The sequence below is a fragment of the uncultured Chloroflexus sp. genome, assembly GCF_938091255.1.
Lineage (GTDB): Bacteria > Chloroflexota > Chloroflexia > Chloroflexales > Chloroflexaceae > Chloroflexus.
Genome location: NZ_CALLJH010000019.1, coordinates 1 through 57,671 on the forward strand (window position 1 = coordinate 1; position 57,671 = coordinate 57,671).

General features: G+C 59.1%; 43 protein-coding genes and 1 riboswitch (1 of these 44 running past the window's edge). Of the genes, 28 read left to right on the plus strand and 15 right to left on the minus strand.

Annotation, left to right across the window (positions count from 1 at the left end; genetic code table 11):
• The 4 genes from Q1A00_RS07485 to Q1A00_RS07500 all read left to right on the plus strand — a co-directional run.
• On the plus strand, positions 1-1,946 hold a 1,946-nt coding region (locus tag Q1A00_RS07485), incomplete at its 5' end, for a cellulose biosynthesis cyclic di-GMP-binding regulatory protein BcsB (RefSeq protein ID WP_299756027.1).
• A gap of 24 nt (positions 1,947-1,970) precedes the next feature.
• Complete coding sequence (locus Q1A00_RS07490; protein ID WP_299756030.1) at positions 1,971-3,947, plus strand: glycosyltransferase; 1,977 nt, start codon at positions 1,971-1,973, stop codon at positions 3,945-3,947.
• Between the two features lie 6 nt (positions 3,948-3,953).
• The gene (locus Q1A00_RS07495; protein ID WP_298402735.1) at positions 3,954-4,322 is read left to right on the plus strand and encodes an STAS domain-containing protein; all 369 of its coding nucleotides are present in this window, start codon (positions 3,954-3,956) and stop codon (positions 4,320-4,322) included.
• A gap of 14 nt (positions 4,323-4,336) precedes the next feature.
• Positions 4,337-4,744, plus strand: coding sequence for an ATP-binding protein (locus tag Q1A00_RS07500; RefSeq protein ID WP_298483011.1), 408 nt, complete (start codon positions 4,337-4,339; stop codon positions 4,742-4,744).
• A gap of 57 nt (positions 4,745-4,801) precedes the next feature.
• On the opposite strand, the gene Q1A00_RS07505 is transcribed toward Q1A00_RS07500, so the two are convergent.
• The 4 genes from Q1A00_RS07505 to Q1A00_RS07520 form a co-directional block, all read right to left on the minus strand.
• Entirely contained in the window at positions 4,802-5,221 is a 420-nt protein-coding gene (locus Q1A00_RS07505) for a LysM peptidoglycan-binding domain-containing protein (protein WP_298402738.1), read from the minus strand.
• Positions 5,222-5,313: 92 nt separating this feature from the next.
• Positions 5,314-6,462, minus strand: coding sequence for a glycosyltransferase family 9 protein (locus tag Q1A00_RS07510; RefSeq protein ID WP_298402740.1), 1,149 nt, complete (start codon positions 6,460-6,462; stop codon positions 5,314-5,316).
• A 48-nt stretch (positions 6,463-6,510) separates the two neighbouring features.
• Positions 6,511-7,818, minus strand: coding sequence for a CpXC domain-containing protein (locus Q1A00_RS07515; protein WP_299756036.1), 1,308 nt, complete (start codon positions 7,816-7,818; stop codon positions 6,511-6,513).
• A gap of 38 nt (positions 7,819-7,856) precedes the next feature.
• Entirely contained in the window at positions 7,857-8,498 is a 642-nt protein-coding gene (locus Q1A00_RS07520) for a class I SAM-dependent methyltransferase (protein ID WP_366144859.1), read from the minus strand.
• Between the two features lie 370 nt (positions 8,499-8,868).
• Between Q1A00_RS07520 and Q1A00_RS07525 the strand changes: the two genes are divergently transcribed.
• Positions 8,869-9,837, plus strand: coding sequence for a quinone oxidoreductase (locus Q1A00_RS07525; protein WP_298402745.1), 969 nt, complete (start codon positions 8,869-8,871; stop codon positions 9,835-9,837).
• A gap of 212 nt (positions 9,838-10,049) precedes the next feature.
• Positions 10,050-11,468, plus strand: coding sequence for an aspartate kinase (locus tag Q1A00_RS07530; protein ID WP_299756039.1), 1,419 nt, complete (start codon positions 10,050-10,052; stop codon positions 11,466-11,468).
• A 132-nt stretch (positions 11,469-11,600) separates the two neighbouring features.
• Here Q1A00_RS07530 and Q1A00_RS07535 read toward each other — a convergent pair whose 3' ends face one another.
• Together Q1A00_RS07535 and Q1A00_RS07540 are read right to left on the minus strand one after the other, a co-directional pair.
• Positions 11,601-12,656, minus strand: coding sequence for a 3-deoxy-7-phosphoheptulonate synthase (locus tag Q1A00_RS07535; protein WP_298402747.1), 1,056 nt, complete (start codon positions 12,654-12,656; stop codon positions 11,601-11,603).
• Between the two features lie 149 nt (positions 12,657-12,805).
• The gene (locus Q1A00_RS07540) at positions 12,806-13,699 is read right to left on the minus strand and encodes a dihydrodipicolinate synthase family protein (protein ID WP_299756042.1); all 894 of its coding nucleotides are present in this window, start codon (positions 13,697-13,699) and stop codon (positions 12,806-12,808) included.
• 279 nt (positions 13,700-13,978) lie between these two features.
• On the opposite strand from Q1A00_RS07540, the gene Q1A00_RS07545 reads away from it, so the two are divergent.
• Positions 13,979-15,046: a glucose-1-phosphate thymidylyltransferase gene (locus Q1A00_RS07545; protein WP_298402751.1), complete on the plus strand. Its 1,068-nt coding sequence runs from the start codon at positions 13,979-13,981 to the stop codon at positions 15,044-15,046.
• Positions 15,047-15,090: 44 nt separating this feature from the next.
• On the opposite strand, the gene Q1A00_RS07550 is transcribed toward Q1A00_RS07545, so the two are convergent.
• A complete protein-coding gene (locus tag Q1A00_RS07550) occupies positions 15,091-15,423 on the minus strand; it encodes a hypothetical protein (RefSeq protein ID WP_299756045.1) in 333 nt (110 codons plus the stop codon).
• 543 nt (positions 15,424-15,966) lie between these two features.
• Positions 15,967-16,458 (minus strand): hypothetical protein, encoded by a 492-nt coding sequence (locus tag Q1A00_RS07555; protein ID WP_298402756.1) that lies wholly within the window; start codon positions 16,456-16,458, stop codon positions 15,967-15,969.
• Between the two features lie 366 nt (positions 16,459-16,824).
• Here Q1A00_RS07555 and Q1A00_RS07560 point away from each other — a divergent pair, with 366 nt between their 5' ends.
• Entirely contained in the window at positions 16,825-18,003 is a 1,179-nt protein-coding gene (locus Q1A00_RS07560; protein ID WP_298402757.1) for a hypothetical protein, read from the plus strand.
• Positions 18,004-18,007: 4 nt separating this feature from the next.
• Here the strand turns inward: Q1A00_RS07560 and rsmI are convergent, their stop codons facing one another.
• Both rsmI and Q1A00_RS07570 read right to left on the minus strand, forming a co-directional pair.
• Positions 18,008-18,877, minus strand: a complete 870-nt coding sequence (gene rsmI, locus Q1A00_RS07565) for a 16S rRNA (cytidine(1402)-2'-O)-methyltransferase (protein WP_298402758.1) — start codon at positions 18,875-18,877, stop codon at positions 18,008-18,010.
• A 231-nt stretch (positions 18,878-19,108) separates the two neighbouring features.
• On the minus strand, positions 19,109-20,068 hold the full coding sequence (locus Q1A00_RS07570) for a GDP-mannose 4,6-dehydratase (RefSeq protein ID WP_298402759.1): 960 nt from the start codon (positions 20,066-20,068) through the stop codon (positions 19,109-19,111).
• A 95-nt stretch (positions 20,069-20,163) separates the two neighbouring features.
• Between Q1A00_RS07570 and Q1A00_RS07575 the strand changes: the two genes are divergently transcribed.
• The 14 genes from Q1A00_RS07575 to Q1A00_RS07640 all read left to right on the plus strand — a co-directional run bounded on the left by Q1A00_RS07575 (position 20,164) and on the right by Q1A00_RS07640 (position 43,470).
• Positions 20,164-23,154, plus strand: coding sequence for an aminotransferase class III-fold pyridoxal phosphate-dependent enzyme (locus Q1A00_RS07575; protein WP_299756050.1), 2,991 nt, complete (start codon positions 20,164-20,166; stop codon positions 23,152-23,154).
• A 130-nt stretch (positions 23,155-23,284) separates the two neighbouring features.
• The gene (locus tag Q1A00_RS07580) at positions 23,285-23,767 is read left to right on the plus strand and encodes a hypothetical protein (RefSeq protein WP_299756053.1); all 483 of its coding nucleotides are present in this window, start codon (positions 23,285-23,287) and stop codon (positions 23,765-23,767) included.
• Between the two features lie 63 nt (positions 23,768-23,830).
• Entirely contained in the window at positions 23,831-24,544 is a 714-nt protein-coding gene (locus Q1A00_RS07585; RefSeq protein WP_298402762.1) for a response regulator transcription factor, read from the plus strand.
• Positions 24,545-24,586: 42 nt separating this feature from the next.
• Positions 24,587-25,984 (plus strand): ATP-binding protein, encoded by a 1,398-nt coding sequence (locus Q1A00_RS07590; protein WP_299756056.1) that lies wholly within the window; start codon positions 24,587-24,589, stop codon positions 25,982-25,984.
• Positions 25,985-26,335: 351 nt separating this feature from the next.
• Positions 26,336-26,926 carry a CPBP family glutamic-type intramembrane protease gene (locus Q1A00_RS07595; RefSeq protein ID WP_299756059.1) on the plus strand — a complete coding sequence of 197 codons (591 nt, stop codon included), beginning with the start codon at positions 26,336-26,338 and terminating at the stop codon, positions 26,924-26,926.
• Entirely contained in the window at positions 26,923-27,129 is a 207-nt protein-coding gene (locus tag Q1A00_RS07600) for a hypothetical protein (RefSeq protein ID WP_298483006.1), read from the plus strand. Before Q1A00_RS07595 ends, Q1A00_RS07600 begins: the two co-directional genes overlap by 4 nt.
• Before the next feature lie 139 nt (positions 27,130-27,268).
• Positions 27,269-27,499: a nucleotidyltransferase family protein gene (locus Q1A00_RS07605; RefSeq protein ID WP_366144884.1), complete on the plus strand. Its 231-nt coding sequence runs from the start codon at positions 27,269-27,271 to the stop codon at positions 27,497-27,499.
• Between the two features lie 40 nt (positions 27,500-27,539).
• Entirely contained in the window at positions 27,540-27,725 is a 186-nt protein-coding gene (locus Q1A00_RS07610) for a HepT-like ribonuclease domain-containing protein (protein ID WP_366144883.1), read from the plus strand.
• Positions 27,726-28,350: 625 nt separating this feature from the next.
• Positions 28,351-31,080: a cation-transporting P-type ATPase gene (locus Q1A00_RS07615; RefSeq protein ID WP_299644928.1), complete on the plus strand. Its 2,730-nt coding sequence runs from the start codon at positions 28,351-28,353 to the stop codon at positions 31,078-31,080.
• 496 nt (positions 31,081-31,576) lie between these two features.
• Complete coding sequence (locus tag Q1A00_RS07620) at positions 31,577-35,260, plus strand: DNA-directed RNA polymerase subunit beta (protein WP_298406353.1); 3,684 nt, start codon at positions 31,577-31,579, stop codon at positions 35,258-35,260.
• Positions 35,261-35,409: 149 nt separating this feature from the next.
• Positions 35,410-39,912: a DNA-directed RNA polymerase subunit beta' gene (gene rpoC, locus Q1A00_RS07625; protein ID WP_299756065.1), complete on the plus strand. Its 4,503-nt coding sequence runs from the start codon at positions 35,410-35,412 to the stop codon at positions 39,910-39,912.
• A 575-nt stretch (positions 39,913-40,487) separates the two neighbouring features.
• Positions 40,488-42,449, plus strand: a complete 1,962-nt coding sequence (locus Q1A00_RS07630) for a glycosyltransferase family 39 protein (protein ID WP_299756068.1) — start codon at positions 40,488-40,490, stop codon at positions 42,447-42,449.
• Between the two features lie 73 nt (positions 42,450-42,522).
• Complete coding sequence (locus Q1A00_RS07635; protein ID WP_066782481.1) at positions 42,523-42,801, plus strand: Lrp/AsnC ligand binding domain-containing protein; 279 nt, start codon at positions 42,523-42,525, stop codon at positions 42,799-42,801.
• Positions 42,802-42,945: 144 nt separating this feature from the next.
• Positions 42,946-43,470: a single-stranded DNA-binding protein gene (locus Q1A00_RS07640; protein ID WP_298406358.1), complete on the plus strand. Its 525-nt coding sequence runs from the start codon at positions 42,946-42,948 to the stop codon at positions 43,468-43,470.
• 363 nt (positions 43,471-43,833) lie between these two features.
• Here the strand turns inward: Q1A00_RS07640 and Q1A00_RS07645 are convergent, their stop codons facing one another.
• Positions 43,834-46,074: a 6-phosphofructokinase gene (locus tag Q1A00_RS07645; RefSeq protein ID WP_298406359.1), complete on the minus strand. Its 2,241-nt coding sequence runs from the start codon at positions 46,072-46,074 to the stop codon at positions 43,834-43,836.
• Positions 46,075-46,441: 367 nt separating this feature from the next.
• Here Q1A00_RS07645 and Q1A00_RS07650 point away from each other — a divergent pair, with 367 nt between their 5' ends.
• A complete protein-coding gene (locus Q1A00_RS07650) occupies positions 46,442-48,619 on the plus strand; it encodes a heavy metal translocating P-type ATPase (protein WP_299756073.1) in 2,178 nt (725 codons plus the stop codon).
• Between the two features lie 32 nt (positions 48,620-48,651).
• Here the strand turns inward: Q1A00_RS07650 and Q1A00_RS07655 are convergent, their stop codons facing one another.
• Together Q1A00_RS07655 and Q1A00_RS07660 are read right to left on the minus strand one after the other, a co-directional pair.
• Positions 48,652-50,001 (minus strand): M20/M25/M40 family metallo-hydrolase, encoded by a 1,350-nt coding sequence (locus Q1A00_RS07655; RefSeq protein ID WP_298406361.1) that lies wholly within the window; start codon positions 49,999-50,001, stop codon positions 48,652-48,654.
• Between the two features lie 57 nt (positions 50,002-50,058).
• Positions 50,059-51,165 carry a glycosyltransferase gene (locus tag Q1A00_RS07660; protein WP_299756076.1) on the minus strand — a complete coding sequence of 369 codons (1,107 nt, stop codon included), beginning with the start codon at positions 51,163-51,165 and terminating at the stop codon, positions 50,059-50,061.
• A 237-nt stretch (positions 51,166-51,402) separates the two neighbouring features.
• Positions 51,403-51,565: riboswitch (FMN riboswitch) on the plus strand.
• Positions 51,566-51,745: 180 nt separating this feature from the next.
• Here Q1A00_RS07660 and ribD point away from each other — a divergent pair.
• The 5 genes from ribD to carA all read left to right on the plus strand — a co-directional run bounded on the left by ribD (position 51,746) and on the right by carA (position 56,710).
• The gene (ribD, locus tag Q1A00_RS07665) at positions 51,746-52,897 is read left to right on the plus strand and encodes a bifunctional diaminohydroxyphosphoribosylaminopyrimidine deaminase/5-amino-6-(5-phosphoribosylamino)uracil reductase RibD (protein WP_298406363.1); all 1,152 of its coding nucleotides are present in this window, start codon (positions 51,746-51,748) and stop codon (positions 52,895-52,897) included.
• 2 nt (positions 52,898-52,899) lie between these two features.
• Positions 52,900-53,511, plus strand: coding sequence for a riboflavin synthase (locus Q1A00_RS07670; RefSeq protein ID WP_298482998.1), 612 nt, complete (start codon positions 52,900-52,902; stop codon positions 53,509-53,511).
• Positions 53,492-54,739, plus strand: a complete 1,248-nt coding sequence (locus Q1A00_RS07675; protein WP_298406366.1) for a bifunctional 3,4-dihydroxy-2-butanone-4-phosphate synthase/GTP cyclohydrolase II — start codon at positions 53,492-53,494, stop codon at positions 54,737-54,739. Before Q1A00_RS07670 ends, Q1A00_RS07675 begins: the two co-directional genes overlap by 20 nt.
• The gene (gene ribE / locus Q1A00_RS07680; protein ID WP_299756080.1) at positions 54,723-55,235 is read left to right on the plus strand and encodes a 6,7-dimethyl-8-ribityllumazine synthase; all 513 of its coding nucleotides are present in this window, start codon (positions 54,723-54,725) and stop codon (positions 55,233-55,235) included. Before Q1A00_RS07675 ends, ribE begins: the two co-directional genes overlap by 17 nt.
• A gap of 347 nt (positions 55,236-55,582) precedes the next feature.
• Positions 55,583-56,710, plus strand: coding sequence for a glutamine-hydrolyzing carbamoyl-phosphate synthase small subunit (gene carA, locus Q1A00_RS07685; RefSeq protein WP_298406370.1), 1,128 nt, complete (start codon positions 55,583-55,585; stop codon positions 56,708-56,710).
• 19 nt (positions 56,711-56,729) lie between these two features.
• Here carA and Q1A00_RS07690 read toward each other — a convergent pair whose 3' ends face one another.
• The gene (locus tag Q1A00_RS07690; RefSeq protein WP_298406372.1) at positions 56,730-57,383 is read right to left on the minus strand and encodes a DUF4230 domain-containing protein; all 654 of its coding nucleotides are present in this window, start codon (positions 57,381-57,383) and stop codon (positions 56,730-56,732) included.
• A 16-nt stretch (positions 57,384-57,399) separates the two neighbouring features.
• Positions 57,400-57,671: the 3' portion of a DUF4230 domain-containing protein gene (locus tag Q1A00_RS07695; protein ID WP_298406373.1), read on the minus strand. 388 nt of this gene lie beyond the right edge of the window; 272 of the gene's 660 nt are visible here — the last part of the coding sequence; its start codon lies beyond the right edge, outside the window; its stop codon occupies positions 57,400-57,402.

Genomic DNA, 57,671 nt, shown 5'->3' on the forward strand with positions numbered 1-57,671 from the left:
GCGACCGCACAGCGCGTGGGATCGATGCGGTGCTCGATTATTACTTTCCGATTCCGACAGGGTTGCGTCCGGCGAGCGATGGCTTATTAACGTTACGGTTTAGCCACTCGCCACTGTTACGGCCTGATCGATCAACGATGACGGTTGCGTTGAACGGACGGTCGCTGGCGAGCATCCGGTTGACGGTGGAAAATGCTGTAGAGGGCGTGTTGGCTGTACCGTTGCCGGTGGCCGGTTTTACCGGGCCGGGGTTGTTTGTGCAGGTGCAGATCCACATGCGCTTGACCGATGACGCCTGCGAAGAGGTGCAGAATCCAGCGTTATGGACGGTTGTGAGTGGAGAGTCAACGCTCCAGCTCGACTTACAACCGGTTATGACAGGAACGCTCGCCGATCTGGCAGCACTGTTCGCGCCGCTACCGCTGAGCGTACCTACGATCCGGTTACCGCCGACCATTGTGTTATCGCCGGCAACTGATACGGCTACGTTAACTGCAGGAGGCATAGTCGCCTTTGCGATTGGGCAGTGGGCCGCATTGGCGAGGCAAGATCCGGTCGTGAACGTTGCAGAGGCAGTCCCTGCACAATCCCCTGCGATCGTGGTCGCGTTAGGCCCACTGCCAGCCGGAGATTGGGGAAATGTGCGTTGGAATGGTAGTGGGTATGAAGTGGATGGGCAAGTGATTCCGGAAGAGCATGGCATTTTGGCGTTGGCACCAACTGCGCCGCCACAACTACTGGTGGCAGGTGCAACCCCCATCGCACTAGAGTACGCTGCGCGGGCTTTGACAGTCGCGTTGCCGGCGGCGCCGGCGCTGGCAGTGACTCAAGCGCCGCCGGCACCAGTCGCTGCAGCTTGGCAGGAAGGCGCTGCCAGTTTTGCCCAGTTGGGCATCGCACAGCGCCGGGTGATCGGCGCGGGTGAACACCAGATCGATTACGCCTTCGAGCGTCCGCCGGGATGGGATCTTCGAGTGGGGGCTACCCTCGAATTGCACGTCGTGACGGCGGCTGGCCTCGTGCCGGAAAGGTCGTGGTTGGCGGTATCTGTCAATGGCATCACCCTTGGTTCGCAGCGGCTGCGGGTGGAAGCTAACGCGATCGAGCGGTATCGGTTTGAACTGCCCGCCGATCTGCTCAATAGCGATTTGGCCGGTACACCGCTGCGCCGGATTGATCTCCAAGCGCGCTTGTATCTCGATCTGCCGAACAATGGTTGTGAAGAGGTCGATACATCAGCAGCATGGGCAATCATCGAACCGACATCGGCGTGGCGTTTACCCCATGATCCAGCGGCAGCAGACGATCTTGGCCGGTTTCCAGCAGCGCTCATTATTGGAGACACGAGCGCGCGATTGGTATTGCCGGCGCAACCAACTCTCGCCGAGATCCAAGCCGGCTTGGAGTTAGCGGCAGCAATGGGTCGTTGGAGCGCGCTGCCTGATGTGTTGCCGCCGCGTCTCGTGACTGCAGATACAATTGGCAATGAACGGAGTGGGCCATTGGCGATTCTGGGAGATCGCAACCGGAATTCATTGACAATGACCCTCAATACAGCCGCAACCACCCCGTTTGTATATCAACCCGGTCGCGGCGCACAAGCGACGTTGAGTCTGATACCGTCGCCGTGGCAATTTGGTGCGCGGGTGTTGCTGATCGACGCTGCTGACGGTGCAGGTATGCGGCTAGGGGTGCGAGCGTTGCGTGAACGAGCGCTCTTAGATGTGCTACGCGGAGCGCAGGCCCAGATTACAGGGGATCGCGATAGTATTGTTGTGCCATTGACGCCGCCGCTGGCCGCCCCGCCGCAGACCTTGACGCCGCAAATTGAAGTCGTCTTGCTTGAGCGCATCCCGGCGTGGCAATTTGTCGGCGGCATCTTGCTGATTGCTTTGCTGGCAACGGTAGTGTTGGTCGTTCGTATTCGTTGGTTGCGCAAACAGTAAAGCGCTTTGCTGCCGGTTAGGTCTATGCGGTCTTCGTACCTCGACACAACCTTCCTGCGCGCCAGTTGGGGGCCAGCGGAATGGGCTGCGTTCCGGCGTGGCCTGATCAAGATTCTGGTGATTACCAACCTAACGCTCGGCGCGTACTACCTACTCTGGCGAGGAACTGTTTCGCTCAACTGGAATGCGTGGCTGTTTGCGTTAGCATTGTTTGGCGCTGAGCTGTACAGCTATATTGGCAGCTTCCTCTTTGGGCTTACCGTCTTTCGGCTGCGCGAGCGGGGCGAGCCGCCGCCGGCCCCGCCCGGTCTGCGGGTTGATGTATTTATCACTTGCTATAACGAGCCGGTCGAACTGGTGCGCAAGACCGTGCGGGCGGCCGTGGCGATCCGCTATCCACATCAGACCTATCTGCTCGATGATGGCAATAGTCCGGCAATGCGGGCAATGGCGGCGGAAGAGGGATGTGGCTATATTACTCGTTCGGCGGCATGGAAAGGATTTGATCGGCACGCCAAAGCCGGTAATTTGATCAATGCGCTTGAACAGACAACCGGCGATTTTGTGTTGATCCTTGATGCCGATCAGGTGCCGTTGCCGCAGATCCTTGACCGCACCCTCGGTTATTTTGCCGATCCACTAGTTGGGTTGGTTCAGACGCCGCAATACTTTATCAATGTACCTCCGGGAGATCCGTTCGGCAGCCAAGCGCCGCTCTTTTACGGCCCGATCCAACAGGGGAAGGACGGTTGGAACGCAGCATTTTTCTGTGGTTCAAATGCAGTCTTGCGCCGCGAGGCGTTGGCTCGCACCGGCTTGCGCTTCTTTGTGCGCGATGTCGAGCGGCGTATCCGGCGAGCATTACGCGAGGCCGATACGGTGATCCGGCAAGCAGAACGGCGGTTGACCAAAGTAGATCGGCAGCGGATTGCACCGGCGTTGCGCGAGCTGCGCAGGGCGGTGGCGCAAGCGCGGCGCGAGTTAGATCGCGGAGATACCTTTCAGGAAGTGACCGAGCGGTTTCAGCGACGAGCCGAAGAAGCGGCGCGGATGGTGGTGGCGGCTGATTTGCAACAGATCATGGCCGATCTGGCTGAAATTCAAGCGGTCGAAGCTGCCGAGATTATGCGTGCGCTGAATGACGAGGCGCTCTTGGCGGAACTGGCAGCGCGCGATCGATCGCCGTTGGCGGCGATCGAAACCGTGCGGCAACTCATCCCGCTGCTTGTTAATGAAGCGATGGATTACCTGCCGATTTCGACGATCTCGGTCACCGAAGACATGTCAACTTCAATGCGCATGCATGCGACCGGTTGGCGTTCGGTCTACCACGATGAAATATTGGCCCATGGGTTGGCGCCGGAAGATCTGCGCAGCGCGCTGCAACAGCGATTACGGTGGGCGCAGGGCACGATTCAAGTGATGCTGCGGGAAAATCCATTGACCTTGCCGGGCTTGAGTTTGGGTCAACGCCTCGCCTATTTTGACACGATGTGGAGCTATTTGTCGGGAGTGCCGACAATTATTTATTTGATCTCACCAGTGCTTTACCTTATCTTTGGCTTATTGCCGGTCAATGCGTTATCCGATGAATTTTTCTGGCGGTTGGCGCCGTATCTGATTGTCAACCAATTGCTCTTTGCCGTGATCAGTTGGGGACGGCCAACGTGGCGCGGGCAGCAATACAGTCTGGCGCTCTTTCCGCTCTGGATCAAGGCGGTGACGACTGCGGCAGCCAATGTATGGTTCGGTAAGAAACTCGGTTTTATCGTTACGCCGAAGACCCGGCAAGCGGGGCGCTATTTTGGGCTGGTGCGCTGGCAGCTTTTGATGATGGCATTGCTTGCGGTAGCGATTGTGGTGGGGTTAGGGCAATTGGCATTGGGCTGGCGGAGCGACGGGTTGCCGGTGGTGGTCAACGTTTTTTGGGCAGTGTATGATCTAGTTATGCTCAGTGTAGTTATCGATGCAGCAATGTACCAACCTACCGAGGAGCAGTAGCACAGTATGGCGCCAGAGTTTGTGAAGGGGGCGTTGATGGAGATCACGGTCAATCCAGTGGACGAACGCACGGCAGTGGTTCAATTGCGGGGCCGGCTCGATCTGTTAGTCGCCGCAGAGGTGAAGCAACGGCTGGTACAGGCCGTCAACGAAGGGTTTCGGTTATTGGTAGTTGATATGAGCGAAGTCAGTTTTGTTGATAGTTCAGGGCTGGGCGCACTCATCGGTGGGTTGAAGGCGACCCGGTTGGCCGGTGGTGATCTGCGGCTAGCTTGTGTGGGCGCGCAAGCGCTGGCGATTTTGGAATTGACCACGCTGAACCGAGTCTTACGTCCTTACCCCAACGTGGCTGAGGCATTGCAGGCGAACTTGTAGTTCTGAGATGCGCTATGAACCGTATCGAGCGCCAGTATGAACTCAGCGTCGTGCCGTCAGAAGGGATTGAGCAGTTGCATACCGCACTGGCTTCATTTTGGGATGAAGCCGGGGTTGCGCCTGAGGCGCAGATACGGTTTAACACGGCGATAGCCGAAGTGGTGGCGAATATCTTGCAGTATGCGGTGAGGCCGGGCGATGGGCCAATTCAGTTGCGGTTGCGTTTCACCCCGGCGCGAATTGAGGCTCGGTTGGTTGATCGAGGGCGCGCGTGGGAGAGACCGGCAGTAGTAACCTCGCTCCCGGAGGATTGGCACGAGAGTGGGCGTGGATTGGCGATTGCCGGCGCGATTCTTGATACGTTGCAGTACCGCCGGTTCCGTAACCTCAATTGCTGGCGGCTGGTGTTGGCGGTGCGGTAGGGAAGAGTGAACATAATGATTGAGGCAGTGGGACTACCGCACTCCATAGGTCGTTGTTTACGGCGTCGGTGTGAGCGCCGGGCGCGGGGTGCCGATCAGCGACGGAATCAGCAAGGTTTGGCCGGGTTGGATGAAGTTGGGATCGGTGAGATTGTTGGCCGCGACCAACTCATCGACGGTGACGCTGAAGCGCTCGGCGATGGCGCTGAGTGTATCGCCAGCTTGCACGATGTATAATGCCGCCACCGTTGGTGTTGGGCGCGGGGCGCTAGCGTAGGCCGTCGCCGTAGCGTCAATATCGAGGGTTGGCGCGGGTGTAATGTCGAGAACGGCCGGCAGGGTAGGCAGATTGCGTGGCGGCGGATCGGGCAGGCAGGCAGTCAATGCCACACTAGCGCACAACATAAGCGCCCCTATCATCCCAAGCCACATTTGGCGCACCACAATCACCCCCTTGATCGGCACCTGTGCGGTCACAACAGATTATTGTAGCAGGCGGTCGAATCGACGTCAATGTGGTTTCGCGGCGACGAAACTGCGATTGGCGCGGTAGCAGGGAAATTACCGTTTCAGTGTGGGGCGGGCGTGTGGCGACGCTGGTTCAGTAACATCGTTTCCGCGACGGTCAGCACGTGGGCCGGTTGGATGGCCGCCATGCATTCGGGTGGATCGGTGGCACGCGGGCAGGCGGCGAAGACGCCGCAGGGGCTGCACGGCAGGTTGGCGCTGATCACGCGCTGGCGGGCCGGATCACCCCACGGCCCGAAGCGGCGCGGATCGCTCGGCCCAAAGAGGTGGATCGTGGGCACACCTTGACTGACGGCGATATGGAGCGGGCCGCTATCAACGCCAATCACCAGTGCGGCATAGCTAAGCAAGGCGGCGAGCCGGTCGATAGTGAGGTCGGCGCTCAGCGTCAATACATCTGGTTGGGCGGCGGCAATCGCGGCCAGCTCAGCGCCTTCGGTGGGGCTGCCGGTGAGGACAATCCGCCGGCCCGGTTGGCGCAACCCTTGAATCAGGCGCATCCAGTGCTCGCGCAGCCAGTGTTTAGTGGGGCCGCCAGTGCCGGGATGGAGGATGATCACCTGCGCCTCCGGCGCGCTATGGTGGTGGAGCCATGCCTTCGCCCATTCCTGTGCAGCGGGTGTAGGCGAGAAGCGCAGCGGCCCCGGCGCAGGCTTGGCGCTGGTAAGAGCTGCAACGAGGTCGAGCGCCTGTTGGGTTACGTGCTGGCGGGGATCGTAGGGCAATGCCACGCTGAGCAACGGTTGGCAGAGCGGGTGAGCAAAGCCGATCCGGTGGGGAATACCGGCCAGTAGCGCGAGAGCTGCGCCCCACCAATGGTCATCACGCAAGATGAGCGCCGCATCGTAGCACTGTCGGCGCAGCCGCCATGCCGCGCGCAGCAAGAGGGTATACGGCGCGAGCGGCATCGGTTTGGCGGCGGCGCGGTCGAAGGCGGGAAAAGGCAGCGTTTCGAGCGCGTTGAGTTCGGGCAAGCGCTGCCACATCGTGGCAGCCCATGGCCCGACCAGCCCCGTAAGGTGTGCGGTGGGCAACGCTTCTCGCAGCGCGGCCAGCGCCGGCGTCGCCAGCAATAGATCACCGAGGTGATCGGGTTTGATGATCAGCACCCGTTGCGCTGGATTGGCCGGCATACGGCGCACTAATGGACGGGCTACGGCGGCCAGCAGGCGCAAGAGTGAGGGATGCATAGCGTGAATGTATCGTAGAGACGTTGCAATGCAACGTCTCTACGATGATTAAAATAACAACGCACTTGCTTCACGGGCCAATTGGCGTAATCGTTCGGCAACTGCTTGATTCGCGCGTTTCTCTTCCTCGGCAGTCCGCTCGTTAAGGCGGCGAGCCAAGTCAGGTGTGATCTTGGTCACATTCTTGCGCAGCAAGCGCGTGGCCTCAGCCGTTGTCTCTTGGGCGAGCAGCTCGTTGATAAAGCGGTCTTCGGGCGAGAGACGTGACTCAATAATGTCTTTCGCAGCGGTCGCCAGCTTCTCAAGCTTCTCGACCAGTTCTAAACTGCCGGCGTGATGAGCGGCAGCAATACTGGCCGAAATGACTGTCAGCAAGCCTTCATCCACTTCAGCGGCCCGTTCACGTAAAGCGGCTACTGGATCAGGCGTAGACAGCACGGCATCAATCAAGGCGCTGCCACGCTCGAATAGCTCTTGAGCGGCGCGGTCAATCTCTTCGACCAGCTCAAGAATGCGCGCGCGCCGCGCGGTGAGCATCTGGGCCGTAGCGGTATCGCCGGCAGCCTCTGCCGCCTCGATTTGCTCAGTCCACAATTCAAAAAAGCCGTAATCGATCAGCGGGCGCAATTCGTGGACAGCGGCAGACAGCTCGTCGTCGCTGACGGTGCGGAGACGCTCGATAGCGGCCTTCACCTCTTCGGCGGCGGCCAAGGCGGCGGCGCGGGCGACATGCGCTTGCAGCTTCTCGCGCACCTTGATCAACATCGCACGCATGTGAGCTTGCGCGTCATTGGTGGCGTTGATAAATGCATCGAGGGTGGCAAAAAACTCCGGCGTAAGCTCGGCAGTGTAGCGTTGGGCCGCCTCAGTAAACTGCGCGTCATCTTCAACCAGATTGACCAGCTCAGTCAAAATCTCAACATAGCGATTTTGGCGGCGCAAGTCTTCGGCAGAGACGCCATCAGCTTCGTAAATAGCTTCGATCAGCGATTGTAGGGTCAGAAAGCGGCGGGGCGCCAGCAGATAGCCGCGGGGCGCGTCGGCGGGTAAGGCACGGATCAGAAACGCCGAGGCATCGCCGACGAATTGCTCAATCTCTTTGGGCTGGCTATTCAGCTCTTGCGGCACGTACACTAGAAAGAGCTGCTTACCGGCATCGTGATAAATCAACGGCGCGCTGAGCATACTGGCCAGCCCGCAGCCGGGACAGACGGCGACATTCAGTTGGCCGGTGAGCAGCGCCGCTTTGAGTTCGGGTTGCTCGCCGCCATCAACAATCGTATAGACCAGCGAGCGGAAGCGGGTGCCGCAGGATGGGCAAGCGAGTTGAACCGGTTGAGGAGGGGCCGAAGGCATTGATCTTCTCCAGTGTCTACCATTTCGTTCGTCGCTGATTATACCACTCGTCGCCCAACAACGGCGTAGAGAGGATCGCTCAGCCAATGATGGGGCGAACGGTCAAGACACCGGATCTGTTCAAAGCCACCGGCCAGCTCGAAGTAGTAACGCACCAACTCCATGTGTTGGCGGTCGTTGGTGGCTAACCAGACTCGCACTGCTTTACTTGGGAAGCAGCGGTTGGAAAAGGTGACGATGAAGGGTCCTCCCGGTTTGAGGATGCGGGCCACCTCGGCGAAGACCTCGACCGGGCGAGTCATATATTGGACGGAGACGGTGCAAACGACACCGTCGAAGGTGGCGTCGGCAAAGGGTAACTGCGGGTTGTCGTTGAGGTCGTGGACGACATATTCGTGGAGCTGCGGGTTGAGCCGCATCTCGTCTTCGTTGAGACCAAGTCCAACCACGCGGGTCAGTGGAATATCAGTTGGCAGATGGCTGACATAACTGCTCATCAGGTCGAGTAGGCAACCGCCGTGGGGCAGTTCCTCGCGGATCAACTGTGTCACGGCGCAGCGGGCCAGTTCATCAATATGAGCAGTGAGACGGGGGTAGAGATAGAAAAGACGATCATCGCTCTCATCGTATCGCTCGAAGTATTCAGGTGGAAGACCGCTTTGGCGCACTATTGCCCCCATCTGGTTAGTCATTGCGAGCGGGTGGTGTGATCTTGCGATATTGCTAATCACCCGCTGCTGCGAGCAGCGAATAGACGGTTACAGCCTGTGAATTGACCGATAACGATAGCTGTAGAATGCAGCATCTGAGCCGTCCAAACTAGAACCTTAGCGGTGTACAGCAGCTAGGCTGTTGCAGCTTCTCGAGATAAACCTGCAAAATGTTAAGCACGTCTGCTCGTTTGGACAACTGGGATGGGCGCAGCCGGTCCGCTAGCGCAATCCATTTGTGGCAGTCTGTACCTGCCAACACCAGAGCAGTGACGCTATGTTATAGTATAGGTCGGTTTTTGATTCGAGCGCAAGGGCGAGCTTGCAGTGAGGTACCACCATGCGGGCAATCCAGATCCATCAGACCGGCGGGCCAGAGCAGTTGCAATTGGTCGATATTCCAGCGCCGGCGCCAGCGCCGGGGCAAGTGCGGGTAAAAGTAGCGGCGGCAGGAGTCAATTTTATCGACATCTACCATCGCAGCGGTCTCTACCCGCAGCCGTTACCGTTCACGCTGGGTCTGGAGGTGGCCGGCACGGTCGATGCGGTCGGTGAAGGTGTCAGCGAGTGGGCGGTTGGCGACCGGGTGGGGTGTGTGACCGCTCTCGGTGGCTATGCCGAATATGCGCTGGCGCCAGCCGATAAGCTGGTGCGGGTGCCTGATAATGTTGATCTCGAAACCGCAGCAGCGGTACTGTTGCAGGGCATGACGGCGCATTATCTCACCTTTAGCACGTTTCCTTTAAAAGCGGGTGACACGTGTCTCGTGCATGCCGCTGCCGGCGGGGTCGGCCTGTTGCTGATCCAGATCGCGAAACGGCTGGGGGCGCGGGTGATTGGTACAGTCTCAACTGAAGAAAAGGCGGCGCTGGCCCGCGCTGCCGGCGCCGACGAGGTGGTGATCTATACGCGCGAGTCATTTGTCGAGCGGGCGCGGGCGTTTACCAACGGGCGGGGGGTTGACGTGGTTTACGACTCGGTGGGGGCGAGCACGGTGGAAGGCAGCCTCGACAGCTTGCGCCCGCGCGGGATGTTTGTCACCTTCGGCAATGCCAGCGGGCCGGTGCCACCGATTTCACCGCTGACGCTCAGCAGCAAGGGGTCGTTGTTTATGACCCGGCCTACCCTCTTTCACTACATCGCGACGCCAGAAGAATTGCGCTGGCGGGCGAGTGATCTGTTCACGTGGATCGGGGCAGGTGAATTGCAGGTGCGGATCGACCGGCGCTATCCGCTGGCTGAGGCAGCCGAGGCGCAGATCGCCTTGGCGAGCCGGGCGACGAGCGGGAAGCTGTTGCTTATCCCGTAGCAAGGGATCAACGCAAAGGCGCAAAGCACGCAGAGGTTTTAAGAGGGTGTGCGAGAGTGAGCTAAGCTCTAAATACTTAGCGTCTTCGCGTTAAAAACGGCTCATCTTTGGGTGGCGTCTTTGCGTTTGAATTCATAACGGTATCCACGTCGCGGTGATGCGCAGATTGCGCGCCGTGACGTTTTTTGTTAGCGCAAGAAGGAGACAAGCTTATGCGGCTGGTGATGAAATTTGGCGGCACCTCGGTTGGCAGCGCCGACGCGATCCGGCGGGTGACAGAGATTGTCGGCGCGCATGCCCGCGAGCATGAGGTGGTGGTAGTGGTATCGGCGATGAACGCACCTGATCTGCGCACCACCGACACCTTAATCGCGGCGGCGAAGGCAGCGGCGGCGGGCAATGGCGATGCCACGGCGCAGGTAGCGCCGCGGTTGCTCGAACTCCACATGCGGGTCGCCGCCGAGTTGGTGACGCCGGCCGAGCGGGCGGCGCTTGAGCCAGAAATTCGGGCAATGCTTGACTACATGAGCGATCTGTCGCGTAGCATCGCGGTGCTCGGCGAACTGACGCCGAGGGCGCTCGATCTGTTCAGCGGGTTGGGTGAGCGGCTCAATGCGCGGCTGATTGCGGCGGCCCTGCGGAGTGCTGGGATCGACGCTGAGGCAATCGATGCCACCGAGTTGATCGTAACTGACGACCGCTATGGCAATGCGTCACCAATCGAACCTGACACCCGCGAACGCAGCCGGGCGCGGTTGTTGCCGTTGCTGGCGGCGAAGCGGGTGCCGGTGGTGACCGGCTTTATCGGCGCGACGCGGGCCGGCGTACCGACGACGTTGGGCCGGGGTGGTTCTGACTACACCTGCGCCATCCTCGGCGCCGACCTCGATGCCGATGAGGTATGGTTCTGGAAAGAAGTGGACGGGGTGTTGTCGGCGAATCCGAAAGTCGTACCGGAAGCGCGCACCCTGCCCCGGCTCTCGTATGCTGAGATGGGTGAGATGGCGTACTACGGGGCGAATGTGCTGCACCCCAAGACGGTGCTGCCGCTGGTGCATCGCCGCATCCCGATCCGCATTCGCAACACCTTCAACCCCAGCCATCCGGGTACGTTGATTGACGCCGAGGGCGATGGCGAGAGTGTGCGGGCAATTACGGCGATCAAAGGGTTAAGTCTGATTACCGTTGGCGGGCCGGGCATGCTGGGCCTCACGGGGGTGGCGGCGCGCATCTTTGGTGCAGTGGCGCGGGCTGGCGCAAATGTTTTGCTGATCTCGCAAGCCAGCAGCGAGCAGAGCGTCTGTTTTGCAGTGCCGGGTGACGAAGCGACTAAAGTGGTCAACGAGCTGCGTTGCGAGCTTGATCGCGAATTTGCCGCCCATGATGTCGAGCATATCGGCACGATTGCGCCAGTTGTGATTGTAGCTGTAGTAGGGTCAGGCATGCGCGGCACGCCGGGGATTGCCGGGCGGGTGTTTGGCGCGCTCGGCGCGGCGGGGGTGAACGTGATCGCGATCGCGCAAGGCAGCACCGAGAATAATATCTCGCTGGTCGTCTCAGAAGCAGACGCCGATAAGGCGGTGCGGGCGGTGCATGGGGCTTTCGTGACAACGAATGAGGGGAACGAATAAACGACTGAATGAACGAAAGGGGTAACGAATCGTTTCGGAAAGCCGCACGGTGGTACGGCTCCCGCATATTGTGGGAACGGAACGCCGCACGGCGGTGCGGCGTTCCCCCACGTGGCCGGTGTCTGTCCCGAATTACCGTCTGCTCAGCGCTAGATGCGCTTCGTAAAGAAGACGCTCGGTGGTATCCCAGCCGACGCAGCCATCGGTTAGCGAGACGCCGTACTTGAGGGCGCTGCGGTCGGCGACGAGTGGTTGCTTACCCTCGAACAGATTACTCTCAAGCATCATACCGATGATCGGCAGATTCTCTTCGACCATATAGCCGAGCACCGTCTGCCAGACGGCTTCTTGGCGGCGGAAATCGCCGCCGGAGTTGGCGTGGCTACAGTCGATCATGACTGCGGGTGTCAGTTCAGCTTCGCGCATTAGGCGCGTCGCTTGCACGATATACTCAAGGTGATAGTTGGGGCCGTGGCGACCACCGCGCAAGATCACGAAGCTGTCGGGGTTGCCGGTGGTGCGCACCACGCCGCTGCGGCCGTCTTCATCAATGCCGAGGAAGCTGTGCGGCACCGCCGCTGAGACGCAGGCGTTGACGGCGACTTGGATCCCGCCATCGGTGCCGTTTTTGAAGCCGACCGGCATCGAGACGCCGCTGGCCAGCGCGCGATGGGTTTGGGCTTCGCTGGTGCGGGCGCCGATGGTGGCGAGGCTGATCTGATCGTCGAGGTACTGCGGGCTGATCGGGTCGAGCATCTCGGTGGCGACTGGCACACCTAATTCATTAATCGCCAGCAACAGTTGGCGGGCGATGCGCAGGCCGGCTGCCATATCGAACGAACCGTCGAGGTGGGGATCGTTAATCAGACCGCGCCAGCCGACGGTCGTGCGCGGTTTTTCGAGGTAGGTGCGCATCACGATCAGCAACTGATCACTGAGCGGCTGTTGGAGGGCTTGCAAGCGACGGGCGTAGTCGAGCGCCGCTTCGGGATCATGGATTGAGCACGGGCCGACGACTATAATCCGACGCTGGTCGTCGCCGCGCAGAATGCGGCGAATCGCGGCGCGGGCCTCGGCGACGGTTTGGGCCGCAGTAGGGGTAATGGGTAACTCGGTCTTGAGCGCACGCGGCGGTTGCAACGGCGTCAATTCGCGGACGTGCAGGTTTGCTAATGGCGTCTGGTTCATAGGGCGTATGCTAACTAAGAGAAAACGCAAAGACAGAGGTACGTGCCTCTGCGTCTTCGCGTCTGGTATTCAAATGGCCGGTACTAGTATACCGCGAATTGCAGCGAGCGCGCAGCGCGGGATGGGGCTGTGTTCTCTGCGATAGTCATTTATTCTCCGGCCATAATGCGTTCGTAAGCGGCACGCAGCGCAGCAGCTTCCTCATTACTGAGCGGCATGAGCGGCAAGCGCAGCGCTGTTTCGGGCAAGTTGCTTGTCCAAGCCAACGCGGCTTTAAGCGCCGGCGGGGTATTGATCGGATTGATCAGGTCGCGCACAGCGCTGAGACGAGCTTGGGCTGCCGAGACATCACCGCCGTTGTGGTAAGCATCGAACACGGCGCGGGCAAGGCGGGGGAAAGCGCTGGAAAGAGCGGTAATCGCGCCGGCGGCGCCACCGGCCAGCGCGCGGGCGATGAGGCGGTCGCTGCCAGTGAAGATGCGCAATTGCGGGTAACGGTCGATCAGCATCTTGGAATGCTCCCAATCGCCGCTGCTATCTTTAAGGCCAAAGAACTGGCCGGGATGGCTACCGAGCAGGCCATCGATAATTGTGGTCGTGATTGGTACCCCGGTCACTTGCGGGATGTGGTAGAGCATGACCCGCGCATCCGCCGGCAATGCGTCGCAGAGAGCGCGAAAATAGGCCAAGATACCGGTCTCGCTCGGTTGCTTAATATAAAATGGCGGCATCACCAGAATCGCATCAACCCCTAACTCAACCGCTGCCCGGCTCAGCGCAATCGTATCGGTGAGCGCCGCGCAGCCGGTACCGGCAATGACGCTTAGTTCACTACGGTGTTGCATGATGATCTCAAGCGTTCGTATGCGTTCAGCGACGCTCATCGATGGCCCTTCACCGGTAGTACCGAGTGCAAGGACGCCATGCATGCCGCCATCAGCCAGAAATTGTACATATCCCGGCAGCCATTCATAATCAACCGGGCCGACATCGCTGGTGAATGGAGTGAGCATTGCGCTGATAATGCCCTGAATCTCTGCCATAGCCGCTCCTCCTCCCTGATCATTGCATTTGGTAGAATCTACCACTAATATCATTTTGCGTAAACAAGATATGCGTTGGGGATGACACCCAACAAGATGATCATGTCCGTGTTCGTAGGGGATTGCTTCGGGTTTTCTAGATAATATTTCGCATTGCCTAGACCGACCCTCGCAATGACACTTAGCAAGATCAGTAGGGAGACAGCCCTGTCTCCTTACCGCGCCACATGGTGTAGAATCAATCGGCGGCAAGCAAGCTTATCAGTGAAGAAGGCGGTTATGAAAGGTCTTGTGCTGAGCGGCGGCAAAGGAACTCGGCTCCGTCCGATTACGTATACCAGTGCCAAGCAACTGGTGCCAGTAGCGAATAAACCTGTTCTCTTTCGTGTGATCGAAGCCATCCGCGATGCCGGCATCACTGACATCGGCATTGTGATCGGCGATACCGGCGACGAGATCCGCGCAGCGGTTGGCAATGGCCGGCGGTGGGGGGTCAAAATTACCTACATCCCGCAAGAAGCGCCGCTGGGGTTGGCGCATGCGGTCAAGATTAGCCGCGATTTTCTCGGCGATGACCGATTTGTGATGTTTTTAGGCGATAACTGCATTCAAGGCGGGATCAGCCCGTTGATCGAGCAGTTTGGGCGGAGTGACTACAATGCGCAGATCGTGTTGAAAAAAGTAGCCGATCCGCGCTCGTTCGGCGTCGCCGAACTTGATGATGATGGGCGTATCATCCGGTTGGTTGAGAAACCGCGTGAACCGAAGTCGGATCTGGCACTGGTCGGGATTTACATGTTCGATCACCATGTCTTCGAGGCGGTTGAGGCGATCCGGCCCTCGGCGCGCGGTGAGCTGGAGATTACCGATGCGATCCAGTGGTTGGTGAGCCACGGCTACAATGTCTACCCCTACATCCATGAAGGGTGGTGGATCGACACTGGCAAGAAGGACGATATGCTCGAAGCCAACCGGCTGGTACTCGACGAAATGGAGCCGTCGGTGCAGGGCTATGTCGATCGCGACTCCCAGTTGATCGGCAAGGTGATCATCGAGCCGGGGGCCGAGATTATCAACAGCACGATTCGTGGGCCGGCGATTATTGGCGAGCATACGCGAATTGTGAATGCGTATGTAGGGCCGTTTACCTCGATTTACCATCACTGCCACATCGAAGAGTGCGAGATTGAGCATAGCATTGTGCTGGAATATTGCACCATCCGCGGGTTGCCCCACCGCTTAGAAGACAGTCTGATCGGGCGTAATGTCGAGATTGGGCGCAGCCCGCTGCGGCCCAAGGCGTACCGATTGATGTTGGGTGATAACAGTTCGGTGGGCGTGTTGTAGGGACGCAGCCCGCTGCGTCCCTTGAGGCACAGCACGCTGTACCACTACCACCCCGTCGTATCCATCTCGTTCTGGTCTTCTTGGCGGCGCATGCGCCAATACTGCGCGGCGAAGCAGATGAGGGTCGTGCGATCAAACACATTCGCATCGATGTCGTTGCGTACATCAAGCGCCTTGTAGAGGTTATCGATATATTTGCGCACGGTACTCTCACTCAAATTGCGTTGGCGCGCAAGATGGTTAGGTGTGAAGTGAAGCTGCATGGCTATTTCGCGCAAGTGGTGCGACAGACGGTCCAACCGAGGTGCGATTCGTTGCACGGCGGCGCGTAAGCGCGGATCGTCAATCGAGGCGAGAAAGTAGTCTGATGGCTGCATTGTCGTCTCCTTGGGTGGTGCCGTGTTATTGTCTGCGCGCTTGCCCGGCCTTCGATCTCTGTGATGAGCGGTCGTACTATTGCGCGGAAGTCATTTTTGGTTGGCTCACATCAAGAAATGCCAACAATGGCCGAATTTGGCAGCGATGTTGGCTGTGCGGAATGCAATTGGGCAGTGGGATTGCGAATGGTGAACAGGGTCAAGGAGAGTGAGGATTGCATAACTGGCTTGCTTTTCTCGCGAAGTTGATTAAGAGCTAAGAAGTAGCTTTACGGATCGCGCTGCATTTGCTATGCGGCGCAGCCATACTCTTTGGATCGAAGCGCAGGGTGACTAGCTGCCACCCTCCCCTCCATTCCCTCCCGGCATCCGCGCCACCACCTGCGGAGCGATCTCATCGCCAAGAGTGATAAACAACGAGCCGAAGTGGATGATCTATCCGGTTGCCGTGCGCATAGCAGAGATAGAGAATGGCGGTGCGGCGTCGCTCGCAGGAGCGGTGTAAGCATCGGGAGTATGCTCCCACAACTCGCTGAAATGGGGTCATTCCCACCAGCGCGCTACCTGCTCGATATACCATGACTCACGTTCACAATAAGCGTTTTGCACCTTAAAGCCGTAAATGTTCCGCTGAGCGAAACAGCGCCATCGCTCGTGATCAAGGTAGAGCAGGTGATAGACCGGTGAACGCGGATCGAACATCATCTGTATCACATTGCGCATTTCCGCCGGTATCGCTTCATACTCCGCGCGCGCGATACTCGCTACAGCGAGCAAACACTCGTTCACATCGAGCACATCCCAATCGCGGTTGATGGTGTATACCGGCAGCGGAACGAACTGCATGACCTTGCGGGCCACCTGCACGAAGGTTGCTAATGCCTCGCCTGACCGGTACGGTTGAATGGGGTCATGATGGGCGGTCATCAGCAGCCGGTTGCCTTCAGTGAGATCGCATTCTAAGTAATCGGCAATCGTCATCACGATATCGCGTGACGGCGGTTTCTTAACTTCCCGGACCGGAGAGCTGGGCATGACGAATAGACCTCGCGAAACTGGTTGTCGGTGAAGGCCCAAGGTTCGTGTTGCCAATGGCTCGGCGGACGTTGCTGCTGGGCCAGTTCATTGCGCCGACGCCGGCGTAATTCTTCGACCGTCGTGACGAACGCTTAGCAGGCAGGATGAGCGTTGGTGGTTTACAGCGATCCCAAACGGCTATCGTAAGTTTCCTTGCGATTGATATTGGGCGCCGAACGTCTCAAAACTACCCAGCAGGCGTCATGTAATTAGACAGCTTGATCGGTTCATTCTTTATGTCTATACTATAGAGTACGAAATACCCAAAATCTTTGAGCTTTCTTGCGGTTATTTTGAGGTCTTCTTTTTTATATCGACCGGCCAATGGATCTCGAGGCTGAACTCAACTCATTACGCCGCGACATCGAGCAATTACGCGCCGAAGTGTATGAGCTGCGCCGTTGCTGCGAGCAGCACAATGCCTCACGTCATGGTTTCCAGCGCTCAGCCGATCGCTTGGCAATCTTCGCCGAATTTGTGAAAACACAGTTGAAAACGATACCTTCTGAGGAGTCTCGTCGTGGCCGGCGCTATCGAACTCATGCCGAATTGGCCGAGGCGATTGGTCTCTCAAATGCGACCCTCAGCCGCAAGTTGCACGGGAAAGAGCCGTTGTTACCGGCGGATGTTAAGCGAATCGTGCGTCAATTGTTGATCTGGGGTTGTTTAGATAGTCGGCTGCGCGTTCGACAGATATTGAGTGAGATGGGAGTAGAGGATTTCACTCCGGCAGAATACCAAGAAATCGAACACATTCGTGGTTACGAAATCTATCCCTATGCTCGATCGAAGCTTGATCGTCTGCGTGATGATCTCAGTTCGCAACAGATTGCCGAATTAGTACAGCGGGTAGGGTACGGGGACGGGCAACATACTCCCGACACACTGATCACGTTTATGCGTGAGCGAAAAGAATACCCGCAACTACGGATGATGGCGCTAGAGGTGTATTTACGGGCAACGCCTCCGACGCAGCGACGGGCTGATGTGTGCAGTGTGTTGCTCCATGATTTTGATGCCAGCGTGCGTAAGTTTACCGTGCAGATGATGCGAGAGTATCAGGTGCCTATAGCGGAAGACGACTTGTTGCACGTACTCAACGACTCGCACCAAGATGTGGTATTAAACGCAGTCAAGCTGGCCGGTGATTTCGTCCGCGCGCAGCGCATTGATCCGGTCTACCTGACTATTCCCAATATCGCCAATCATCGCTACTGGTTGATTCGCTGGTTGGCGATAGAGGCAATTACTGATGCCGATGCCGAATATAACAAGCCGGAAACAATTACTCTTTTGCAGGCATTTGCCGGATCGAAGTATTGGAAGTCGCGCAAGCGGATTATTGAGTATATCGGCGAGCGTTACCGACGTGGCAATCTAGTCGGTGACGATTATCATATTGCACTGGCTTTGCTCGATCAATGGGCAACCGATGGTCAATCATCGCCTGAGAATACAAAACGGGCCCGCACCATGGTAGCACTATTGCGGAGTGCTTCGTAACTCATCATTGTTTCCCAAACACCTCTTGCCACACGTCGTACACCGTATTTTTGGGCGCGCCCAAGGCTTGGGCGGCGCGGCGAACGGCGGTGCTACCGCTGATCCCTTGGGCGGCGAGTTGGCGGAGGTAGTCGGCGATGGTGTCACGAGTGACTGTGGCTGCTGGTAGGCGTAAGCGTTGACGGTCACGTTTGTGTTCGCCGGTTAAGGTAGCGCCAGCGATGACAATGGTAAACTCGCCGCGGGGCGGGTGGCTGGTAAAGTGTTCGATCAGCTCGTTCGCAGTGCCACGAATAGTGGCCTCGAAGCGTTTAGTGAGATCGTTGGCGACGGCGAGTTGTCGTTCGCCAAGTGTTTCGGCGATGTCACGCAATGTTTCGATGATGCGGTGCGGCGTCTCGAAACAGATCACGGTGACGGTCATATCAGCGATCTCACCAAGCAGTTCGCGTCGTTCACGCGCTTGGCGCGGCAGAAAACCAACGAACAGAAAGCGGCTGGTTTCCATGCCTGACACAACCAAGGCGGCGAGTGGCGCGCTGGGGCCGGGAATGGGCGTCACCGCGTGCCCCGCCGCGAGACACGCCTGCACCAGTTCTTGACCGGGGTCGGAAATTGCCGGCGTACCGGCATCTGATACCAACGCAACATCACCGGCTTGCAGCTCAGCGAGTATCTCGTCGCGCCGAACCAGTTTGTTGTGTTCGTGGTAAGAAATGCAGGGGGTCGTAATCTGGTAGTGGTTCAGCAGAATGCGGGTATGGCGAGTGTCTTCGGCAGCGATCAGTCGCACTTCGCGCAAGACACGCAGCGCGCGCAAGCTAATGTCTTCGAGATTGCCGATGGGGGTGGCGACGAGATATAAGGTGCCCATGGATAGTGCTCTCGTATTTTACCGCCAAGGACGCGGAATAGCTGATCGCGATCATGCCCTCGTATCTTCCCGCCGAGAGCGCAGAGGACGCGGAGGGTGTGCGATAGCCACAGGGCATAACTTGCTACAGCAGCGCATGGCAGGCCAGCCTATTGTCGCACGCTGCACTGCCGGGCGTGATGGCGACGCACGCCGGGCATTATGGAGCCGCACGTCGTGCGGTTCTACTGATTATAGGGCGAATTGTTGCCGCCAATAATCTAACACCTCGGCCACGATCTGTTCGATGCCGATTTCAGGTTGCCAACCGGTGGTTGCGCGCAGTTTGCGATTGTCTCCCTGTAAAATCGGCTCATCGACCGGGCGCAGGCGAGCGGGATCGACCTGTACCTTCACCGGCACGCGCCCCATCGCGACCACCATATCAACAATATCGCCGATCCGCACCGCTTGGCCGGAACAGAGGTTGTAAACCTCGCCGGGAGCACCGTGTTCGAGCAGCAGCCACAGCGCACGTGCTACGTCGCGGGTATGGCTGAAATCGCGTTTCGGCGCCAGATTGCCCACGTACATCACCGGTGGTTGCCGGCCCGCTTCGATCAAGGCCATCTGGCGGCAGAAGGTTTGGATCGAGCAGCGGTCGCCTTGGCGCGGGCCGACGTGGTTGAACGAACGGGTGACAACGACGTGCAGGCCGTAGCTGGCGTGATACTGCAAACCGCTCAGCTCGGCGGCAACTTTGCTCACGCCGTAAGGGCTGGCCGGGCGGAGCGGGTGATCTTCGCGGATCGGCACATCTTCCGGGCGCACCGGCCCGTACTCGGCGCTGGTGCCGGCGATGTGGATGCGGGCATGCGGCACGTGGCGGCGGGCCGCTTCGAGTACGTTGATTGTGCCTTCCACGTTGGCCCGCATCGTGAGGATTGGCGCATCCCACGAGGCGCTGGGGTAGCTCTGTGCGGCAAGATGGAAGATGCGGTCGGGTCGGGCAGCGGCGATGGCGCGATCAACCGAGAAGGCGTCTTCAATATCACCCTCGTGGATGGTGATCTTGCCCAACAGATGCGCAATCGGGCGCGGATCGCTGCGCCAGCGTTTGAATGCGTGAATGTCGAGGTCGGGGATGGTCAGCAGGTAGTCGGCCAGAAAACTGCCAACCGGACCGGTAATGCCGGTGATAAAGACGCGCATAACGCCTCCGTGATTGTTATCGCCGCCTATCATACCACGTTTGGGCCGGTGCTCCTATGGTATGATCGCTGTGTTATTGATAATACGGAGCACGCATGATGCTATGGCAAACCGCCCTCGCTCGCCATTATGACCTTCACGGCGCCCTCGCGCCATTACCGGGCGAATATGACCTGAATTTCCTTGTCACTGCCACTGACGGCGCTCAGTATGTGCTGAAAGTGATGCGACCGGATTGCGATCCGGCGCTAGTGGAGATGCAATGCGCGGCGCTAGAGCATCTGTGCCGTATGGCGCCTGAGCTGCCGGTGCCGCGATTAGTGCGCTCGACTGGTGGCGAGCCATTCGTGGTTGAAGCGGGCCGGTTGGTCTGGTTAATCACGGCTGTGCCCGGTGAACTGTATGCCACCTTTCGCCCACACACCGCAGCGTTGCGCGCTGACGTAGGCCGTCAAGCCGCCCGGCTCGATCAGGCGCTGGCCGGTTTTGCCCACCCCCTGCTCGATCGCCCGTTGAAGTGGAATCTGTTGCAGGCAGAGTGGGCGACGACGGAGTTAGCGGCGATTGCTGATGCCGAGCAGCGCCAGCTTGCCGCCGCGGCGCTGGCCGCTTACAATCAGATTCGCCCGGCCTTGCTAGCGTTGCCGCATACCCCGATCCACAACGATCTCAACGACTACAACCTGCTGGTGACGGCGGATGGGCGCGGCCAGTTTGCCATCAGCGGTCTGCTCGATTTTGGCGATCTCTGCGCTGCGCCGCGCGTGTGCGAAGTAGCGATCGCCGCCGCGTATGCTATTCTCGACCAACCCAATCCGCTGCGTGCGCTCAGCGAGATTGTCACCGGTTATCATGCGGTCTGGCCGCTCGGCGCCGCTGAGATTGATCTGATCTGGCCGTTGGTGCGCACTCGGCTCACAGTCAGTGTGATCAATGCAGCGCTGATGAAACAGCAGCGACCTGACGATGAATACGTGACCATTTCGGAAGCACCGGCGTGGCGCTTGCTGAGAGCTACTGCTGCGATGGATGCCGCACTGGTTGCTGCTCGGCTCCGTGGTGCTTGTGGGTTGCCGATCAGCGATGCAGCGGCACGAGTAGTGGCTTGGTTACATGCGCAGCGTGGCCGTTTTGCGCCAGTGCTTGGTCGTGAGATCGGTGATGCGCCGGTAGTGAGCCTCGCTGCCGGTGAAACGCCGTTGCCGCGCGATCCTTTTGGGTTGAGTGCGACGGAAGTGATGGCGTTAGCCAGTGCCACAGATAACCCGGTGCAGATCGGTCGATACGGTGAACCACGCTTGATCTACACGGCGCCAGAGTTTTTTGCCGCATTATCGCCGCTGGCCGAACGGCGTACCATTCACCTCGGAGTCGATCTGTTCGCGCCCCCCGGTACACCGGTTTGCGCGCCGCTCGATGGGGTGATCGTTGCGCTTGAGCATCGCACTGCGCCGCTCGACTATGGCGGGATGGTGGTGTTGCAGCATCAGACACCGGAAGGTGACCATTTCTACACGCTGTACGGTCATCTCGATCCGATATGTATGCGCAAGTTAAAGGTTGGTCAAGCACTAGCAGCCGGCCAACTCTTTGCCGCACTCGGCAGCAGCGCCAACAACGGTGGCTGGCAGCCTCACCTCCATTTCCAACTCATCTTGCACTATGGTGCGTTGGCCAGCCACTGGCCCGGCGTGGCCGCCCCGGAAGAAGGGGACTGGTGGCAGGCAGTGTGCCCCAATCCAGCGGCGCTGCTCAATCTGTCTGACACCTACGTTGCCTACCGTCCGCTCGATACCGTCGACCTGCTGCGCGAGCGTCGCCACCATTTCGCCGGCAACCTACGCCTCAGTTACGCCGAGCCGTGTACGCTGTTGCGGGGCTGGCGGCACTATCTGTTCGACGAATGGGGGAGGGCGTATCTCGACGCCTACAACAACGTTCCCCATGTCGGACATGCCCATCCACGCATTCAGGCCATCGCGGCGCAGCAGTTGCAGATGCTCAACACGAACACGCGCTATCTGCACCCGGCCCAGATCGCTTTCGCTCACGAACTGTTAGCCAAACTGCCGCCCTCGTTGAGCGTCTGCTTCTTCGTCAATTCTGGCTCGGAAGCTAACGAGCTGGCGTTGCGGCTGGCACGGGCCGCTACCGGCGGACGTGATATGATCACGATTGATCATGGCTACCATGGCCACACCACCGGCGCAATCGACATCTCAGCCTACAAGTTCAACCATCCTGCCGGCAGCGGTAGACCTGATTGGGTACAAGTTGTTCCTGCACCCGACCCGTATCGTGGCCCTTACGGCGACGATGGCGAACGGTACGCTGCTGCCGTTGACGCGGCGCTCGAACGGATCGCGGCACGTGGTGGCCGACTGGCCGGTTTCATCGCCGAGACGTTTCCCAGTGTGGCCGGGCAAATCATCCCGCCACCCGGCTATCTGGCGGCGGTCTATCGTCGCATCCATGCCGCCGGTGGTGTCTGTATCGCCGACGAAGTGCAGACCGGGTTGGGCCGGTTAGGGACGCACTACTGGGCCTTCGAGACCCAAGGCATCGTGCCCGACATCGTAGTGCTGGGCAAACCGCTCGGCAACGGCTATCCGATCGGTGCGGTCATCACTACTGCCGAGATTGCCCGTGCCTTCGACAATGGACTCGAATTTTTCTCGACCTTTGGCGGCAGCACGCTGTCGTGCGTGATCGGGCGCGAAGTGCTGCGGATCATTGACGACGAAGGATTGATGGCTCACACCGCTCGGATCGGCGCCGAGCTGTTGACCGGATTGCGCGACCTGCAACAACGCTATGCCATCATTGGCGATGTGCGGGGGATGGGCTTATTTATTGGCGTGGAATTAGTGACGGATCGGGCCACCCGCGCGCCGGCCACCGCAGCGGCCAGTTATCTCAAAGAGCGCCTGCGCGCCGAACGGATTCTGATCGGCACCGAAGGCCCATTCGATAATGTGTTGAAGATTCGACCGCCGTTGACCTTTGATCGCGCCGCACTCACCATTTTCCTCGAACGGTTAGAAGCTATTCTTGGCGAGAGTTTTCTTGCGCGGCAATCCGCTTGATCGCTCTGCCGCAACACGACCGTGCGTGCAAGATTCTCCACGCCACATTCACACCATCTTCACAATTGCCGGCTATCTTGATGGTGAAACTGGTATCATACAACCCAGTCACAATACAGGAGTGAAGCGTATGGAACAACGAAGAGTGAACTGGCCGGCATGGCTGGCGCTAGGCATCTCGTTGATAGCGCTCGTGGTTGCCTTGAGCAGCATCGCGATGAGTCAACGAGCAATGTGGACGATGTGGGCAACGTCGGCGGGGGCCAATCTACCGACGATTCCAAATCTCCCTCCCGGCTGGCAGGGCCGGGAAGAGCGTGGCCAATTTACCCCTCCATTTACCCCTCCCGCCCGGCGCGAGCGCACATGGGGTGAGCGGGGGCAGGTGATGCCACCCGTGATGTGGGGTGACCGAATGCCCGGTATGCTAGGTGGGAAGGGATGGTTCAGCGGCTTGCTTGGTCTGATTGATGGGATGCTGAAGCTCGCGGCGCTAGCTTTGCTGATCTGGCTGGGCATCCGTATCTTCCGCCAACGCCAAACGCCACCCGCGCCGCCCGCGCCACCTGCGCCGCCGTTAACCCCCGCCGGTCACGACCCGCGCGTCGAATAAATAATGTTGAGAGCCGCACGTCCGTGCGGCTCTGCCGCGCTTAATGGCAACTCGGGCAGATCTATGGCACGCACGATTTTGGTCGTCGATGATGAACCCGGTATCGTCAAAATTGCCCGCGATTACCTCGAACGGGCCGGGTTTCAGGTGATCAGCGCCGGCGACGGGCCAACTGCGTTGCGGCTGGCCCGCCAAGAACGCCCGGCGCTGATCGTGCTTGATCTGATGTTGCCCGGTATGGACGGGTTGGATGTCACACGGGCATTACGGCAAGACTCACTCACGTGCCGGTTGCCGATCATCATGCTCACGGCGCGCGTCGAAGAGACTGATCGCCTGATTGGGCTAGAATTGGGTGCTGATGACTACATCACGAAACCGTTTAGTCCACGTGAGCTGGTCGCCCGTGTGCGCGCGGTGCTGCGCCGCAGTGAGGGAGCATTGCAGCCGGCCAATATCCTTCAAACCGGCGGGTTGGTGATCGATCTCGAACGGCGCACGGTGCGCCGTGACGGCGAGACCATCGAACTAACCGCGACCGAATTCGACCTGCTGGCGGTATTGGCCAGCGCGCCGGGCCGGCCCTTCACCCGGGCCCAACTGCTCGATCGGGTGTACGATACCGATTACACCGGTTTTGATCGCACCATCGACGCCCACATCAAAAATCTGCGTCGCAAGATCGAGCCTGATCCGAATGGCCCGCCGCGCCTGATTTTGACGGTCTACGGCGTTGGGTATAAGTTTGCCGAGAACGATGAACGTGAAGGCCGATAATCAAGCATTGGCATGTCTTGGTATTGATCAATAAGGTTCCGTATGCGTCCGCCGCGCATTTTCAATCTTATGCTCACCGCCTTTGCACTAGTCATCGTGCTTGGTATCAGCGGTATGGTGGCTTCGTTCTGGATCGTAACGCGCTGGAACGAGCCAGAGCAAATCCGTTGGATGGAGGCTGATATAGCGGCGCGAGACCTTGCAATGCAGTTGGCTGCCTACTATCAACGCACCGGCTCGTGGCACAAGGTCGAACAGCGACTAGGTCCGCTTCCCCAAGGGTTTGGCGGTATCGATGGTGCCGTTTCGCTGCTTGATACAAAAGGTCGCGTAGTCGCTGGGCAGCGTCGTCCTCTCATCGTGCGCGGTAACGAAGCCGTGCGACGTATTCCAATTGTGGCTAATCGTCAACAGGTTGGCACGCTGGTCATTTCAGTGCTCGATACCGACGAGGCATTTCCGGTTGGTCAGCTCAATCGCCGGCCACTTTTATGGGGAGTGTTCGGCGCTGGCACCGGCCTGATGATCGTCTTGCTTGCCATTGCTGCCATCTTCTCGCGCCGGATTAGCGCGCCATTGCGCCAGATCAGCGCCGCTGCGCACGCGATTGCCGATGGTGACCATAGCAGCCGAGTGAAACCGGCCAATGTGCGCGAATTAGCTGAATTGGCCGAGAGTTTCAACCGCATGGCTGCCGCTTTGCAGCAGGCCGACCAGCAACGCCGCCAACTCACTGCTGACATTGCCCACGAGTTGCGCACGCCGCTGTCGATCATCAAAGGCCAGTTAGAGGGCATTCAAGATGGAGTGTATGAGGCTGACGCCGGGCAGATCGAAGCGTTACTGGCCGAAGTTGCCCTGCTCGAACGGTTGATCAATGATCTGCACCTGCTGGCGCTGGCTGATGCCGGCCAATTGCCGCTCTACCGCGAAACGGTCGCGCCGACGATGCTGGTGAACGAAGCGGTACGCTCATTCGCGCAGAGCGCCGCCGAGCGCGCGATCCAACTCTCTGCTGGGTCAGCCGATGGCTTGCCCGATATTGAAGTTGATCCCCAACGGATCGCACAAGTCTTAGGCAACTTGATCAGCAACGCGTTGCGCCATACCCCTGCTGGCGGTGTGGTGCACGTGACCGTTGCCGCCGATCCGGATGGCATCGTCTTCAGCGTGACCGATACTGGCCCGGGTATTAATCCCGCTGACTTGCCGCACATCTTCGACCGCTTCTACCGTGCCGATCGGGCGCGCACGCGCAGCAGCGGTGGCGCAGGGTTAGGGCTGGCGATTGCTCGCCGCTTGGTTGAAGCACACGGTGGTCAAATTTGGGCCGAAAGCGAGCTAGGGCGCGGCACGACGGTGCGTTTCCGGCTGCCGGCGGGGTTTGCACCGTCCGTGATGACCGTAAACCAACCGGTGATCGTCAATGCGCAACCCTGATGCGGTGATTCCTGCGTTTCGCTGTCATAGCGAGCGGTAGGGTCAGCGCGCAGCCCTGCCCCGGAGCGAAGTCATCTCTCACAATAGCGCGGCGATTACTTGATGGAGAGCAAAAGCGTGCCACGCATCGTTCTTGCCGGCCAAGGAGTTATCGAGTATCTTTAGGACATCGTTGGAGTGATATTTTCATACAGTGGTCATTCTCGCCGAAACGAGAGATTGTTTCGGGGGCTGTGCCCCTCACAATGACAGCAAGAGCGTTCCTCGCACAATGATCATAAACCTGTGGCGGGGATTGATTCCCGCTTGCGATGGCTTGAAATGGTATCTGATTGCTGAGCAATACACCCTATGACCGCCTCTCCTCTCCTCCGCTTTTACTTGCTCGCCTTTGGCCTTGCATGGCTGGGTTGGCTCCCGGCGGCGCTCAGATCGCGCGGGATTACGCCCTTTACGGCGCCGGTCTGGCAGGTGCTGCTGATCTTGCCCGCGGTGGCGCCGGCGCTGGCTGCCGGTGTGGTGGCGCGGCGCAGCTATGGCACGGCGCAGGCCAATGCGCTGTTTGCGGCCTTGCTTCAATGGCGGGTCGCGCCGATCTGGTATCTGGCGGCGGTTGGCGGGCCGCTGATGATCGCAGGGTTGGCAAGGACGTTTGCCGCGCTGTTAGGTTGGCCGGACGATCTGCTGGCACCGCAAGACGAACGGGTCGTGGTGGTCATCGCTGCGCTGATTAGCTCGCTGTTGGCTAATCCGTGGGAAGAGGTTGGCTGGCGCGGGTTTGCCTTACCGCACTGGCAGCAACGCTACAATGCGCTGGCAGCCACCGTGATCGTTGGTGGATTATGGGGGCTATGGCATTTGCCAATTTTTTTTGGATCGGCAATCCGATGGCGAATTACCCGTTTTTTCCATGGTTGGCAGGTACTATTTCCGGTGCAGTGATCTATACGTGGCTCTACAACGGTACCGCCGGCAGCCTCTTGCCGGTGACGCTGTTTCATGTCGCGTTCAATACGGCTGTAACGGCGATCGGTGGGTCGATTGTGGCCTTAGCCGTGGCGCAGATCCTGATCGCCCTAGCCATCACCATTGTCACGGGGCCGGCCCATCTGGCGCGGCGCGAACGGGTGCGCTGGCAGGGGTGAGAGTGGGATTGCCTACGTGCGAGGTGTTTGATCCTCCATGGAAACACAAGAGTAGGCCCACGCTCACATGCTATGTAGGCGTAACAGCCGGCAAGTTAAGCGACATCTGATCGATATTTGCCGGGTGAACGATGCCATTATGATTGGCGTTTTCGGTTCGACTGCGCGTGGCGAGGCTACATCCAGCAGTGATATTGATGTGCTGGTTCGTTTTGCCAAACCGAAGAGTTTGCTGACGTTAGTCGGCCTCGAACGGCAGCTTGCCGCAGCGTTAGGAACGCCGGTCGATCTTGTGACCGAGCAGTCATTGCATCCGTATCTTCGCTCTGCGGTGTTGCGCGACCTTCAGGTAGTGTATGAAGCGCAATGATGCCATCTATCTTTAGCATGTTCTTGATGCGATCGCTAAAGTGGAAAGCTACATCGCCCAACTTGATGAAGCGGTATGCTTGGCTCAGCCGTTCGTTCAAGATAGTGTCATTCGCCAGCTCGAAATTATCGAGGAAGCGGCGAAATATGTTACACCCGAGCTACGCGGCCGCTATCCGCACGTTCCTTGGAAAGATATTGCCGGCATGCGAGATAAACTTATCTAAATATTTCAGCGTGGATCTTGCTGCGGTATAGCTGACCGCAACCCAAAACCGAACAGTCCTAGAAACAGCGATCACCGCTATCATGCGTGATATGTGCGATCACAACCAGTCTTGCATGACGATGGAACGCTGATGCGCGCTTTCCTATGGCTCCTGTTGTGACAGCGTATTTATACTCGGCCAAGAACGTTTTGTTCCAGTTGACGTTATGGCATCCCTATTGCATAGCTGACCTACCCGGCCCGATGGCGAAGATTGATCGTATTGGCAGGTATGGTCCATGCCTTTGCTCGCGCGGAGTGCGGCAGTCAAACTGCTATACTCCACATTGTCAGGGTGTCCCGGAGTGATAACCCACAGTATCGGCAATCGCCACTTGACTGCTCACTGTTCATCACAATCCCAAGAGCATCGCCAACTCCCTCCGTCCCCAGTTACCCAACGATAACGCAATCTCAATGATACCGCATCAGCTTGCGGTATATACTGAAAGCAAGCTCCTTCTTGCTTTCGGCGCTGTTCAAAGCGCTGGGACAGTCTCTGTCAATGCTTTCCGGTAAACGGTTGACTGGTTAGGTATTGAGCAGTCTTGCTTCTTAACCATCTGTTGGAGAAAGGAGAAGGCATGGTTGCTCCACCGACTCACGTCACTCCCAACCAACTGTGGCACAGCGAGTCGCCAGAATATGTGATGGCAACGCTGGCCAGCCACGATCGCCACGGTCTTAGCGCTGACGAAGCAGCCCGTCGGCTCAAACAGTACGGACCGAACGTGATCACGGCCAAAGGCGGCAAAAGTCCGTTGATGCGTTTTCTGTTGCAGTTTCATAATCCGCTGCTCTACATTTTGCTGGTTGCTAGCGTGATCACGCTGTGGCTCAAAGACCCGGTTGACGCCGCGATTATCTTTGGTGCGGTGCTTGTGAACGTCATTCTCGGCTACATTCAAGAAAGCCGGGCTGAAAAGGCGATCGAGGCATTGGCCCGCGCGATGAAGATGGAAGCCACAGTGGTGCGCGATGGCAAGACGATGCGCATCTCTGCCGCCGAGCTGGTTCCCGGCGATCTCGTGATCTTGCATAGCGGCGATCGTGTGCCTGCCGATCTGCGCCTCATCCATACCCGCGATTTGCAGATTGCTGAAGCGGCGCTGACCGGCGAGTCGGTGCCGGTGAGCAAAGATGCCCATGCTGCCCTCGAAGCTGATACCGCACTGGCCGATCGGGTGACGATGGCTTATGCCTCAACCTTGGTGACGTATGGGCAAGGGATGGGGATTGTGGTCGCGACCGGCAATCAAACCGAAGTAGGTCGCATCTCGCAACTCATCGCTACCGCGCACGATCTGCAAACCCCGCTTACCCGCAAGATCGCCGAGTTTAGCCGATTGCTCCTCTTTGTGATCCTCGGCTTCGCCGCGATGACGATAGTGATCGGCTTTATGCGCGGGCAGCCGTTGATCGACACCTTGATTGCCGCGATTGCGCTGGCAGTGAGTGCCATCCCTGAAGGGTTGCCCGCTGCGGTCACGGTGACACTTGCAATCGGCGTGGTGCGCATGGCGCGTCGGCAGGCGATCATTCGCAAGCTGCCGGCAGTTGAGACGCTGGGCAGCACGACGGTGATCTGTTCGGACAAGACCGGCACGCTGACTCAGAACCAAATGACGGTGCAGCAGATTATCGCTGGTGGTGAAACATTCGCCACTACCGGCTCAGGCTACCAACCAGACGGTGAAATCACGCTTCACGGTGCGCCGGTGGCAGTGGCGGAGCATCCGGCGTTGGCGGAATGCCTACGCGCCGGTCTGCTCTGCAACGATAGTGAACTGATCGAGCAAGATGGCCGTTGGGATGTGCGGGGTGATCCGACTGAAGGTGCGCTACTAGTCGTCGCCTACAAAGCTGGCCTTCACCAAGAGCAATGGCTACCGCGGCTCGACAGCATCCCCTTTGAGTCGGAACATCAGTATATGGCGACACTGCACGATGCCGGCCCCGCTCGCGAGCGGGTCGTCTACGTGAAAGGGTCAGTCGAGGCGATCGTGGCCCGCTGCACGACGATGCTCGATAGGAACGGTCATTGTGTGCCATGTGACACCGCCGCTATCCATCGCGCTGCTGAAGCCTTGGCCGGGCAAGGATTGCGTGTGTTGGCGTTTGCTCGCGGGTGCCCGCCCCCCGGCACTGACTCGATCTCGCATCACGATGTGATGAGCGGGTTAACCTTCCTCGGTCTGCAAGGCATGGTTGATCCGCCCCGTCCTGAAGCGATCACTGCTGTGCGGGCCTGCCAAGAGGCCGGCATCCGGGTGAAGATGATTACCGGCGATCATGCGCTCACTGCGGCGGTGATTGCCGAGCAGATCGGTCTCGATCGAGGTCGTAAGCCGTCGGTATTGACCGGACGCGACATAGAGGTGTTGAATGATAAAGAGTTGATTGACGCTGCCGAACATACCACCGTCTTTGCTCGGGTTACTCCTGAACAGAAGTTGCGACTGGTACAAGCGCTGCAAGCGCGTGGCCATATTGTGGCAATGACCGGCGATGGCGTCAACGATGCGCCGGCGCTCAAACAGGCCGATATTGGCATTGCGATGGGCTTGATGGGTACCGATGTCGCGCGTGAGGCGGCGGATATGGTACTGACCGACGACAACTTCGCCACCATCGAAGCGGCAGTGGAAGAGGGGCGCGGCGTGTTCGATAACTTGACCAAAATCATTGCGTGGACGCTGCCTACCAACGTCGGCGAAGGGTTAGTCATTCTGGCCGCCATCCTGATCGGATCGGTCTTGCCCGTCTTGCCGGTGCAAATCTTGTGGGTGAATATGGCTACGGTTGCCGCGCTAGGCATGGTGCTGGCGGCTGAGCGCAAAGAACCGGGGATCATGCAACGTCCGCCGCGCAAGGTTGATGCTCCAATCCTCGACAGCACCTTACTCTGGCGCACATTAGCGGTCGGGTTACTGATCGTCATCAGCGCCTTCACGCTATTTGAATGGGAATTGCAAGCCGGCGCCAGCCTCGCCGAAGCGCGCACGGTGGCGGTGAATGTGATTGTGATGATTGAGCTATGCTACCTCCTGAACTGCCGCTCACTTACCCATTCAATGTTCCAGATTGGCGTGTTCAGCAACCGTTGGCTGTTTGTTGGGGTTGGGGTGATGATCCTCTTGCAACTATCCTTCACGTATCTACCGTGGATGAACCAGATTATGTATAGCGCGCCGATCAGCCTCGAAGCTTGGGGGAAGATTATCACGATGGCCTTGATCGGTTACCTCCTGATCGAGCTTGAGAAATGGCTGCGCCGGCAATACGCCAGTCGCCGCCAGCCGGCGTTGGCGTGAGCATAAGGCAGGCCCTTGCCCCCCGGCCCCCTCTCCCTCGTCAGTGAGAGAGGGGCTGAATGGTAACCCAAAAACCCTCTGCGGCCGGTGCACACTTGGTGCCTGTGCGGTTAAAGCCTCTGCGGCCAGTGCGTTGCCCGCCGTTGCCTAGCCAGTGGGAGCGGGGGTGGGGGTGAGGGCCAAATCTCTCTACTCATGGTATACTACCTACAACAAGGTACAGACTCGCTTAAAAACCTCCTTGATCTTTTCGTAAGTACGTGGTATCATTGTCTTTCGCGATCTATAAGATGCGCGCCGACAAGCGTGAGTAACACGATAGCAGGAAGTCCCCGTGCGGGGCGTAACGAATATTGAACAGCGAACGAGAAGTGTGCCAGTCTGCCGGTAACCCGCTGAAGGGAGAGCGGCAGGTCGGCTGTTTCTGTTTTTTTGACGAAACTGGTTGCCACGGAGCGCCGATAGCATAACCGCAAGTGATAGAAGAGAGGTGCGTATGCCCCCGTTGATTGAGAGCGTGGTCCTTCAGCCGCTGATCGCCCCGATCGACCCGGGCGCCGATGGTCGCCGGTCGCGCCGGATTGAACGTCGTTCGTTTGCCCGGATTAAGGACACGATCGATCTGCCGTTGCTGATCGAAACCCAACTCAAGAGTTTTGAGTGGTTTAAACGCGAGGGGCTACGTGAACTCTTCGACGAGATCTCGCCGATTACCGACTTTACCGGTAAGAACCTTGAGCTTCATTTTCGCGACTACACCTTCGGCGAGCCGCGTTACGACGAGTTCGAGTGCCGCGAACGTGATCTGACCTATGCCGCGCCATTGCGGGTACGGGTGGAATTGCGCATTCTCACCACCGGGGAAATTAAGGAGTCAGAGATCTTTCTCGGTGACTTCCCGATGATGACCGACAATGGCACCTTTGTCTATAATGGGGCCGAACGGGTGGTGGTGTCGCAGTTGATCCGCTCGCCCGGCGTCTATTTCAAAGATGAGAAGGATCCGACCAGCGGACGTTCGTTGCATACGGCCAAGCTGATCCCGAACCGCGGCGCATGGCTGGAATTCGAGACCAACAAGCGCGATGTGATTAGCGTCAAGGTTGATCGCAAGCGCAAGATTCCGGTCACGATTCTGCTGCGCGCGATTAGTGCATGGTTGGCCGAAGAAGATGGCAGCGGGCGCTGGGCGCCAGACAACGAGTTGGACAAGTATGGCCACAACGACCAGTTGATCGAGCTGTTCCGCCACGTTGACACGGTGGCCGAGCACCCATATATTCAGGCGACGCTCGATAAAGATCCGTCGCGCAATGCGAAAGAGGCGCTGCTTGAGCTGTACAAGCGCTTGCGCCCCGGTGATCCGCCGACGCTTGAGAATGCGCGTTCGCTGATCGAGTCGTTGCTGTTTAGCCCGCGTCGCTACGATCTGGCGAAGGTGGGCCGCTATAAGTTGAACAAGAACCTCTGGGAGCGCGATGCCCGCCGCGATAGCGCAAAGGCGCCCGATCTGAGCGTGCGGGTGCTGCTGCCGCGCGATATCTTCCGCATTGTCGAGCAGATTATTCTGCTGAACAATGGCCACGGTCGTCCTGACGACATTGACCACCTCGGTAATCGGCGGGTACGCACCGTCGGCGAGTTGATCCAGCAGCAGTTCCGCGTTGGTCTGCTCCGTCTCGAACGGGTTGTTAAGGAGCGTATGTCGTTGCAAGAGCCGGCTAGTGCGACTCCGAATGGCTTGATCAACATTCGTCCGGTGGTGGCGGCGATGCGCGAGTTCTTTGGCGGGTCGCAGTTGAGCCAGTTTATGGATCAGACGAATCCGCTCGCTGAGTTGACCAATAAGCGCCGTCTCTCAGCTCTCGGCCCCGGTGGTCTTTCGCGTGATCGGGCCGGCTTTGAAGTGCGCGACGTGCATCACTCGCACTATGGCCGCATCTGCCCGGTTGAAACGCCGGAAGGGCCGAACATCGGTCTGATTGGCACGATGTCCACCTTCGCCCGCGTCAACGAGATGGGCTTCCTTGAGACGCCATACCGCAAGGTGTATAACAGCGTTGATAACGTGCAAGTCTGGAAAGAAAAGGGGATTCTGCTCCGCGATGTGCGCGATCTGCGCACCGGTGAGCTGATTGCGGCGAAGGGTACGCGGGTTGATGACCAGATTGCCCGCCAGATTACGATCGGTTTGTTGCGTGGCCAGATTCTGCGCGAGGATATTGTCGATCCCGATACCGATGAGGTGATCGCCGAGGCTGGCACCGAGATTAACCGTGCCTTGGCCGAGCGGATCGTCGCATTACCGATCAAGCATATCAAGATTCGCCCGGTGGTGTCGCAAGAGGTCGATTACCTCAGCGCCGATGAAGAAGACCGCTTTGTGATTGTGCAGGCCAACGCACCGCTCGACGAACATAACCGCTTCCTCGAAACAACCGTCTCGTGCCGCTTTGGCGAGGATTTCGTCACCGAGCGGGTTGAGCGGGTGGACTATATGGACGTGTCGCCTAAGCAGGTGGTAAGCGTCTCGACCTCGCTCATCCCCTTCCTTGAGCACGATGACGCCAACCGCGCGCTGATGGGGTCGAACATGCAGCGGCAGGCGGTGCCGTTGCTGCGGCCCGACGCGCCGATCGTCGGCACCGGTATGGAGTATCGCGCTGCCCGCGATAGCGGTCAGGTAGTGGTCGCGCGCCGCGATGGCGTCGTGGTCAGCGCCACCAGCAGCCGGATCGTGGTGGAAGAGGATGACGGCACGCAGACCGAGTATCGCTTGCGCAAGTTCATGCGCAGCAACCAAGATACCTGCATTAACCAGCGTCCGGCAGTGGTGCGCGGGCAGCGGGTGCGGGCCGGCGAGGTGATCGCCGATAGCTCGAGCACCGATCAAGGAGAACTAGCCCTCGGCCAGAATGTGTTGGTCGCCTACATGCCGTGGGAAGGCGGTAACTTCGAGGACGCGATCCTTGTCAGCGAGCGGCTGGTGCGCGAAGATATCTTCACCTCGATCCATATCGAGAAGTACGAGGTGGAGGCGCGCGATACCAAGCTTGGCCCTGAAGAGATTACTCGCGATATTCCTAACGTTGGCCAAGAGAGCCTGCGCAATCTCGATGAGCGCGGTATTATCTACATCGGTGCCGAGGTGCAGCCCAACGATATTCTGGTTGGCAAGATTACCCCGAAAGGTGAGACTGACCTGACGGCTGAGGAGCGTTTGCTGCGTGCAATCTTCGGCGAGAAGGCGCGCGAGGTGAAGGATAGTTCATTGCGCGTGCCTAACGGTGTGCGCGGCAAGGTGATCGATGTCAAGGTCTTCTCGCGTAGCGAAGGCGCTGAACTGCCGGTCGGCGTCAATCAGACCGTGCGCGTGCTGCTCTGCCAGAAGCGCAAGATCAGCGCCGGCGACAAGATGGCCGGTCGCCACGGCAATAAGGGTGTAGTGTCGCGGGTGCTGCCAATCGAGGATATGCCCTTCTTGCCTGATGGCCGCCCGGTGGACATCATTCTCAACCCGATTGGTGTGCCGTCGCGTATGAATATCGGCCAGATTCTTGAAACCCACCTTGGTTGGGCCGCTGCTCGCCTCGGCTTTCGGGTCGCCACGCCGGTGTTCGATGGTGCGCACGAGGATCAGATCAAAGATCTGCTGGTGCAGGCCGGGTTGCCTGCCGACGGTAAGGTGACGCTCTACGATGGACGCACCGGCGAGAAGTTCGATCATCCGGTGACGGTCGGCTACGCGTATATGCTTAAGCTGGCCCACCTTGTCGAAGATAAGATCCATGCCCGTTCGACCGGCCCCTACAGCCTCGTGACTCAGCAACCGCTCGGCGGTAAGGCCCAGTTTGGCGGCCAGCGTTTCGGTGAAATGGAAGTCTGGGCGCTGGAGGCATACGGGGCGGCCTACACCTTGCAAGAGATGTTGACAGTGAAGTCCGACGATGTGGTTGGCCGCGTCAAGACCTACGAGGCGATCGTGAAGGGCGAGCCGATCCAAGAGGCTGGCGTGCCCGAAAGCTTCAAGGTGCTGATCAAGGAGCTGCAAAGCCTTGGTCTCAGCGTCGAGGTGTTGAGCGCCGATGAGAAGCCGGTTGAGCTGAGCGATGACCTCGACAGCGACATCGGCGCGCTCGAAGGCATCAACCTGAGCGGCATGGAGCGCGGCGAGTTCTAACCACTCAATCCTCATCCGGGCGACGGTACATCCCGTTGCCCGGCTACGCCGAACAAAACGGATCTGACCCAATAGCTGCGCCAACGCGGGCTAGCCGCGCTGGGCGCGTGGAGTCTGGCGGTACGCTTCCGCTACAGGAGTAAGCCCACATGCTGGAAATTAACGACTTCAACGCCATTCGGATCAGTCTCGCCTCGCCTGAGGATATCCGATCGTGGTCGCATGGCGAAGTCACCAAGCCTGAAACGATCAATTACCGCACGCTCAAGCCTGAGCGCGACGGCTTGTTCTGCGAACGCATCTTTGGCCCAACCAAAGACTGGGAGTGCTTCTGCGGCAAGTACAAGCGCGTGCGCTATAAGGGCGTTGTCTGCGATAAGTGCGGCGTCGAGGTGACGCGGGCTAAGGTGCGCCGTGAGCGTATGGGTCATATTAGTCTGGCCTCGCCGGTCAGCCACATCTGGTTTGTCAAAGGCACTCCGTCACGGCTCGGCCTGTTGCTTGACATCTCGCCGCGCAATCTCGAGCGCGTGCTCTATTTTGCCTCGTACATCATTGTCGAGGTGAAAGAGGACATGTTGCAGGTGGCGCGCGAGATGATTCAGGAGGAGTACGCCGCTCGCCGCGAGAAGATTCAGCGCCAAGCTGAAGAGAAGCGGATCGAACTGAGCACGCAGCTCACCCAAGACCTTGGCGGGATGGAGACGGCTCAGCGCAGCACCCAGCGCCAGATCGAAGAGGAGTACCGCCGGTTGCGCGATGAGATCGCGAACGAGGCCGAGCGACTGCGCGAGCGGTTGGAAGAGATGAGCGGCACGCTCGCCGACGAAGATATTATCTTCCGTGGCGTGACCGTGGTCGAAGAGGGTGAGCCGATTAACGACAATACCCTCGACCAGCTCGATGAATTGGTTGAGCAAGAGCTGGAAGTGCTCGAAGAGCGCCGCCGCCGCGATCTGGCCGATGCCGAGATGCTGACCGACGCCGAGCGTGAACGCAAGGCGTATGAGGCGACCCAAGAGCAAGAGCGGTTGCAAGAGCGGCTCCAGCGCGAGCTTGATAACCTCGTGCGCGAAGAGAAGGAGAAGCTCGAACAGCTTGATAATCTCAAAGTGGGCCGGATTATCACCGAGACCGAGTATCGCCAATTGCGCGATATTGCGCCCGGCGTGTTCCGCGCCGATATGGGTGCTGGCGCAGTGCGGGAATTGATCGAGCGCACCGTGAATCTCGAAAAGCTGGCTGAGGAACTGCAAATGGAGGTGCAAACCTCACAGGGCCAGCGCCGCAAGAAGGCGACCAAGCGCCTGCGCGTGGTGGAGGCGTTCCGCAAGAGCGGCAATCGCCCAGAGTGGATGATCCTCACCGTGCTGCCGGTGATTCCGCCCGACCTGCGCCCGATGGTGCAGCTCGACGGCGGTCGCTTTGCCACCAGTGACCTGAACGATCTCTACCGCCGGGTGATCAACCGCAACAACCGGCTCAAGCGGCTGATCGAACTCAATGCGCCTGAAATTATCGTGCGCAATGAGAAGCGTATGTTGCAAGAGGCGGTTGATGCGTTGATTGACAATGGTCGCCGCGGGCGCGCCGTCAGTGGCAAAGGGAAGCATCGGCTGAAGAGCCTGAGCGATATGCTGAAGGGCAAGCAGGGCCGCTTCCGCCAAAACCTGCTCGGTAAGCGGGTAGACTATTCGGGCCGCTCGGTGATCGTGGTCGGGCCAAACCTGCAATTGCACCAGTGCGGTCTGCCCAAGAAGATGGCGCTAGAGCTGTTTAAGCCGTTCGTGATGCGTCGGCTGGTCGAGCGGGGTGTGGCACACAATATCAAGAACGCCAAGCGCGCCGTTGAGCGGGTGCGTCCTGAGGTCTGGGATGCGCTCGAAGAGGTGATTAAAGACTATCTGGTGCTGCTCAACCGCGCGCCGTCGCTGCACCGGCTCTCGATTCAGGCGTTTGAAGCCAAGTTGATCGAGGGGTCGGCCATCCAACTGCACCCGCTCGTCTGCGCCGCGTTTAACGCTGACTTCGACGGTGACCAGATGGCGGTACACGTGCCGCTCTCGCGCAAGGCGCAGGAAGAGGCCCGCACCCGCATGCTGAGCAAGTATAACCTGCTTAGCCCAGCCCACGGCGAACCGATTATCACCCCCTCGCAGGACATCGTGCTGGGATGCTATTACCTGACCATGGTGCGTGATGGTGCGAAGGGATCGGGTAAGCGTTTTGCCTCAATTGATGAAGCGATGTTGGCCTACGAGAAGGGTTTGATCGATATCCAAGCGCCAATCTGGATCCGCATGAATGGCGCTATTTCTGGTAAGAGCGACCGTCCGGTGCGGGAGCTGCCTCCCGCTGCCGATGGAACGCCGCGCATGGTGATCGAGACCACCATCGGGCGGGTCTTGCTCAACAACGAGCTGCAAAAGCCGCTACGATTCCGCAATCGCCTGATCGACAAGAAGGGTCTCAAGGAGATCATCGCCGATTGCTATCAGTACTACACCAATCTGCGCAATCTGAGCGAAGAGCAGCTCAATGAGGTGCGCGCTTCGCACGGCAATAAGCACGTGCAAGAGCTGGCCCGCATCTACGGGTCAGAGATGACGGCGCAGCAGGCCGACCGGATCAAGGCGCTTGGCTTCCGCTATGCGACCCTCGGCGGTATGACTATCGGTATTGACGACATCGAAGTGCCGGCCAAGAAGTACGATATTGTACGCGAGGCCGAGCAACTGGTTGCCGATGTTGAAAAGCAGTTCCGCCGCGGGCTGATCACCGAAGAGGAACGCTACCAAGAGGTGGTGCGAATCTGGCAAGAGGCGACCAAGCAGACGATTGCTGCCGTGAAGGAGAATCTCAACCCCTTCGGCCCGGTGGCAATGATGTCAACCTCGGGCGCGCGCGGTAACATCAACCAGATCTCGCAAATGGCTGGGATGCGCGGTTTGATGTCTGATCCGACCGGTCGGATCATCGAACTGCCGATTAAGGCCAACTTCCGCGAGGGCCTCTCGGTGCTCGACTACTTCGTCTCGACCCACGGCGGGCGCAAGGGTTTGGCCGACACCGCGCTGCGCACCGCTGACGCCGGCTATCTCACTCGCCGCTTGGTTGATGTGGCGCAAGATGTGATTATCACGATCGAAGACTGCGGCACCGAAGAGGGCTTGTGGCTCCACAGCGCCGACGATAGCGAGTTGATGGAGAAGCTGCAAGTGCGAATGCTGGGTCGTATCCTCGCCGCACCGATCTATCACAAAACGACCGGCGAACTAATTGCGGATCGCAACACTGAAATCGACGAAGAGTTGGCCGCTACGATCATAGCTTCTGGTCAAGAGTCGGTGTTCGTGCGCTCGCCGCTGACTTGCCAAGCCGAGCATGGCCTGTGCCGACTGTGCTACGGGCGCAATCTGGCCACCGGTAAGCTGGTCGAAATCGGCGAGGCGGTTGGCATCATTGCTGCCCAGTCGATCGGCGAGCCGGGCACCCAGCTCACGTTGCGCACCTTCCACACCGGTGGTGTGGCTTCCGCCGACGACATCACGCAGGGTCTGCCCCGTGTGCAAGAGATCTTCGAGGCTCGCGTGCCGAAGGGTAAGGCGCTGCTCGCTGAAATCGATGGCGTGGTGCAGATTATCCGTGACGATGAGGGTGTACGCACGATCCGTATTGTCTCGACCGATGTCTACACTGACGAGTATCCGCTTGGGCGCGGCTTCACCCCGACTATCGAGCACGAGAGTGAGGTGCATGAAGGTCAGGTGATCGCCGAAGGGCCGGGTGGAGCGCAGATTGTTGCTCGCCTCACGGGCAAAGCCTTCATTCAGTCTGACCGGATTGTGGTCAGTCAGGAAGACCACGAGGAACGCGAGCTGGTCGTACCGCACAATGCTCGTATTCGCGTAGAAAATGGCGAGCGGGTGATGGCTGGTCAGCAGTTGACCGACGGCAGTGCGAATCCGCAAGAGCTGTTGGAGTTGCAGGGCCGCGAGGCGGTGCAGCGCTATTTGGTCAACGAGGCGCAGAAGGTCTACCGCTCGCAAGGCGTAAACATCAACGACAAGCACATCGAAGTGATTGCGCGCCAGATGCTGCGCCGGGTGCGGATCGAAGAGCCGGGTGACACCGGCCTGCTGCCCGGTGAGCTGATCGACAGCACCGAGTTCCGCCGTCTCAACAACGACATCGTCAGTCAAGGCGGCGATCCGGCGACGGCGGCAACAGTGTTGCTGGGCATTACCAAGGCCTCGCTCAACACTGACAGCTTCCTTTCGGCGGCCTCGTTCCAAGAAACGACCCGCGTGCTGACTGATGCTGCGATTCAAGGCAAGGTCGATTACCTGCGCGGCTTGAAAGAGAATGTCGTTATCGGCAAGCTCATCCCGGCCGGTACCGGTATCGAGAAGCGGCTTGAACGTCCGCACGAGGATCTGATCAGCGAAATGGCGCGTATGCTCGAAGAGGTGCAGCAGACCGAAGAGAAGCCGGCGGAAGCGCCGCACGCCGCCCAATTGTCGGACAAGAACGGTCACGCGACGCCGGAAAGCGACAACGATGCCCTGTTGCGGGCGCGGCTGGAGGAGCTGTTGTCGGGCGACGGCGATCACGACGAGCCGGAGGACGGCGAGAGCGATTCGCTGTCGTAAGCGCGAAGTGGGACGCCATTGGCGGTAGCAGCGGAGGGGAAGGGCGACATCATGCGCCCTTCTCTCTTTTTGCTGACTTGGCGGGGGAGGAGATGTGTGCGATTGCCGTTGCGAGAGCGTGGTGCGCCCGCAGCGGTCTCCGGCTGTGGCTGATGCGATGTTTTGCAAGGTCATGATGAGCCGGCAAGACGATGTCCAAGGCGGGCAGGGGGCCTCTCGCCCGCGTGGTGGATTGTTGCACCGCGCGGGTCATGGCAATGCTGTGCCCCTTTGCGCAGCTCGCAATGACAAAGAGGAAGCAGGGCGTAGTTCCACTGTTATTGCGAGGGGTGGCGGCACTTAGCCGGGTTGGGTGCCGCCCAACCGAAGCAATCTCCCACCTGAGCGACACGGAGTGAGCGGCCATCGTCCGTGCTTGGAGGAGATTGCTGCGCCGTTCTGACCCTACGCGCGGCGCAGCAATGAGCGGTGTGCCTAGCCATCAGGCGATATGAGCTACACTGATAGCAGATTGCCTGTCACGAGGCTGCAACTTTTTGCATAATAGGGCAAGGTATTCGATAACCGTACCGTTTATGCATCACATCATCATGAACTTTATCGCCCAAGAATGGCGCGCATTGCGCGCGCCGGCGCTCTGGATAGCGCTGGTCTGCTTCCTCGCGGCAGCGCTGCTCTCAGCCCAATTACCTCACCAATATGTGATTGACGTCGGGTATGAAGAGGGGATTGGTCATACCGATCTCCCGTTTCTGCGTGACTTCAATACCGCTGAACAAGGACTGTATGGCAGCTACCGCTGGAGCGGCGGCAACTCTAAGATTACGCTACCCGGTTTTGGAACACAGGCGGCACTCGTCGAGTTTCACTGGTTGCCGATCGATGAGCGCATTGTTTCGATAGCACCAACAACATATCAGGTGTGGCAGAACGAACATCTGCTAGCCGAAATACCGGTCAGGCGCAGCGGTAGTCGGCAATGGCTGCTGGTACCGGCAGCGGCGGATGGCAATCTCCGCATCCGGATCGTAAGCGACACCTTTCAACCACCCCAAGACCCACGCTGGCTCGGTTTGCCACTAGCACACATCACCATTGCGACAGTTTCGCAAGGCTGGGTGTGGCCGGCGGTTGATCGATTAGCGTGGTGGGTCGGAGCTGTTGTGCTTGGCTGGCTGACTCTCGCACGTACCTTGGATCGGTGGGCCGGTTGGAGTTTAGCAATGGCAATTGGTGCGCTCAGTCTTGCCATCCTGTTTGACCCAGTCCGTTGGGCTTTCGGGGCCGAAGCGGCCTTTGCGGCGCTCGCACTGACTTATCCGCTGGCCATTGGTGTGCAAATATGGCTTCGGGGTCAATCATGGCCGGCCGGCATTGACGGCACACTCACTGCGATGGTTGCGATTGCCTTTGCCACACGCATCGGTGGCCGCTTCTATCCTACCAGTATGCCCGGTGACATCGGCTTTCACACCAACCGATTCCATGAAGCGCTTGGTGGATTGATAACAATCGTCTCTAACAATCGTGGTATCGACTTTCCCTATCCACCGGGTGCTTACTTCCTGCTCGCGCCACTACGGCTACTGGGCGTTGAAACACCGCTCGTCTTACAGATCGGTGCAGCTTTAGCCGATAGTTTGAGCGGGTTGATCATCTACGTCATTGCCCGCCGTGTCTTACCGCCACGATCGGCGCTGTTGGCAGCGGGCGTGTACATCTTCACGGCGGCGACCTACCTCACCACGTGGTGGTCATTCGATACGCACATCATCACGCAGGCGCTCTATCTATTGCTGATCTGGGGTGTAATCCGAGCATGGGAAGACTGGCAAGCTGGACAATACAGCCGTGAATGGGTGCTAGGTATCGCTGCGCTCAGTGCAATGGTCTTTCTCGGTCATTTTGGCTTCTTACTCAGCAGTGGCGCACTCTTTGCCCTGTTGATCGCCATCGTTTGGGGTGCCGGCTGGCGTGGCACAGCGTGGGCGCAACGGGTGCGTTGGCCGCTAACAATTGCTATCGGTTGCGGTGCATTGATAGCGATAGTCTTCTTCTACAGTGCCTACTTACCGATATTCCTCGACCAACTGGAAAGAGTGCGCAGTGGCGGTCTCCCGGCTGTCGCCGGACGAGCACCGGCCAGTCGTGAAACACTCTGGCGCACGCTCTGGCAAGCCGGTCTGATAGCCCACTATGGCTTCTTTCCTCTGCCCTTCGCGCTAGGCGGTCTTTGGCTGCTCAACCGTTGGCAAGGATGGCAGATCACTACCGGTCTCATGGCATTGAGTTTTGTCGTTGCGATCATCTTTGCGACGCTGCCGTTTATCACCCAAATCTCAAATAGCCCGCGCTACCTGATGGCGCTTGGCTGGGCAATCGCGATTGGTGCTGCCGCTGCCTGTGACGTACTCTGGCGACGAGGATGGTGGGGGCGGTTGAGCGTACTTATCGTCGGTCTGTTGGTACTGCTCAACACGCTCTGGTACTGGCTCACGCCAATGCTGTGGCGCGCACGTCCACCGGAGCCGTTTTGAAATGCTACTGAGCCGGCGCGTTCATCTGGTATGATGGAGCTAAACAACCGCCAGCGAGCAAAGGAGCGCGCTTATGGTGACAGCGTTTGTGTTCATTACCTGCGAACCGCAACGGATCAGCGACATCGCCCAAGAGGTTGCCGAACTGCCTAATGTTGCCGAAGTCTATTCGGTCACGGGTGACTATGATATTATCGCGGTGTTGCGCGTCAACGACTACGAATCGCTCGACGAGGCGGTGCCGGGAGGCATTGCCCGCATTGCGGGAGTGCGCCACACGACGACGGTGCTCGCCTTTCGCCGCTACTCGCGGCGCGACCTTGAAGCCGGGTTTGACATCGGCTTATCATAATTGTTAGCAAGCTGCAATCTATGTGCTTGACGGCCAGCAGAACGGGTGTTATAATTCGCACAATAGTTCTAGAACGTGCGGGAAAGCTCTCGCTCGGTTCGGTACTGTTGGGACGATGACACACGAGTGACGAGGAGGGTTACGATGGCAAAGGATCTGAACAAAGTGCAACTGACGGGTCATCTCGGCGCCGATCCGGAAATGCGCTACACTGCGCAAGGCAGCGCCGTAACGACCTTCCGGGTGGCGAGCAACCGCACGTGGCGCGACAAAGACGGTAACTCCCACGAAGAGACTGAGTGGTTCCGCATCGTGGCGTGGGATAAATTGGGTGAGATCTGCAATCAGTATCTCACCAAAGGCACCCGCGTTTACATCGAGGGGCGGCTGCAAACTCGGAAGTGGACGGATCGCGACGGCCAAGAGCGCTACACTACCGAGGTGATTGCGCAAGATATGATTATTCTCTCGGCCAAGGGCGAGCGCGGGCCGGTACCCGATGCTGAACCGGTCTATGACGAGCCGGTTGACGAGCCGGTACGCCGCACGCCGCCACCGGCTAGCCCACGCTCGGCGAACAACAATCCGCCTGCGGCGCGCCCGCCGGCCAACCGTGCGCCTGCCCGTAACCAGCCCCAGCCGCTGGATGACGAAGATATTCCGTTTTAAGTGGTGAGAGGGGAAGGGGGCGGGTTTTAAACCCGCCTGCCCTTACGGTTCGCCCTGACCAATCCACGCTTACCTCCTTGTGCTGATATCTATCCGCTTGCTCGCTGCGCTCTGCACGGCTAGCATTGCTATTGTGCGCACACGTTAGTTTTCTATCCGTCGCGGCGATGGCGGGGTAGTCAGCAATTGGGCCATCTGGCGCAATTCGAGCCACCACTGCTCGCATGGGCGGGGGATAGTGGGGCGTCTAGATAGCCAAGTACACTGTACGGGCAAGCCGTCTGGGGAGGGTCTCGAGGCGGGTTGCCCACCCGCCCTTACCCTTATCCTCGGCGCGGCTTACCACGTAGGTGCGCTCGGCCATCAGTCTGCCACCCGTCGCGGCGATGGCGGGGTAGTCAGCAATTGGGCCATCTGGCGCAATTCGAGCCACCACTGCTCGCGGGGGCGGGCATAGACCGGATCCATCAGCCGCGGCATATCATCGAGCTGGTGGAACTGCACCTTGCCGCCGCGATAGCCGATAAATGCCCCCACCGGCTGGCGCCGGTCGGTGTGTTCGATCAGAAAGTCGATGCAGCGCACGGCTAAGCGGGTGGCTTGGATACGGTCAAAGGGTGATGGATCGCCGCCTTGTTGCAAGTGGCCGAGGATCGCTTGCCGCACCTCGAACAGCTTGCCGCTTTCTTCCTCAAACAGCGAACAGATAAACGAGGTGGTATATACCGGATTGGCCTTTTCGTTGCGAATTATCAAGCTCAGCCGTTTGCCGCGCCTGAACCAGTCCGTCATCTCGTCCAGATCGGTTTGCAGAGTGCGCAGGCTAATCCCCTCTTCGGGCAAATAGACCCGCTCGGCCCCGGTGGCAAGCCCGCTCATCAGGGCCAAATAGCCGCAGTCGCGGCCCATGACCTCAACCACAAAACAGCGGCGCGAGGCGACTGCCGATTGCTTGATTCGATCAATCGCTTGCACAATGCTGTTCAGCGCCGTGTCAGCGCCGAGGCTCAACTCGGAGCCGGGCAGATTGTTGTCGATGGTGGCCGGTAAGCAGATGATCGGAATATTGAAGGCCGGGAAGATATGGCGTTCGCTGTAGAGCTTGTAGGCGGCCTGATAACCGGCCCAGCCGCCAATCATCAAGATGCCGTCAATGCCGAAGCGCTCGATATTGCGCGCGATCTGGTACAGTTCGCTGCCCTGCGGAATCTTGCGGTTGGTACCCAACTCGGCCCCGCCCATCGTCGCCCAACCGCTCACGCTCATCCAATCCATCTCGAAGATGTCGCCATCAATCAGACCCTGAAAACCGTTGCGCACACCGAGGATGGTATGGCCACGATCGATCCCAATCCGTACAGCAGCCCGCACTGCGGTATTCATTCCCGGTGCCGGGCCGCCGCTGTGCAGCACAGCGAAGCGATGGCCACGTTGCAAGCGATCGGGTGGTGATGGTTGTGACTGGATGAGTGTGCCGAGGGTGCGATATGCTTCGACAAAACTGTTGCCGCGCAGCGCCATAGCGCGTTCATAATCATGTTGAGCGATCGCTTCCGCTACCTGCCGGGTATCGGTCACACACGTCATCAGCGGTAACCGCACCACCCGGTTTTCGCGCAAACCGATCAATTTGGGTTCAGCCTCAGGGCCAGCGGCCAGCAGTTCTTCGACCGCTGTTGCGCCGAGCAACGAGCTCATCCAGCGGTCGAAGGCACTCGGCGCGCCGCCGCGTTGCACGTGACCGAGGATGGTAACCCGCGTATCTTCGCCGAGTCGTTCTTCAAGGACTTTTTTCACATAAGCGGCAGTGATCGGCCTACCGTGACGATCACATGCTCCTTCAGCGACTACTACAATACTATCGCGCCGGCCCTGCTCGCGCCCGATCCGCAGCACATCGCACATATGCTGTTCCCAATCGTCCATCTGGGGCGGCATTTCTGGAATAAGTGCCCAATCGGCGCCACCGGCGATGGCTCCCATTAGCGCCAGATAGCCGCAATTGCGGCCCATCACCTCAATGACGAAGGTGCGTTGATGGCTGGCCGCCGTCGAGCTAATGGCATCTATCGCCTCGGTGATGCGATGCAATGCTGTATCGGCGCCAATGGTCATATCGGTGCCGCAAAAGTCGTTGTCGATGCTGCCCACGACTCCAACAATCCGTAGATGGGGATGCGCTTCCGCTTTCTCACTACTAACTTCGCCCTCATCAACCAACTCGGCCACCAACTCCGGCCACTCACGGCGAAAGATGTCGGCGCCGGTTAGGCTGCCATCACCGCCGATAACTACCAGTCGGTCGATACCGAGGATGAGCAGATTAGCCGCTGCTCGGCGGCGGCCATCACGGGTACGAAACTCGGCGCTCCGTGCTGTGCCGATGATGGTGCCACCGCGGTGAATAATTCCACCGACCGAACTCCAATCCATGCGTCGAATGAGCTTACCGCCCTCTATGAGTCCCTGATACCCTTCGTAAATCGCATATACCTCGCAGCCGCGACTAATTCCGGTTCGCACGACGGCCCGAACTGCCGCATTCATTCCCGGTGCATCGCCACCACTGGTCAATACCCCGATGCGAATCGTTGGGTTTGTCATTTCATCCCTCGCCTTTCTGGCGGATAGCGACTTGGTTGCATGTGCAAGTATATCATAATACATAACGCAAAGACGCGAAGGGCGCAAAGGGGTGTAGATGGGGTGGAGCAAGAGGCTAGGCTTTTCTGTATTAGTGTGGCTTAACCACGATCTTTTGACTTTCTCGTGCGAAAGATTTTGTAACCCAAATAAACACCTTTGCAACTTCGTAGCTCGATACAACGGACGTCCTGCCTTACTTTTCAAGTATCACTCACCTCATACCTAAGACATAGTGTCATTTTTACTCATCCCCCTTGACTTTGTGCTTGAATGCAGTAGAGTGAGGGCATGAACCGCATGTTTGCACTGCTGAGGAAGTATTACAATGAACAACCAGCAGTTTACGATTAAGGGTTTGGATTGTCCCGATTGCGCGCGTTCGATTGAGCGTGGTGTGGCCCGGCTGGAAGGGGTGAGGTTGTGCAGCCTCAATTTCACCACCGAGACGTTGCACGTCACCGGTGAGGTTGACCCAGCAACGGTGATCGCGCGGGTGCGCGAGTTGGGGTATGAAGCTGAGCCTGCGGCAACAGCTAAGGTTGAACCTCCCCCGACTTTTCTCCGCTTTATGCTCAGCCGGCGCGAGACGCAATTAGCGCTGATCGGGTTGCTGCTCGTGTTACCGGGTATGGTGTTACACGAGGTGTTAGGTTGGGATGCGTGGTGGATTGATGGGTTGGCGTTAGGTGGGTTGGCGCTAGTAGGGCCGTTGGTGGCGCGCAATGCGTGGCGCACGCTGCGCACCAATCGCGAGGTGAGCATTGATGCGCTGATGACGATTGCCGCTGTTGGCGCGGTAATTATTGGCGCGTATGTCGAGGCGGGGTTGGTGATGGTGCTGTATGCGATCGGCGAGGCGTTAGAGGGCTATACGGCGAGCCGTGCGCGCCATACCATTCGCAGTCTGTTGGAGTTGACCCCACCCACGGCGACCTTGCTCACCGCTACGGGTGAGCAGGTTGTGCCGGTGGCTGCGTTGCGTCCCGGCGACCGGATTGTGATTAAACCCGGCGAGCGGATTCCGGTTGATGGCACGGTGGCTGCCGGGAGTTCACTGGTGAATCAGGCTCCGATGACCGGTGAGAGCCGGTTGGTCGAGCGGGGTGTGGGTGATGCGCTGTTTGCCGGAACAATGAATGGGGAGGGGTGTCTTGAGGTGATCGTTGAGCGGCCTGCCGCCGAGAGTTCGGTGGCGCGCATGATCCATTTGGTGCAAGAGGCGCAAGAGCGGCGTGCGCCAGTGCAGCGGTTCGTTGATCGCTTCGCCCGTTACTATACGCCGCTGGTGGTGGCGCTAGCGGCGCTAGTAGCGATGGTGCCGCCACTCTTGTTTGGTCAACCGTTCTGGAATCCTGCGCCCGATACGTTTGGCTGGCTCTACCGTGGTCTGGCGCTGCTGGTGGTGGCATGCCCGTGTGCGCTCGTGATCAGCATCCCGGTGAGCATTGTCAGCGCCCTCAGCGTCGCAGCCCGCCACGGGGTGTTGATTAAGGGTGGCACTTACCTTGAGACGCTAGCGCGGGTGAAGACGGTGGCGGTGGATAAGACCGGCACGCTGACGACCGGCAAGCCGGCAGTAGTGGCGTTGCGCACGGTGGGGTGCAGCGCGCCTGATGCTGCGCCAGTAGGTCATTGTCAGGCTTGTGATGAGTTACTGGCGCTGGCCGGCGCGGTCGAGCGCCGTTCGGAGCATCCATTGGCCCACGCGATTGTGAACGCGGCTGCCAATCGCGGTCTTGATTTGCCGCCAGCCGAACAGGTGCGGGCGTTGGTAGGCAAGGGTGTGCAGGGGGTGGTGAACGGCAACGAAGTGATGATCGGAAGCCATCGAGTGTTTGATCAGACATTGGCCCACGATGAATGGCACTGCCTTGCCGCGAAACGCGATAGCCAACTCGGGCGCACGCCGTTGATGGTTGGGGTTGATGGTCGTTATCGTGGCACGATAACCGTCGCTGATACCGTGCGTGAAGAGAGCCGCAGCGCGATTGCCGCTTTGCGCGATCAGGGCTTGCGAGTAGTAATGTTGACCGGCGACGAACCGGTGACCGCCGAGCGAATTGCCGGCGAACTCGGTGTCAATGAGGTGCGCGCCGGCCTATTGCCGGAAGACAAGGCGCAGGCGGTGAGCGAGTTGCGCCAGTCTGACGGTGCGGTCGCGATGGTCGGCGACGGCATCAACGACGCGCCGGCGCTGGCTAGCGCCGATGTTGGTATCGCGATCGGCGCTGACGCTGGCGGCACAACGCAGGCGATGGAGACCGCCGATATTACGTTGCTCGGCGGTGATTTGCGCCAGTTACTGTTTGCAGTGGCGTTGAGCCGGCGGACGATGCGCACCATTGTGGCGAATGTCACTTTCAGTATTGGCATTAAGTTGCTGTTTATTGTGCTCGTGTTAGCCGGTCTTGGCACGATGTGGATGGCGGTGCTGGCCGATGTGGGGGCATCGTTGTTAGTGACGTTAAACGGCATGCGGTTGTTGGGGTTCCGGGGGCAGTAAGGGCACAGCAACGCTGTGCCCTTACCGTACCTCTACCGGGCGAAGTGTTTGATGAGGCTGCCCATCCATTGCATCGCACGCCAATAATCGGCCACGCGGATGTTTTCGTTGGGGGAATGGACGCGGGCGCCGTGGTAGCCGCAGCCGGCGCCGCTGGCGACCGGAGTGCCGAGCGCGGTGCAGAGCGGGTAGATTGGGCCGGTGCCGGCCATCGTCGGATAGAGGATCGGTTCGCTGCCATACACTTCACGCGCCGAGGCGACGGCGGCCTGCACAATCGCCGCATCGAGTGGGCCACGGGCCGGATGTTCACCACCGAGATCGATGATCTCAATATCACTGAACCCTTCCGCGTCGAGATGACAGCGCAATTGGTGTAACACTTCAGCCGGTTCCATATCGGGTACAAGACGGAAGTCGATCTTGGCTCGCGCTTCATTCGGCAGCACCGTCTTGCTGCCCTCGCCGGTGTAGCCGCTGATGAGGCCGCAGATGGTGCAGGTCGGCTCAAACAGATGGCGACGCAGCCGCTCGATCCCGCGCACGCCATCGAGAAATTCGCTCAAGCCAAAACTGGCGAGTAAGGCATCGTCATCACCGGAGGGAATAGTGGCGAGTGCGGCGAGGTCGGCTGCTGAAGGGGGGCGCACTCGATCATAGAAACCGGGAATGCGTACCCGCCCATCGGGGCCTTTGAGCGTGTTGAGTGCCCATGTCAGCCGCCACGCTGGGTTGGGCACAAAGGTGGCATACGACGAGTGCAGGTCGTAGCTGGCGCCGCGTGCGACCAGCTCGACATATTGAATGCCCTTTGCGCCGCAGGTGACAGTGGGCCGCTCGCTTAAATCGACCCCGCCTGTTTCCCACAGACAGCCGTCGGCGCGCAGCAGATCGGCGTAGTCGCGGCAAATGGCCGGCAAGGTGCGCGAGCTGGTCTCTTCTTCGCCTTCGATGGCAAAGATGATGTTGATCGGGAGTTCGCCTTGGGTCGCTAGCCACGCCTCGATTGCTTGAATGCGCAGCATCAAGTTACCTTTATTATCAGCAACGCCGCGCCCATACAGCTTGCCGTCACGTTCAGTCAACTCGAATGGCGGGCTGTCCCACAACTCCAGCGGTTCCGCCGGTTGCACATCGTAGTGGTCGTAGATCAGCAGGGTACGCGGGCCGTTGCCGATTGTGGCATAGACCATGGGGTTGCCGCCATCGGCAGTGAGCAGGCGGGTTTCGGCGCCAAGCTGTTGCAACCGCTGCGCAACGAACGCCGCGGTTTCGGCAATGTTGCGATTTTGGGCTGCAACTGAGGGTAAGCGAATCAGATCGGCCAATTCGACGCGAAAGCGCTCCCGGTTGGCGTCAATGTAGGCGGCAAAACGTTCCATAATAGTTGCTCCGTCCAATATTCGGTTCCACGCCGGTATTATAAGGCAATATGGCGGTTACGTGCGGTTGCAGATTTCGGCGTACACTGTTTCGATCCGATCCAACATGCGTTCAAGGCGGAATTCGGCTAGCGCCCGTTCCCGTCCAGCTAGCCCCAATGCGCGGGCACGAACTGGGTTGGCGAACAGCTCGGCCAGAGCGCGGGCCAGCGCTGGCGGGTTATCGGGCGGCACGACGAAACCGGTGCGGCCATGGATGGTCACATAGCTCGTGCCGGTGCCTAGTTCGGTGCAGATCACCGGCAGCCCGGCCATTTGGGCTTCGATCTGAACAATGCCGAAGGCTTCGCTGGGGGCAACCGATGGCAAGACAAAGACATCAGCGATCGCGTAGAGGGCGCGCAGCGTCACGTTGTCAACTGCGCCGAGCACATGCACTCGCTCGCCTATGCCCAATTCGTTCGCTAAGCGGGCGAGATCACTGCCGCGCACAGTGGCATCCCCTCCGGCAATGATCGCATGGCCGCGTGGGAGCAGCGCAAGCGCGCGCACGAGTCGATCAACGCCTTTGTAGTAGCGCAGCCGGCCAACGAAGAGCGCATTGGGGCCGGGGAAGCGGCGGCGCAAGGCGGCGACGAGCGCCGGATCGGGCAAGGGCAGCGGTGGCAGGCCGAACGGCACGACTCGCACTCGTTCGCGGTGGCGGGCCAGCCATAGCGATGATTGAACGATCGCTGGGCTACTGGCAATAATGCAAGCAGCGCGGCGCAAGGTGTGGTGAATCAGCGGCGCCGTGAGCGCACCTAGCACGCGCTGGCGCACGATGTCGCTATGGTAAGTGACAACGAGCGGCGCGCGAGTGGCCAGCAGGGCGAGGTCGCCAACTGGATATGGGTGGTGGAAGTGGATCAGGTCGGGCCGGCAGCGGGTTACCTGCCAGAGCAGGGCCGGACTGATGGGGGCGCGGGCAAGGGTGAGTAGACGTGGCGTAGCGATCAGTTCGACGCCGTTGCGCCATTCGTGCCGGCCCTGTCGTCCCGGTGCGACGTAAAGCACTGTGACTCGGTGGCCGCGGGAGGCTAACCCTTCACTGAGCAGTTGCAGATGGCCTTCGATGCCGCCTTGCACTGGCGGGTAATCTTTGTAGAGTTGCAAGATGTGCATAGGGCGAATGATACACACAAAGACGATTGACGCAAAGTGCGAAGTGAGTAAAGCCGGACGGCTGTCTGGCTCCGTCAAGACGTGGAGATTTTTGACGCGAAGGCGCGCATGGGTTGTTGGGTAGCCCCCACCCCAGCCCTCCCCCGTTGGCGGAGTGAGCCTCACTCTTCCTTAGAAGGGGAGCACGCCTGCTGCGCATGCTTGCTAGTTGGTGTACAATAGAGTAACAACTCAATACGTAACCTTCGGGGCAGGGTGAGTCTGAGGTTCGCCATCGCGTGAACAGCAGGCAATTCCCGATCGGTGGTATAGCCCACGAGCGGATTGTCGTAACCGGCAATCTGCACGATCCGGTGAAATTCCGGGGCCGACCGTATAGTCGGGATGAAAGAAGGGTTCGTTGCAACGTGTGCTCTACGTGCTTTTCTTAGGGCCGTGTTGCGCATAGTTTGCATGCCCCGAACACATTGTTTGTTCGGGGTTTTCGATTGAACGCGGCTGTGACCAGCATGCCGAACGTTCTGATTCGCATTGCCCCGAAGGAACAAGGTTCGCCAGAACGTTCCTTTGGGGTTTCGTTATGTCTGCGCAGCACCAAATCTACATGCGCCGCGCGCTCGAACTTGCGCGGCAAGCAGAAGGCCGTACCAGTCCAAACCCCATGGTCGGCGCCGTCATAGTGAACAATGGGCGTATCGTCGGTGAAGGCTATCACCATCGGGCTGGCGCGCCCCATGCTGAGATTGAAGCCCTGCGCGCTGCTGGTGAAGCCGCGCACGGGGCAACGATGTACGTCTCGCTTGAGCCGTGCGCGCATTATGGTCGTACTCCACCTTGCACTGATGCGCTGATCGCCGCCGGTATTGCTGAGGTTTACTACGCCATCGGGGATCCCAACCCGCGGGTGAATGGCAAAGGCCATGCCCAACTTGCCGCTGCCGGCATTCGCGTGCATCACGGTCTCTGCGCTGCCGAGGCCTACCAACTCAATCGGGCGTATTTCAAGCATATTACCACCGGCCAGCCATTCGTGACTGCAAAGTTTGCGATGAGTCTCGATGGCAAGATCGCCACCGTCACCGGCCAATCGCGCTGGATCAGTAATCTTGCCTCGCGCCAGCGTGTGCATGCGCTGCGGAATGTCACCGATGCTGTGCTGGTGGGGGCGGGAACGGTGATTGCCGATGACCCCTCTCTGACCACGCGCTTGATCGGCGATCAACCGGGTTTGCCGCGCGATATTCGCCATCCGGTACGCATTATCGCCGATAGTCGCGGGAGGACGCCACTGTCTGCTAAAGTGTTCGATCCAGTGTTGCCCGGCCAGACGGTGCTGGCGACGACGGCGCAGGCATCTGCCGATCACCGCTGCGCTCTAGCTGCGCGCGGCGTTGAGGTGTGGGTGTTGCCCGCCGATGAACAGGGTCGGGTAAGCCTGCCGGCATTGCTTGCGGAAATAGGTCGGCGTGGCTTCACGAGCCTCTTGGTTGAGGGGGGCAGCGAACTCCTTGGCGCGCTCTTCGCAAGCCGATTGGTCGATCGGGTGTGGGTCTTTCTCGCGCCCATGATTATCGGCGGTCGCGACGCGCCGGGGCCGGTTGGCGGGTTGGGTTGTGCGACGATTGCGCAGGCAGTGCGTTTGGGTCAGTTCCAGCTTGAACCGATCGCAACTGATGCTTCCTCAGCGCCTGATGTGTGGATTCAGGCCGATGTGATCTATCCAGAGGTGTAACGATGTTTACCGGCATTATCGAAGAGATAGGGATCGTCGAACGGTTAAGCCAAGCCGAAGGCGGCTGGTCGCTGACGGTACAAGCCGTTACAGTGCTAGAAGGCACTGCGTTAGGGCACAGCATTGCCGTGAATGGAGCGTGTCTCACTGTTACGGCCCTGACCGACGGTAGCTTTACGGTTGGTCTCTCGCCAGAGACACTGCGCCGAACGAACCTTGGCGAGGTGCAGCCCGGTGACGGGGTCAACCTTGAACGCTCGCTGGCGGTCAATGGTCGGATTGGCGGGCATTTTGTGCAGGGCCATGTGGATGGCACCGGTGTGATCCGCTCGTTCCGTCCAGAAGGCGATTCCCTCTGGGTGACGGTCGAGGCTGAGCCTGCATTGCTGCGCTATATCGTGCCGAAAGGCTACATCGCGGTTGATGGTACGAGTCTTACGGTGGTGGATGTTCTGCCTGATGCGTTCACATTTATGCTGGTCGCTTACACGCAACAGCATATTACCTTGCCGCGCAAGCCAGTTGGTAGTCGCGTCAATCTCGAAGTGGATGTGCTAGCCAAGTATGTGGAGAAATTCCTTGGGGAGGCGCCTTATGCCATTCGCGAGCGTTGAAACCGCTATCGCCGATGTTCGAGCCGGTAAGTTTGTGATCATTGTTGATGATGAAGACCGTGAGAACGAGGGTGATCTGGCGATTGCCGCCGAATTTGCCACACCACAGGCGATTAACTTTATGGCGCGAGAGGGGCGTGGCCTGATCTGCGTCGCGATGACCGGCGAGCGGCTCGATGAACTGCGGATTCCGCTGATGGTTCAGCCTTCCGAGAACACCACTCGCTTCGGTACCGCCTTCACCGTTTCGGTTGAAGCGCGGCGGGGAGTAACGACCGGCATCTCGGCGTTTGATCGCGCCACCACGATCCGTACTCTGATTGATCCGACTACCCGACCCGAAGACCTCGCTCGGCCCGGCCATGTCTTTCCCCTCCGCGCTGCTGCCGGCGGTGTGTTAGTGCGCCCCGGCCAAACTGAGGCTTCTCTTGATCTGGCGCGACTAGCCGGGCTTTACCCAGCAGCGGTGATTTGCGAAATCATGAACCCCGACGGCACGATGGCCCGTCTGCCCGACCTTGAAGTGTTTGCCGCTCATCACGGTCTCTCGATCTTGTCCATCGCCAGCCTGATCGCTCATCGCTACCGCACCGAAACAGTGGTGCGCCAAGTAGCCGAAACGAGTTTGCCGACCGAGTACGGCACGTTTCGCCTGATTGCGTTTGAGCATATCTTCACCGCCGAAACGCATCTCGCCTTGATCTTCGGCGCTGCTAATGGGCGTTCCCCGCTCGTGCGCCTGCATTCCGAATGCCTAACCGGTGATGCGCTCGGTTCGCAGCGTTGCGATTGCGGCGCGCAGTTGGCCGAAGCGCAACGGCAGATTGCCAAGGCAGGTTACGGAGCCATTCTCTATCTGCGCCAAGAAGGGCGCGGGATTGGCTTGCTCAACAAACTGCGCGCCTATGCGTTGCAAGATCACGGGTTTGATACGGTCGAAGCCAATCGCCAATTAGGTTTGCCGGTTGATGCGCGCGATTATGGTGTTGCAGCTCAAATGCTACGTTGTCTCGGTATGGAAGAGGTGCGCTTGCTGACGAATAATCCGGCTAAGATCGCCGGTCTCGAACGGTACGGTGTGGTTGTACGTGAACGGATTCCGCTGCACATCGCGCCAACCGACGCTAACCGGCGCTATTTGACGACGAAACGGGCGAAATTAGGGCATCTGCTCCCTGACTATGACGCTGAACGTGTGTTTGGAGGCAACAATGGGTATCACGTTTGAGGGCCATCTGGTTGGAACCGGCTTGCGATTCGGGATCGTGATCTCGCGCTTCAACGACACGATTGGGCGCGAGTTACTACGGGGCGCTATTGAGACGCTCACCCGGCACGGCGTCGCTCACGATGACATCGATATTGCGTGGGTGCCGGGAGCGTTTGAGTTGCCGCTCGTCGCGAAGCGGATGGCTAAGCGCAAGAGTGCGACCGACGATAGCCCGTATTACGATGCGATCATCTGTCTCGGTGTGGTTATTCGGGGCGCAACGAGCCATTTTGAGTATGTGGCGGGGCAGGCTGCCGGCGGGATAGCGGCCACGGCGTTGTCGACCGATGTGCCGATTGTGTTTGGTGTACTGACGACTGAAACCATTGAGCAGGCGATTGAACGGGCCGGAACGAAGGCTGGTAATCGCGGCGCTGATGCGGCGCTAGCCGCCATTGAGATGGCTAATGTGCTGCGGGAGATTGATCGGGTGGCGCTGGCGGTTGAGGGTTGAAACGTAGGGTAACGCCGGTAGCACCGGACGACTGTCCGGCCCCCCAAAGATGCAGAGGCGTGTAACGCAAAGACGCAAAGCGCGCGAAGGGCGCAAAGGTGGTTTTGGGGTGGCCCCCACCCCAACCCTTTCCCGCTGGGGGAGGGAGTTTCATACCTCTCTCGGAGGGGACTACTGGCGCGACGAAGACGTGCCAGCAGTCCCTATCCCTCCGCGCCCGTTGCGTTCTCTACAGTAAACGAAATGGCGTCCTTCCCTGCGGCCAACCCTTCCGCTTATGTTACAATACCGCCGATGATCAGGCAGGCAACGGCCAATGGCCCACGCCCCACCACGAGAACACGACAATGGATGCAGTGCTTGTCCTCGAAGATGGCCGTGTCTTCCCCGGTCGCTCGTTTGGCGCACCCGGCGAACGCATCGGCGAGGTGGTGTTTCACACCGGTATGACCGGGTATCAAGAGATTTTGACCGATCCTTCCTATTGCGGCCAGTTGGTGACGATGACTGCGCCGCATATTGGCAATACCGGCGTCAACGATTTTGACCCCGAATCGATCCAGCCCCAAGTGGCTGGTTTTATCGTCCGTAGCTACAGCGAGCATTACAGCTCGTGGCGCGCGCGCGGCAGTTTGGCCCAATTGCTGCGCGATTATGGTATCGTCGCGATTAGCGATGTGGATACGCGCGCGCTCACCCGCCATATCCGCACTGCCGGCGCGATGCGTGGGATTATTTCGACCACTGGTGAGTCGATTGAGTCGCTGCTAGCTAAGTGCCGCGCTGCGCCGCCGATGGAGGGGCAAGACCTGACGCAGGTGGTGACCTGCCCCGAACCGTACCATTGGGCGACGAATAGCGTGCCGTTTACGCCGCCCTACCCGAATGGTCCGGCCCAAGAGCTAACCTATCACGTGGTAGCGTATGATTTCGGCCTCAAGCGCACCATCTTGCGCCGGTTGGTCGATCATGGTTGCCGGGTGACAGTGGTGCCGGCAACCACTTCACCCGCTGATGTGCTGGCACTCCAACCCGACGGTATCTTCTTCTCGAATGGGCCGGGCGATCCGGCGGCGGCGAATTACGCGGTGGCCAACTTGCGCGCTTTGCTGGGCAAGCGACCCATCTTTGGCATCTGTCTCGGCCACCAACTGATGGGGTTAGCATTGGGAGGGCGGACGTACAAGCTACCGTTCGGCCATCACGGCGCGAACCATCCGGTGCGCTATTTGCCGACTGGGAGGGTCGAAATTACTTCGCAGAACCACGGCTTTGCCGTCGATCCCGATTCGTTGCCGGCAGGGGTTGAGCTGACCCATATCAATCTGAATGACCAGACACTAGAGGGGTTTAGCTATCCTGCACTGCACTGCTTTAGTGTGCAGTATCATCCCGAAGCCGGGCCGGGGCCGCACGATGCGACCTATCTGTTCGGTCAGTTTACGGCAATGATGGAGGCATGGCGGCAGGCATAGCCAACGCTAGGCTTGTCGTTTAGGGTGTGCTGTACCCGCGCACGATCACGCGCACCTCAGCAATGCCGAGGTTATTGAGCAACTGGGTGTAGTAGGCTTCAGCGTCGCGGGCGGTTTGCGAGAGAATGCCGGCTTCGATCGCAGCTTGCACAAGCGCAGCTTTGGCTTCGGTATCAACCGATTGGAAAAAACTTTCGAGGCTGGTTTGCGGGCAGATAAAGCCGGGGCAGAAGTCGGTGTTTTCGATGATCCGGCTGTTAGCGAGATCGAGTGATACCTGATCGGTAAAGACTTGCGGCGGCGGGAGCGTAATCTGCGCCCGCCGGCCATCACTGCTCACCCAGATGTCTTCGGGCCGTAGTTGGCTGAGGTCGATTCCCGCCGGCACCCGCCCGCGAATCAACACCAGAAACTCTTGCCGTACCCCCAGATTGCGCAGAAACGATGCCCATCCTGCCGGCGCGTCGAGATGGCGCACTTCTACCCCGGCGTAATGTTCGATGAAGATTTGCTTGTTGACCCGCCGTACCGCCTCGATAATCTGCGGGCCAACGGTGGTTGTGACTGAAGTGGGTGGCGCTGAGGCATGCTGAAACGCTTGCCCGACGCTCCAGACCAAAAACAACACCGCCGCAATGGCCAACCCGTTCCAAACCAGCTTCAGCGTGCGCACACTCGCCTCCGGGAACTTACGACGACAGCGGTTCGATTACCACCCGGCTAAACCCCAGCTCATCGATGAGCCACCGTTCGAGGCGACGATAGCTAACTTCGCTCGCGATGCTCATCAACTCAGGATCATTCGCCACGCGCTGGCGAATCTCGGCTCGCGCCTGCGCGAGGGCCTGATTCTGGGCTGCCGTGATCTGCGTTCCGATCCAGCGCCGCGACTCACCGATCACCTCAATCTCGATCGGGTTGGGTTCGCCATCGATGGCCGCGCGCGGCAAACGGATCGTCA

Coding starts and splice junctions, on each gene's coding strand:
- Q1A00_RS07490 (WP_299756030.1), top strand. CDS start 1,971: ATGCGGTCTTCGTACCTCGACACAACCTTCCTGCGCGCCAGTTGGGGG.
- Q1A00_RS07495 (WP_298402735.1), top strand. CDS start 3,954: ATGGCGCCAGAGTTTGTGAAGGGGGCGTTGATGGAGATCACGGTCAAT.
- Q1A00_RS07500 (WP_298483011.1), top strand. CDS start 4,337: ATGAACCGTATCGAGCGCCAGTATGAACTCAGCGTCGTGCCGTCAGAA.
- Q1A00_RS07510 (WP_298402740.1), bottom strand. CDS start 6,462: ATGCATCCCTCACTCTTGCGCCTGCTGGCCGCCGTAGCCCGTCCATTA.
- Q1A00_RS07515 (WP_299756036.1), bottom strand. CDS start 7,818: ATGCCTTCGGCCCCTCCTCAACCGGTTCAACTCGCTTGCCCATCCTGC.
- Q1A00_RS07520 (WP_366144859.1), bottom strand. CDS start 8,498: ATGGGGGCAATAGTGCGCCAAAGCGGTCTTCCACCTGAATACTTCGAG.
- Q1A00_RS07525 (WP_298402745.1), top strand. CDS start 8,869: ATGCGGGCAATCCAGATCCATCAGACCGGCGGGCCAGAGCAGTTGCAA.
- Q1A00_RS07530 (WP_299756039.1), top strand. CDS start 10,050: ATGCGGCTGGTGATGAAATTTGGCGGCACCTCGGTTGGCAGCGCCGAC.
- Q1A00_RS07535 (WP_298402747.1), bottom strand. CDS start 12,656: ATGAACCAGACGCCATTAGCAAACCTGCACGTCCGCGAATTGACGCCG.
- Q1A00_RS07540 (WP_299756042.1), bottom strand. CDS start 13,699: ATGGCAGAGATTCAGGGCATTATCAGCGCAATGCTCACTCCATTCACC.
- Q1A00_RS07545 (WP_298402751.1), top strand. CDS start 13,979: ATGAAAGGTCTTGTGCTGAGCGGCGGCAAAGGAACTCGGCTCCGTCCG.
- Q1A00_RS07550 (WP_299756045.1), bottom strand. CDS start 15,423: ATGCAGCCATCAGACTACTTTCTCGCCTCGATTGACGATCCGCGCTTA.
- Q1A00_RS07555 (WP_298402756.1), bottom strand. CDS start 16,458: ATGCCCAGCTCTCCGGTCCGGGAAGTTAAGAAACCGCCGTCACGCGAT.
- Q1A00_RS07560 (WP_298402757.1), top strand. CDS start 16,825: ATGGATCTCGAGGCTGAACTCAACTCATTACGCCGCGACATCGAGCAA.
- rsmI (WP_298402758.1), bottom strand. CDS start 18,877: ATGGGCACCTTATATCTCGTCGCCACCCCCATCGGCAATCTCGAAGAC.
- Q1A00_RS07570 (WP_298402759.1), bottom strand. CDS start 20,068: ATGCGCGTCTTTATCACCGGCATTACCGGTCCGGTTGGCAGTTTTCTG.
- Q1A00_RS07575 (WP_299756050.1), top strand. CDS start 20,164: ATGATGCTATGGCAAACCGCCCTCGCTCGCCATTATGACCTTCACGGC.
- Q1A00_RS07580 (WP_299756053.1), top strand. CDS start 23,285: ATGGAACAACGAAGAGTGAACTGGCCGGCATGGCTGGCGCTAGGCATC.
- Q1A00_RS07585 (WP_298402762.1), top strand. CDS start 23,831: ATGGCACGCACGATTTTGGTCGTCGATGATGAACCCGGTATCGTCAAA.
- Q1A00_RS07590 (WP_299756056.1), top strand. CDS start 24,587: ATGCGTCCGCCGCGCATTTTCAATCTTATGCTCACCGCCTTTGCACTA.
- Q1A00_RS07595 (WP_299756059.1), top strand. CDS start 26,336: ATGACCGCCTCTCCTCTCCTCCGCTTTTACTTGCTCGCCTTTGGCCTT.
- Q1A00_RS07605 (WP_366144884.1), top strand. CDS start 27,269: ATGATTGGCGTTTTCGGTTCGACTGCGCGTGGCGAGGCTACATCCAGC.
- Q1A00_RS07615 (WP_299644928.1), top strand. CDS start 28,351: ATGGTTGCTCCACCGACTCACGTCACTCCCAACCAACTGTGGCACAGC.
- Q1A00_RS07620 (WP_298406353.1), top strand. CDS start 31,577: ATGCCCCCGTTGATTGAGAGCGTGGTCCTTCAGCCGCTGATCGCCCCG.
- rpoC (WP_299756065.1), top strand. CDS start 35,410: ATGCTGGAAATTAACGACTTCAACGCCATTCGGATCAGTCTCGCCTCG.
- Q1A00_RS07630 (WP_299756068.1), top strand. CDS start 40,488: ATGCATCACATCATCATGAACTTTATCGCCCAAGAATGGCGCGCATTG.
- Q1A00_RS07635 (WP_066782481.1), top strand. CDS start 42,523: ATGGTGACAGCGTTTGTGTTCATTACCTGCGAACCGCAACGGATCAGC.
- Q1A00_RS07640 (WP_298406358.1), top strand. CDS start 42,946: ATGGCAAAGGATCTGAACAAAGTGCAACTGACGGGTCATCTCGGCGCC.
- Q1A00_RS07645 (WP_298406359.1), bottom strand. CDS start 46,074: ATGACAAACCCAACGATTCGCATCGGGGTATTGACCAGTGGTGGCGAT.
- Q1A00_RS07650 (WP_299756073.1), top strand. CDS start 46,442: ATGAACAACCAGCAGTTTACGATTAAGGGTTTGGATTGTCCCGATTGC.
- Q1A00_RS07655 (WP_298406361.1), bottom strand. CDS start 50,001: ATGGAACGTTTTGCCGCCTACATTGACGCCAACCGGGAGCGCTTTCGC.
- Q1A00_RS07660 (WP_299756076.1), bottom strand. CDS start 51,165: ATGCACATCTTGCAACTCTACAAAGATTACCCGCCAGTGCAAGGCGGC.
- ribD (WP_298406363.1), top strand. CDS start 51,746: ATGTCTGCGCAGCACCAAATCTACATGCGCCGCGCGCTCGAACTTGCG.
- Q1A00_RS07670 (WP_298482998.1), top strand. CDS start 52,900: ATGTTTACCGGCATTATCGAAGAGATAGGGATCGTCGAACGGTTAAGC.
- Q1A00_RS07675 (WP_298406366.1), top strand. CDS start 53,492: ATGCCATTCGCGAGCGTTGAAACCGCTATCGCCGATGTTCGAGCCGGT.
- ribE (WP_299756080.1), top strand. CDS start 54,723: ATGGGTATCACGTTTGAGGGCCATCTGGTTGGAACCGGCTTGCGATTC.
- carA (WP_298406370.1), top strand. CDS start 55,583: ATGGATGCAGTGCTTGTCCTCGAAGATGGCCGTGTCTTCCCCGGTCGC.